This is a genomic window from Bacillus sp. 7705b (assembly GCF_002289525.1).
In the GTDB taxonomy this organism is placed as follows: domain Bacteria; phylum Bacillota; class Bacilli; order Bacillales; family Bacillaceae; genus Bacillus; species Bacillus halotolerans.
Genome location: NZ_NSDH01000023.1, coordinates 1 through 57,200 on the forward strand (window position 1 = coordinate 1; position 57,200 = coordinate 57,200).

Consider the following 57,200-nt stretch of genomic DNA (forward strand, 5'->3'; position numbering starts at 1 on the left):
TGTCGGGATAAAGACTTCTTCACCATCGGAAATCAGATCAATTTCGACTTCTTTTCCTGACACGTACTGATCAATTAAAATGGGGTACGGCATGCTGTCTTCTCCGTCCAGCAGCTGAGAAAGCGCAGCTTCCGATTCAACGATGATCATGCCCATTCCGCCAATGACATAAGAAGGACGGATTAATACAGGATAGCCGATGCCGTTTGCTTTCTCTGCAGCCTCTTCTTTTGTATAGGCAATTTCTCCTTTAGCGTGCTGCAATCCGAGTTCATCAAGAAGCTGATAAAATTGATCGCGATCCTCTAACACGTCAAGCGTTTCAAACGATGTGCCGAGAAGCGTGATTCCGGCTTTTTCGAGCGCTTCAGCAGCATTGATCGCGGTTTGGCCGCCGAACTGCACGATCGCAAAGTCAATGTTTTCCTGCTCCGCCACGTTTAATATGTGCTCCGTTGTCAGCGGTTCAAAATACAGGCGGTCCGCAATTTCATAATCTGTGCTCACGGTTTCCGGGTTGTTATTAATCATAATCGTTTCGAATCCAAGCTTTTGCAGCGTTAACACCCCATGAACAGCACTGTAATCGAATTCAACGCCCTGCCCGATGCGAATCGGTCCTGAGCCGATAATCAGCGCGCGCTTTTTCTCTTTGCGGCTGATGTCTCCATCGGTTTCTCCGAAATACGTGGAGTAAAAATAGTTGGTTTTCGCATCAAACTCAGCTGCGCAAGTATCAACAATTTTGAAGGAAGGCGTAATCCCCTTCTCTTTGCGAAGAGCGCGCACCTCTGCCTCTGTCTTGCCGATAAGTGAGGCAATCGTTGCGTCTGAAAACCCTTTTTCCTTTGCCTTTTTCAATAAATCAAAAGAAAGGTCGCTCCCCGCTTCCATGATCTGATTTTCCAGCTTGATGATATTGTTAAAGGTGTGAAGGAAAAACGGGTCGATTTTTGTTTTTGCATGGATTTCTTCTATTGATATGCTTCGGCTTAACAGCTCCATCACAACGAAAAATCTTCGATCGTCAGGTGTGATTGCCAGCTCCCAGAGCGCTTCAATTGATAAGCCGCCGAGCTCCGGCAGATGCGTGCCGACGTTTTTCAGCTCAAGAGAGGCTGCCGCCTTTTGGAGCGCCGCTTCTACATTACGTTCAATCGCCATCACTTCTCCGGTGGCTTTCATTTTTGTGCCGAGCTTGCGATCCGCGTTTTTGAATTTATCAAACGGCCAGCGCGGAAACTTGACGATGACATAGTCCAATGCCGGTTCGAAGCTCGCATAAGTGGAGCCTGTAAGCGGGTTTTTTAATTCGTCAAGCGTGTATCCGACCGCCAATTTCGCAGCCATTTTCGCAATGGGATAACCTGTTGCTTTTGACGCGAGAGCAGATGAACGGCTCACACGCGGATTCACTTCAATGACGTAGTATTGCTTGCTGAACGGATCAAGCGCAAACTGAATGTTGCACCCGCCTACGACATCAAGTGCCGAAATGATCGTCAGACTTGCCGTCCGGAGCATTTGATAGTCTTCATCAGTTAATGTTTGTGAAGGCGCCACTACGATCGAATCGCCTGTATGCACACCGACCGGATCGATGTTTTCCATATTACAGACGGTAATGCATGTGTTGTTGCTGTCGCGCATCACTTCATATTCAATTTCTTTAAAGCCGGCAATGCTCTTTTCTACCAGGCATTGATTGATCGGGCTAGCCAGGAGCGCTTGCTTGATCATGGCGGCAAATGCTTCTTTCGTGGGCGCGATGCCCCCGCCTTTTCCGCCTAAAGTGTAAGCAGGCCGGATAATGACAGGAAAGCCGATGGATTCCGCAAAACGAAGGGCATCTGTTTCGTTATCGACAATTTCGCTTTCTGGAACTGGCTGATTCAGCTCGTTCATTAAAGAACGAAATTTTTCCCGGTCCTCTCCTTTTTGTATTGTATCAACGGATGTACCCAGAAGTTTGACGCCGTGCGCCTTTAAAATACCCGCTTCTTCAAGTTCAACCGCAAGATTCAGTGCAGTCTGCCCGCCTAAATTGGCCAGAAGTCCGTCGGGCTTTTCTTTCTTAATAATGTCTGTCAGGCTTTCTACCGTCAGCGGTTCAAAATAAATGTCATCCGCGAAAGCTTCATCGGTCATAATTGTTGCTGGGTTGTTGTTGACGAGAATAACCCGATAGCCTTCTTCCTTGAGCGCGATGCAACCTTGAGTGCCTGAATAATCAAATTCTGCCGCCTGGCCGATGATGATCGGGCCTGAGCCGATTACTAATATGCTTGAAATACTGGTGTCTTTAGGCATGGGCGATTTCTCTCCTTGCTGGTATCACATTCTTTAAATAATCATCAAAAATCCATTCGCTTTCCGCCGGCCCGGGATGGGCTTCCGGGTGGAATTGCACACTCATGACAGGTAGCTTTTTATGGGAAAGCCCTTCAACTGACGTGTCATTGACATGGTGGAATCTAATCGTCAGCTCTTCTTGATTAATGGATTTTTCATCAACCACATAGCTGTGATTTTGGCTGGTCATGAACACCCGCTTCGTTTCACGGTCGATGACCGGATGGTTTGCGCCCCTGTGTCCGAACGGCAGCTTAAACGTATTTCCGCCGAAAGCGAGCGCAATCAGCTGGTGGCCGAGACATATGCCGAGTGTCGGAAAGCGGCTGACAATGTTTTTGATTTGTTCCATATACAGTGTAATGGCTTTCGGATCTCCGGGTCCGTTGGATAACACGACACCGTCGGGCTTTATGCCGTAAACCGATTCCATTTGCTGATACGGTATAACAGTGACCTTGCAGCCTCGTTTCACGAGGGATGATGCAATTGATTTTTTATAGCCAAAGTCAATGAGAGCAATATGTTTATTTCCTTCACCGATTGTGCTGATGTCCTGTGCGGTCGCCTGTTCTGCGACGTTCTCAGGCTGCAGGGCAATCTCAGCCGCTTCTTTAGAGGCAGTGACAGACGCCCCCATCGTTCCGTTCGCGCGGATTTTTTTGACGACAGCCCTCGTATCGACATGGGACAAGAGCGGGATGTTCCATTTTTTCAGATATTCCTTAAGACTGTATACCGCTTCATGATGAGAAAAATGATCGCATGCCTCGTAAACAACCGCTGCTTTCACTTGCGGTTTTTTGCTTTCAAAGTCGTTTTCATTAATGCCGTAGTTGCCGATCAGCGGGTACGTAAATACGATAATCTGTCCTTTGTATGACGGGTCTGTCAGCACTTCCTGATAACCCGTCATTCCTGTGAAAAACACAGCTTCGCCCGTGCAGTTTTCATGTCCGTCCAGTTCTCCGCTGAACACTGTTCCATCTTCTAATACTAAATAACCTTCCATCTAAAAGCCCACCTCTTGATGAATAATTAATTATAAAAATGAATTTTTATGCTTTTACATCGAAAAAAAATTACAGATTGACAGCGGAATGCTGAGCAATCGCTTGTTTCAGCTTGCTGACGGCTTCTGTTATTTCATCCTTTGTCACGGTGAGCGGCGGCAGCAGACGAATCACGTTCGGTCCGGCCGGCAGTACGAGCAAGCCTAATGTCTGCAATTCAGCAATGATGTCTGCAACCGGCCCATCACACTCAATTCCAAGCATTAATCCTTTGCCGCGGATTTGCTTCACAAAAGGACTCTTCAGTTCAGCCTCCAGCTGTTCTTTCAAAAACGCACCCTTATCAGCAGCCTCTTGCAGAAAGTCAGGCTGGAATACAACCTGCAATGTTGCATTGACGGCGGCCATCGCCAGCATATTCCCTCCGAAAGTCGTTCCGTGAGACCCAGGAGTAAACGCTGCTCCCAGCTCTTTCTTTCCGATTACCGCACCGACTGGAAAGCCGTTCCCCAATCCTTTTGCAGCTGTGATGATATCAGGTGAGAGGCCGAAGTGTTCGTATGCGAAGCCCTTTCCCGTCCGTCCAATGCCGGTCTGAATTTCATCTACGATCAGAAGCGCCTGCTTTTCCTTGCAAAACGACTGTACGGCTGTTAAAAATTCTGCACTGGCCGGATTGACTCCGCCTTCTCCCTGTACGGTCTCAAGCATTACCGCGGCTATGCCGTCTTCCTCCCCAAGAGCATTAAAAGCGGCAGGATCATTGTACGGGAGGTAATGAAAGCCTTCCAGCATCGGGCCGAAGCCTGTTTTGATTTTATCCTGTCCGGTAGCTGCCATCCCTGCATAGGTGCGGCCGTGGAATGATTGAAGAAATGTGATGATTTTCGTTTTTTCAGTTGCTTTTCGCGCCAGCTTAATCGCGCCTTCATTCGCTTCCGCTCCGCTGTTGCAGAAAAAAACGAGATCTCCGGCACTGTTTGCTGCTAACTGCTGTGCCGCTTGCTCCTGAAGACTGTTTTCAAACAGATTGGATACGTGCCATACGCTGTCGAGCTGTTTTTTGACCGCTTCTGTGACCGCTTCATGGCAGTGACCTAGGTTGGAAACCGCAATCCCTTGAATGAAATCGAGGTATGTTTTGCCGCTTTGATCCTCAACGCAAGTTCCCTTCGCTTTCTTTATCTCAATGTTCCACCGTCCGTAGGTTTGAAACAAGCTGCTCATGAAACAGCCTCCTTTGCTTTGACGATTTTTGTTCCTTGAAATGTTTGATTTGAGAAAAACGATCCTTTTCCATTTACGATCATCACTTCTGATACCTGGTCCGATAATGCTGATAAGGCTGAATTGACCTTTGGTATCATCCCGCCTGTGATCACTTCCTGTTTAATGAGAGTCTGAATTTCCTCAGGGGTCAGGATGTCGAGACGCTGTTTTTCCTTCATAATTCCTTCCACGTCTGTGACGAACATCAGCTTATCGGCTTTCAGCGCCCCGGCGACTGCCGAAGCTGCAAGATCAGCATTGACATTCAGTGTTTTGTAATCGCTCGTCAAAGACAGGGGCGCAATTACCGGAATGATGCCTTCATCCATCAGCGCGTTTACCATAGAGGCATTAACTTTTTTAATTTCTCCGACTTCCCCGTATGTGTCCGGATCAAGATAGTCTGCTTCGAGAAGGCCTCCATCCTTGCCGGACACTCCCGCAGCCCGGAGCCCGTGTTTTGCAAGCTCGGCAACGAAAAATTTATTCACTGAGCCGGACAGTACCATTTCAGCGACTTCCAATACCGGTTTGGTTGTTTTCCGCTGTCCGCCTGCAAATTCTGTTTTGATGTTTAACCGTTTCAGCATATGTGTGATTTCCGGTCCGCCGCCGTGCACGATTGCCAATTTCCATCCTGATTCCATCAATTCTTTCAGGTTTTGAAAAAATTCTTCCGACAGCTCACGGATGACACTTCCCCCGCATTTAAAAACGATTGTTTTCTTCATTGTGCTCCCCTTTATTACGTGCGATAGCTCGCATTAATTTTGATATAATCATAGGTCAGATCACAGCCCCATGCTCTTCCGTTCCCGTCTCCTTCATGCATCTTGATGACAATGGCAATCTCGTCTCCTTCGAGATATTCTTTCGCGAGAGATTCAGAGAATGGCTGAGGCTCGTTGTTTTTAAACAGGCATTGGCCCCCGAGATAAACCTCTACTTCTTCAGCCTTCACCTGAGCCGCGCTGTGCCCGATAGCCCCGATAATGCGCCCCCAGTTCGCGTCTGTTCCGTATACAGCGGTTTTTACGAGGTTCGACCCGACAATTTTCTTGGCAATTACGTTTGCATCAAGATTGTTTTTCGCCCCTTTTACTTGGGCTTCGATTAGTTTTGTCGCGCCTTCTCCGTCTCTGGCAATCTCCTTAGCCAAATCTTCGCAAGCCATAAGAAGCGCTTTTTTAAAGAGCGGCCAGTCTTTATGCTCTTCCGTAAGGCACTCATTTTCCGCGCAGCCATTTGCCATGACCAATACCATGTCATTGGTGGAGGTTTCTCCGTCAACTGTAATTTGATTAAAAGAGACGTCAGTGATGTCGCGGAGCGCTTTTTGCAGCGTTTTTTCTTCGATTGCCGCGTCTGTTGTCACAAACCCCAGCATCGTTGCCATGTTTGGGTGAATCATTCCGGAGCCTTTAGCCGCTCCGCCGATGGTGACTTTTTGACCGCCGATTGTCAGTTCATAGCACGTTTGCTTGATGACGGTATCTGTCGTTAAAATCGCTTCCTCGAAATCTCCAGATCCCGCAGGCGTTTCTTTCAAAAGCTCGATGCCGGCCTGAATGTTTTCCATATTTAAATGTTCGCCGATGACACCAGTTGAAGAAACGGCGACAAGCTCCGGCTCAATGCCCAGCTGTAAAGCAAGGCTCTCCCGCATTTTGTATGCATCCTCTAAGCCCTGTTCCCCTGTACAAGCATTGGCAATGGCGCTGTTGACAATGACTGCTTTCAGAGCTGATCCATGCTTTAAGCTGTCCTGTGTGACTTTAATCGGAGCCGCCTGAAAGTGGCTTTGCGTATAAACTGCCGCGCTCACTGCCGGTGTCTCGCTGATGATGACGCCAAGGTCTTTTTTCGAGTAGCGCAGCCCGCAATGCACGCCCTTTGCCTGAAATCCTTTTGGCGAGGATACATCGCCTTTTACTTTCACTATTTGATCTTCACTCAACTGAATCATGGTTCGATTCTCTCCTGTTCTATGGATAAATTGGTGTCATGGTAAGACCTGTCTCTTCGTTCCAGCCATTCATGATATTGAAATTTTGTACTGCCTGCCCAGCGGCACCCTTCATCAGATTATCAATTACCGATACGATCGTGACCCTGTTCGTTCTTTCGTCGAGGGTAACGGATACATCGCAGAAATTGCTGCCGAACACTTCCTTCGTTTGCGGGTAATGACCCTTTGGCCTCACTCTCACAAAATATGAATCTTGGTAAAATTCCGAATATAAATCGTGCAGATCTTCTGCAGATAGGTCAGATGTTAATTGCGTATACATTGTCGCCATGATTCCCCTTGTCATCGGAACCAAGTGAGCAGAAAATGTAATAGCCTTCAACTCTGGCTGCCATTCTTTTAACGTCTGTTCAATCTCAGGGGTGTGCTGATGTTCATTTACTTTATAAATTTTAAAATTGTCGTTAAGCTCAGAAAAATGGGTTCCCATGGATGCTTTCCTCCCCGCACCGGAAACGCCTGTTTTCGCATCAACGATAACGAACGATTCATCAAGCAGCTTTTTTTGAGCCAGAGGCGCGAGGCCTAGCAGTACAGCCGTCGGGAAACACCCCGGATTGGCGATGAGCTTCGCCTGCTGAATGTTCCTTTGATTCAGCTCCGAAAGACCGTAAACCGCCTCTTGAATTGTTTCTTTTGGTGCCGCTGTCCGTTTATACCACTTTTCATATACAGCAGGCTCTTGGATCCTCAGATCACCTGACAGATCAATAACCGAAATTCCCGCCTCTGCAAGCTGCGGAGTCAGTTCACTTGATACTCCCGGGGGCGCAGCAAGAAACATGACATCGATTTCCTGTTTGATTGTATTCATATCAATGGACTTCAGCTTCTGCTCAGCCAAGCCGGTTAGATGAGGATAAACATTACTATAGACCTTTCCTTCCCCGCTGGATGAATAAAGTATACATTCTTCTGCATGAGGATGATGTGTAAGAATCCTGACAAGTTCGGCGCCTCCATAACCCGTAGCGCCTACAATTCCTATTTTCAAAACGAATTCACCTTCTTGGTCTTTGTGAAATTATTTAACATTATAACATGAATAAAAATTAATTCAATCGTATATTTAATATTTTTATTCATTTATAAATTTTCTGTTCAATAAAAAAACCGACTCTTAAAAAGCAGGCAGAAACCGCTTCAAGTTGTTGGTCCGGCGCCATTTGCAGCTGTATAAAAAAACAGGCTGACCGTGTCAGCCTGTTTTCATCATCATCAATCCGCTCAGAAAATATAGAATAGAGCTTGTATAAAAAATCATTTGCACCGTAAAAAAGTCGGCGAGAAAACCGCCGAGCATAATGGCAGCCGCTGAAAAAACAGCGGTCCAAAAATGATAATTCCCAATCTTTTTTCCGCGTTCCCCGGTGTCTGTAAAGTCGGCGATTAATACTTTTTCTCCGTGTTTTTGCATCGCCCCAAAGAGACCTAACAGCACTTGCACGAAGTACACTTGAAGAACGCTGTTAACATGCGGGACATACAAAAGCAGAACCGCCATGCCCCATGAGTTCGCAAGCAGATAATAGCGGCTGTCGATCCTTTCAGAAAGCCGGCCGAGGAGCGGGTAAATGAGCGCTCCGCTCAGTCCGAATAATCCGTAGGAAAACCCGAACTGCGTGTAGCTTGAGCCGATATTCTTCACAAACAGAATATAAAACGGAAAGATTAAACTGCTTGCGAAAAACACGCTGCTTTGTGAAAGTGTCAGCCATTTTAATTTGTTTTTCCCCATTATTTATACCTCTGATAAAAGTAATTCATAAACCGCTCATCCGGATCATACGTCTTTTTTTTCTGAAAAAACGCTTCGCTTTTCGGATACGCCTGTCTCATTTGCGCTTTTGTCTGATATGTCATATACGGCAGATAATAGCTTCCTCGGTGTTTGAGCGCAACGTCTGTCATGCGCCTGATGATCCTGGCAGCGTCAGCCTGGTCTTCTTTTGAAAAGCCCTCGTTGATTAAAAGCACGAGCGAAAACATATCATCCTTCGCATAAGACAGGTCAGCTTTTTCGTTTTTTTGCACATACCGGATCGTGATATTAAGCAGATTCAGGTCTTCGTGTGACAGCGTTTGTCTCAGGTCATCAATATAGGAAGCGTACTCCTTCACCGGCACAAAGTATTCCTGCAGCACGTCTGTATTTTCATTGTTTTCGTATTCGAGAAATTTTGATTCTGACCGCATGACATTATTGCGTGAGATCTTTGTTCCATTTTGGCTTAGAAAATAGGATTGCTGGGTATTCCACAGCCAGTTTCTGCCCCACCCGTACCTTCTTGACAGGCCGAGCGCGAATTTCGTCACCTGTGTATGCTCATCCTCTTTGAGATCGCTGTAAGATGTCAGCTGATCCTGCTCGTCTGATAATACGTAATTTGTGACATACATGTCTTTTAGAAATCCCTTTTCTGCTGTTGAGATGCGAGCGAGGTGCATGCGGACACCGGGATTGCCTTTGACATGCTTTGTAAAATAGTCAGCGTATGTGCTGTAGTTCATTTTTTCCGTCTGCATGACGTACAGCTCGTCATCCGTTAATTCAAGCTCAGCATCGAGAATCACGCCAAAAAGACCGTACCCGCCGATGACTGCTGAAAATAAGTCATCTTTTGGAGTGACAGTGACAATTGTGCCGTCGGCTTTTAAAAGACGGAATGAGTTGACTGTATCAATCAGCGATCCATAGCGGATATCACGCCCGTGGGCATTGGCGCTGAGAGATCCTCCGATTGTAAAAATATTTTGTGACTGCATGACTTTTACCGCAAGCCCATATGGATTTACGTATTTCTGTATGTCATTCCACGTCGCCCCGCTTTGGACCCTGATGGTTTTTTTCTCTTTATCGAAAGCGAGGATATTGTTGTAGCCTGTCATGTCGAGAACGATGCCGTCCTCGTAATATGTATGGCCGCCCATCGAATGCTGGGTTCCGGCTATTGAGATTTTTATGTTTTTTCGATTGGCCTCTTTGACTGTGTCAATGAGGTTATTTTCTTCCTGCCCTTTCACCGTCTGCTTAATTTTCACCGGCATCAAGCGGCTGACATCGGTCATCTCGCTGGAGCCGCTTTTTTGCTCTGAGTGAACAGAGTACGCAAACAGGGCCGCATACGCACCGGTGCACAGCGCGAATGCAAGCAATTTCTTTTTCATGGCGCTCTCCCTGCTGTTTTTTATGGCCATTATACCATGTTTGCGTCCTCTTTTTTCCAGATTATCGTCTTGCCCGTTTTTCAGCGCGGCGGTCAGCCACGATAAAACAAGCGTGAATGGCGCCCGGCAGCCAAAAGATGCATGTCAATATGAGATTGAGCAGGGCCTGAAACGGCTTTCCCGTAAACAAAACAGCAAGCGGCGGACATAGAACGGCAAGCAGGTACATCATTTTGCTTCACTCCTTTTCAGCTGTAAAAAGGACAGCCTCACAGTAAGGCTGTCCTCTTTTGTTTTATTGTATGCCAAGCGCGATTTTTGCATATCTTGACATTTTGTCCCGAGTCCACGGCGGATTCCATACAATGTGAACTTCCGTCTCTTTCACTTCCGGAATGTCCGCAAGCGCTTTTTTCACTTCATCCACAATAATCGGCGCTAAAGGGCATCCCATTGACGTCAGTGTCATTGTGACGTGCGTTAAGCCGTCTTCATCCATATCAACATCGTATACTAACCCGAGGTTTACGATATCAACGCCAAGCTCAGGGTCGACAACCTGTTCCAGGGCGCCCATAATGTTTTCTTTTAATGCTTCTTCCACGTTCCCTCACTCCTTTTTTCTACAGTATAACGTAAATCCGGCCTGTGTTTACACCTTTGTGCTTTATAAATGCGTTTCAAACCATTCAACGGTTTTTAACACAGCGGCCCGCGGCACTTTGTGATCGGCTCTTTCATCCGCAATGAACTGGAGATGTTCCGGCTGCTCGCTGTAATAAGATTTAATCGTGTCATAAAATTTCCGGGTCGGCGCGTAAGGCACGACTTGATCTTTAACACCATGCCAAAATAAAAGCGGGCGCTGGCGAAGTTTCTCCGGCTGAAGGCTGAGATCCAGCACTTTAAGGCGCTCCATGAGCTCCCGCACCCTTTCCTCCGGCACATCGATATCAATGCCCTGAGATTTGATGTGGTCGATCTGCTGCTGAAACAGCTCGACATAATTCGGGCTTCCCATCAGGCTGACGCCGGCTTGTACCCAGTCATAAACCGTTAAGGCGCCAAGCGTTGTAATGCCGCCCATTGATGTACCCGCAAGCCCGATACGGCCGCCTTCTATCAGGCCTTCCTTCTCAAAATGGTTCTTGAGTACTTCAAGCTCTTCAATCTCGTTTAGCACGATGTCCCAGAAATGGCCGGCCAGCTTTTCAACAGCCATTTGCTCTCCCCGTTCACCATGGTGCAGGGCCTCCGGCAGAACGGCTCTAAAGCCCTTCTCCGCAAGCAGATAAGCAATATGAAGGTTGTGTTCCTTTGCGCTTGCAAAGCCATGTATAAAGAAAACAAGAGGAACAGCACGGTGCCGGTTCTCTTCTTTTACAATATGTAAAAACGGAATGCCGGAAACGGTCTGATTTTCAATTTGAATCACAATGTCCCCTCCTTAGGATAACCATAATCATAAGTGTAACATGTAGACAATAAAGATGGTAAAAAGCTACACTGTCATTAAGGCAACTCGCGTAAAATCTTAGGTTAAAGGAGCTTTTCATGGAGACAAAACCCTATGTAATCGCATTAGATTTAGATGGAACATTATTAAAGGACGATAAAACAATATCAGAAAACACCCTTCAAACGATACAGCGCCTAAAAAATGATGGACATTACGTCTGCATCTCCACCGGCCGGCCGTACCGTTCAAGTTCCATGTACTATGAGCAGATGAATCTGACAACGCCGATCGTCAATTTCAATGGAGCGTTTGTCCACCATCCGCAAGATGACAGCTGGGGACGGTATCATACCTCACTGCCGCTTCAAGTTGTCAAACAGCTTGTGGATATCAGCGAGACCTACAACGTACATAATATACTTGCTGAAGTCATCGATGATGTGTACTTCCATTATCATGATGAGCATCTGATTGACGCCTTTAACATGAACACAACAAATGTCACCGTCGGCGATTTGCGCGAAAATCTCGGTGAGGATGTCACCTCAGTGCTCATCCATGCGAAAGAGGAAGATGTGCCAGAGATACGCGCTTATCTAACAAATGTGCACGCCGAGGTGATTGATCACAGAAGATGGGCAGCCCCGTGGCATGTGATTGAGATTATTAAAAGCGGCATGAACAAAGCGATTGGCTTGCAGAAAATCAGCGATTACTACGGTGTGCCGCGAGAACGGATCATCGCTTTTGGTGATGAAGATAACGACTTGGAAATGCTTGAATTTGCTGGATGCGGCGTCGCCATGGGAAATGGAATTGACGCAGTCAAGCAGATCGCTGACAAAACGACGGGTTCCAATGAAGAGGATGGGGTCGCCCAATTTTTGAAAGAATATTTCTCAATATAAAGAGCGGAGTGTTTTAATTTTTCCCACTTATAAACCTTTACCCGCCCCAGCATACTATGGGAGACGACTCATCTCGTCAAAGTATGGAAGGGGGCAGTCTCACAATGGGTAAACGAAGCAAATCCAAAAGGTTTATTCAGCAGGGTAAAGACTCCATCGGGCTACACGCCGCAAGATTTCCATATCGGTCTACATTAGAAGAAGCTCACCAGCATGCTGCGGCACGAGATTCGGCCGAAAGACAGGTTGAATATTAAATGAGAAACGAACTCTTTCAGCAGGCGAAATCATTTGTTCAACAGGCAGTCATGGTGACAAACGGCTTTGAGGAAGGCGATCAGGAGCAAGCGATTCTGAGGGCCAAAAATGCTGTGTCTTCTGCGTATGCCAATTCGACAGATGCGGAACGTCAACAGCTTCATCAATTTCAAGATCAACTGGATAAATTGCAATAAAAAAGGGCTATGGCGATTCGCCATAGCCTCTTATTTGACCTCAAACTGCTGTACAGCCTGGACCTGCTTAAGATTCTCCGCTCTGCCCTTAAACGTCACCTTCACCTCATATGTCCCCGGCTCCGGTACTTCCTTCCATTCATCAGAGAAATCATATGTTTCTCCCGATTCAAGCGTCAGGTTTTGAAAAGCCTGTGTAAACATTTTGTCTTTCGAATAACGGTATCTTTCTTTGTGATCTGAATCGTACACGACAAGTTCAAATTTTTGTCCCGTGCTGAATTGAAACTCCACACTGCGTTCGCTTTGGTTCTTCAGTGACATGTTAAACTTGATTTGTTCAGGCTCCTGAATTGCTTCAACAGATAAAACAACCTCTTGATTCTCCATTCCGCCTGATACCTCCTTATCGGGTTCTGTCTGCTCATTTTTCCCGCAGCCTATTAATAGCACCACAGGCAAGAGCATCACAAGCAGCCGTTTCACGACTTCCACCTGCTTTCGTCAGTCTTTTCTAAAGAAACCAAAAATCCCGGTCGTTTGGACAATGTTTGTAAATGCTTTCGGGTCCACTTCTTTTACGATTTTTTCTAAATCGTACAATTCATACCTCGTGATGACGATAATCATCATTTCTTTCTGCTCGTTTGTAAAAGCTCCTTTGGCTGGGACAGTCGTTATGCCCCGCACCATTTTTCCATAAATGGCTTCTTTGATTTCGTCCGCTTTTTTCGTCACAATCATTGCTGTCAGCTTCATGTGCCGGGTATGAATCGCGTCGATCACCCTCGTTGTCACATACAAAGTAACAAGGGTATATAAAGCTTTCTCCCAACCTTGCAATAATCCTGCCGTCAGAATGATAATCCCGTTCAGAATAAAGAAATACGTGCCGACGGGTTTATCCTTCCACTTGGCCAGCACCATAGCGACGATATCAAGGCCGCCTGTCGAAGCGCCGTACTTTAATGTTAAACCGATTCCGACCGCGGAAATCACGCCGCCGAATACCGCGTTCAGCAGGATGTCATGAGACAGTCTCATTTCAGGCAGGATTCCCATAAACAATGTGGTCAGTGCGACACTCAAAATGCTGTACACCGTAAACGATCTGCCGACCTTCAGCCATCCTAAAATACCGACCGGAATATTTAAGAGGAACAAGAGCGTTCCCGTCGATATGTAGAAAGGGGCATATTGGTCAACGACGCTTGATAAAAGCTGGGCGACACCTGTGAATCCGCTGGCATATACATCTGCCGGAATCAGAAATAAGTTCAGCCCGGCCGCATTAAGTAAAGCCCCGATGATGACGATGAGTAATTTTTTTGTTTGATCTAGTACCATGGCATGTTCCTCCGCTCATTCTTCTTTATTATGTTTTCCCTTAAAACAAATATTTGAACACGATTTTGACAAATTAATATGATATAGTTGGCTTAAATCACATGATGACGAGCGATAAACGGAAAGAAGGGAAGCAAAATGACAGTTCATCTCATCGCTGACAGCGCCGCTGATCTGCCTCGTTCTTATTTTGAGGAAAACGGCATTGGCTTTATCCCGCTTAGGGTTTCTCTCGGCGACAAAGAATATGAAGATGCAGTCACGATTCATTCGGAACAAATATTTGAAGCGATGCAAAATGGGGAAGCGCCAAAGACGTCCCAAGCCTCACCGCAAACAATTAAAAATGTATTTTTGCAATATGCCAAAACAGGAGAGCCCGCACTTTACATCGCTTTTTCCTCAGGACTCTCCGGCACCTATCAGACAGCCGTCATGATCGCCAATGAAGTGAAGGAAGAATTCCCCGATTTTGATTTGCGGGTGATTGATTCCAAATGCGCTTCATTAGGCTGCGGTCTGGCCGTCCGGCATGCACGCGAACTCTGTATCAACGGAAATACAATACAAGAAATTGAAACGTCTGTAAAGAGCTTTTGCGCACAGCTTGAGCACATTTTTACAGTCGATGATTTAACGTACCTCGCCCGGGGCGGCCGAATTTCAAAAACGTCCGCTTTTGTCGGCGGTCTGCTTAATATTAAACCGCTTCTTCATATGGAGGACGGCAAGCTTGTGCCTCTTGAAAAAATCCGCGGACAGAAAAAGCTGTTCAAACGGATTATTGAATTAATGAAAGAGCGAGGAGACAATTGGAGCGATCAAACCGTCGGGATCAGCTATGCCGCTAACGAAGGAACAGCCAATGAAATGAAACACTTGATCGAAGACGCGTTCAAGCCGAAAGACATCATCATGCACTCCATCGGCTCTGCTGTCGGATCCCATTCCGGGCCGGGCACACTGGCCATATTTTTTCTGGGTAGATCATAATAAAACAGCCAGGCTAAAAAAGCCCTGGCTGTTTTTTCATTTTTATTGAATTCCGACTGCGTCATATGCCTTTTCGACAGAAGCTGATTGCTTCGAGTCTTCACCGTATAAATCATTGGCAGCTTCGATTGCCGCTTGCTTCATCATGCTGAAGTCTGAAGAAGGCGTTACATAATATGTCAAAGCCCGGTAATAAATTTGCTCACAAGCTTCACGCCCGATCCCCTCAACCCGCACATCATGGTGCACGCCGCCTTCTGCGAGAAGATATGCCGCTTTATTGTGGATCGACGAATTAATATGCACCCCGCCGTAATCCTCTGTGCCCGTATAACGGTTTGAATAATGATCCGGATTTCCCTGCTTGGAAGGGTCCTCTAATGAACGTAAAGCATCCCCGCGTACATCCGGCGTATATACATCCTCGCCGATTTCCCAGTCATCCCGGTCTGTCATCACCGCCATAATATCAGAAATGGATTCGTTTAACGCGCCGGGTTCTCCCTGATATAAAAGGCCGGCGGAATACTGGGTGACCGCGTGTGTCATTTCATGCGCCACAATGTCGAGCGATCCGGACAGCGGCTTAAACCTAGCTCCGTCACCATCCCCGTACACCATCTGCACACCGTTCCACGCCGCATTGTTCCACTGTGTTCCCACATGTACGGTAGACGTAATTCTCGCGCCGTTTTGATCAAAAGAATGGCGGCCGAACGTGCGGCTGTAATAGTCGTAAACGGTTTGTGCGTTTGCATGGGCATCTACAGCCGCCGGGTCATGAAATACGGACGTGCCGCTGACCACTTCACTGCCTGTATACCCGATCAATTGAGACAAAAGGGTAAACAAGGTTTCGTTCAGGTTCTTTGCGTCAAAAGTATTTATCCCTTTTCCCCTTGTTTCGTCAGCCAAATAATAACGCCCATTCTGTTCAGTTACTTCAAAGCTTTTTTCTTCGCCTGATACGCCGATCCCTGTACCGGCTGCTTCATGAATGGCATTAAAAGAATCGATGACCTTTCCGCTTTTGGCATTGATGAAATAATGCCAATATCCAGGCTCAGGTTCAGACGTCGATAGTCTTACAAGGTAGGCAAGGTCATATGCGCCTTCGTGCGGATAAATATATAATTCGGCTTTCGGTTCCCCGTCAACATACTCGATTTTTCCAATGGAGGCCTCAAGCGCACGGCGCGCTGTATGTATGGCTTTTTTCTTAGATACAGACGGTGTGACAGATATGTCATTTATTTGCGGGTGCACCTTCCCGAAGAAACTTTTCACTTGTTTGTTTTCCTTCATCGCGACCGCCTGTCCAAAGCCGTAAACAGGAATCCCTTTATACACTTCCTCTAATTTAAAAAATGTTTGTTTTGTCTTTGAATCCTTTATTGTTTTTGAAATGCGAAAATGGCTGTTCGCGTTTCCTTTGAGCTTAAAATGCGTTTGTTGCTTGTCCAGATATGAAAATAGCGCTTCTTTCTGCGTTAGGTTTTGAGCTGGCTGCCATGATGGCTGTGATTTTTCGATGATGTATGAAGGGGTTTGATACGTATGGTCGTATTTGATGCTTTGATCTGCTGAGGCATTTGATGCAAAAATACATTGAGCCGCCGTGCATAAGCCGGCCATAAACAGAGATGTTTTGAACAGTGTACGCAAAACACCACATCCTTCCTGTTTTGGAATCTATTTTTTCGTTCATCCTAACAAAAAAACCGAAACTTGTATGTGGTGCTTCGTTCCTATTTTCAGGAAAAAGAAAGAAGGACAGAGGTTTCGCTCCGTCCTTCAGCTCCTATTCTACCAGTTTTTTATTCACGTAAATAATAACCCCTGCGCCATATGCCAAAATAAGCGGCGGAATCAGCTGCTCCTGGCCTTGAAATGAGATAAAGCTGTTCAGCAGAATGAACAAACCGGAATTCAAGAAAAAGTAGCCTGCTATTCTGGCCAGCCGATCCTTATCCCGGATACGTGCCTCATTAAACCCCGCCAGCATCCACGTCTGTTTTTTGATCCCGACAAAATAGGCTACCACAAAGAATAAAAGCGAAATGACAATTAATAGATAATTGATGCTGATCTCCATATTACAGCCTCCTACAACATTACTTGACGTTTAAATAAAGAAAAAAAGCGGCACAGCTAACCACAATCAGCAGAAGGACGACGAATGCATTGATGAGCGGCTGCACAAGAAGCAGAACAGCCAAAAACAGCAGATAGCCCGCACCGACCCTAGAAATCGTGACAATCTCATGTTGAGAGCGCATTTTGTTTTTTCTTACACCCGCAAACATCATTAACTTCTTCCGCTTCCACACATAGCCTGCGAGCACCGCCAAATAAAGAGCCAATGGCGCATATCTGTATGAGGGCGGCAGCAGCGGCAGGAGTATGATTACAGCAATGAGAAAAACTGAAAGTCCGCTTTTTCCTAACACAGAACCCCTCCGTTTTTGTTCCTTCCCTTCACCCATCATCGCTTCGGCAAGCTCTTTCGGATGAGAAAACTCATTTTCGACAGCTTCCCGCAGATCCTCTACACTATGGCCGGCATTCATTCTGTCTTGTACAAAAGCGGTTAAATGGCCCTTCAGTTCGGCTATCGTATTTTCTCTCTCTACTTCAGGCATATTCGCCAGCTCAGCGTTTAGTTCCTCCGTATAGCGGTCAATGATGTGCTGTTCATTCATAGCAAATCCCCCGATAAAGACAATAAAGCTTGATGGGTTTCCAGGTACTTCTCCAGCCGTTCTTTTAACATCTCTTCTCCTTTTTGCGTCATTTTGTAGTACTTCCTTTTCGGGCCGTCCAAAGAATCTTGCCAAAAAAATTCGACCCAGTCCTTCTCCGTCATCCGTTTCAAAATCGGATAAATCGCACCCTCTGAAATAGCCAGTGCCGGGGTTGTTTTTAAGGACGATGTCAGCTCATAACCATACATCGGTTTTGAGCGCAGCAGGGATAAAATAGCCAGCTCGAAAATCCCTTTGCGAAATTGAACAATCCAGCGGTCGTTAATTTGATTCGTTTTCATGGTTTAAATATATCGAAAAAATCACTATATATCAATGACATATAGCTATGAAAAATGTCCTATTTTTCCCATTAACAAAAATGGAATTTCTCATACTTTTTAACCTTTTTATTACAAAAATGTTTTTATATTATGAAAAGTAAGAAAAGTGAATTTCTTCAGTTTGAAAAGGAGCAGTCGAATGCAGAAATCGATATCATTTTTTATCATTTTTTCAGTCCTCTGGGGGTCTTTATTTCTGTTTTCAATCATTGGCAGCTTAGGGACAACCCCGATTCCGCTGACAAAGGACTCCAAATTTCTCATGTCCAGCGTCATTCCTCAAGGCTGGGGCTTTTTCAGCAAAAACCCCCGTGATACCGCCATCGGCTTATATGAAGATGGAGATGCCAGCGCCAAGGTCAGGTGGCCTAATATGAGGGCTGATAATCTATTCGGCCTGTATCGTTATGGGCGATCGCAGGGCGTAGAAATGGGCGTGATCTACAGCCAAGTCGGCAAGGAACAGTGGACAGAATGTAAAGAAACGAACCTGAGTGCCTGCAAAAGCAAAGCCAAAACCGTTCAGCTGCAAACACCGGCGCCCCGCCCGCTGCTTTGCGGCAGCTATTATTTGACGAAAGAGGACATCGTTCCATGGAGCTATTCTAAATACACCGCTTCGTCTTATCAGGTAAAAAGCATAGTCAAGGTTGTGATCTCATGCTCGAAAACATAAAACAGACCATCACCGGATGGGACCAAAAAAACCCGTGGACAAATGTATACGGACTCGCGCGAAGCATTATTGCTTTATCCAGCCTGCTGACGCTGCTTGTCAATCATCCGAGCCTCATTATGAAGCCAGCCAGCGGAATCAGCAGTTACCCTGCTTGTAAAATGAATCTCAGTCTCTTTTGCCTCGGCGAAAATAACTATATGATGTTAAATCTGTTCAGGTGGGTCTGTATTGCCATTCTGGTGCTTGTTGTGATCGGGTGGCGCCCCAGAATCACCGGGATTCTCCATTGGTATGTCAGTTACAGCCTGCAGTCGTCGTTAATTGTCATCGACGGAGGCGAGCAGGCAGCCGCGGTTATCACATTTTTGCTGATTCCTATCACGCTGACCGACCCGAGAAAATGGCATTGGAGCGGAAGGCCTGATGATGCAAAGGGCCAAAGAACAATTGGAAAAATCACAGCATTTATTTCTTATTTTGTCATCAGACTCCAAGTGGCAGTGCTTTATTTTCACTCTACTGTCGCTAAGCTGTCTCAGCAGGAATGGGTTGACGGTACAGCCGTCTATTATTTCGCCCAGGAAAAAACCATCGGCTTCAACGGCTTTTTTCAGGCATTAACGAAGCCGTTTGTGACTAGTCCGTTTGTGGTGATTCCGACATGGGGGACGCTTCTCGTCCAGATTGTCATCTTTGCGGCACTGTTCGCGCCGAAGAAGCATTGGAGATTGATTTTAATCATCGCTGTTTTTATGCACGAGATATTCGCGGTTATGCTGGGTTTAATCAGCTTTTCACTCATCATGGCCGGCATTTTGATATTGTATCTCACTCCAATTGATTCCACGTTTCAATTTACATATATACGCAGACTGAAGTGGAATAAAAAAGAAAAGAAGGGAGAGGTTTCAGTTTGAAGAAGGCGTTTCTTGTATTTTTGTCGGTTGTATTGGTGACGACAGTGTTTTTGGTGAAGCAGCAGGAAAGTGTAGCACAGGCGAAGCAGCTTGAGTATTCAGGTGAAGAGATTTTTAAAGGGTTTGTGTTTGCTCAGGGTGAAGTGGGCAAAAAGCTTCCAGAGGTATTTAATAAAGCCATGACTGACAAGCTCAACACAAAACAGGCAAAGGCTTTTGCCAATCAGGTTGTTGCTGATATCAAAAAAGAGGATGCTGACTTTTTTGACAATCTGAAGAAAGCTGTTTACAGCAAAGATGCAATGAAGGTAGATGAACTGCTGAAAAAAGCAGGTCAAATCGTTGAAGAAAAAGTAGAAGCTGCAAAGGACATCGCCGCTTCCAAGGATGATACGTCCAGAGTTCAAGCCGAGCTCGTCAACACGGTCGATACCGCTAACTATTTCTATTATGTTTCTTATGTTGCCGCAGCCGGTGCGCTGATTCTTGTCATTCTTGCTATTGATATTACGCCGATCGCGATTTCAGACAATGTGGATCGCGAAATGGCAATCAGAACGCTGGTTGATGAATTAAATTAGAAATAAAAAAGGCTCGCTCCGCAGTTCTGCTGCAGGTGAGCCTTTTTCATGCACTATTTTTTCTCGTATGTCCAGCCGTCTTCCTGATACACTTTTCCGTTTTTCATTAAGTGGCCAAGCGCCCGTTTAAAGGCAGCCTTGCTCATGTTAAAACGTTCTTTGATATCATCGGGCTGGCTTTTGTCGCTGTACGGCATGGCGCCGTTTCTCGTTCTTAAATACGTAAGAATATACTCGGCATCAACAGACAGCGCATCCTGCTTTCTCGGAAGAAGCGACATATTCACTGAGCCGTCTTCCTTCACTTGAATCACACGTCCTGTCACTCTTGAGCCGAGTCTAGGCTCTTCTTTTCTTTCTGATGAATGAATAAAACCGCGGATTCCGTCATCCGTAATGATGAACGATCCTGAAGCGATCAGCCTGTACACCGTTCCGGTCAGCTCTTTATTCATCAGATCGTCTGAAGCGTCCGTAAACAGCTCGCTGATGATGTCCTCCGGTGCGGGTTTGGCAAACATGCGCCCCCGATTTGTCACCTTCAGCATACAGTAGAGCTTATCCCCTTTTTGCGGCCAGACATCTTCATACGGCGGCAGATGCTCTGTTGCGACAAGCGCGTCTTTCGAAAGGCCGACATCGACGAATACGCCCATATCATCTACCGTGTCCACCACTTCTACCCATCCGTACTCATCAGCGCTGATGACCGGAATTTTCATCGTTGCTGCAAGCCGTTCCTGCTGGTCAACGTATATAAAGACCTCTACCTCATCTCTGTCTTCTATATCCTCTGTCACTTCACTGTTATGTAAGAGAATCGTATCTTCTCCATCGGTTAAAAAGTAACCGAAGTCCGTTTCGTGATCTATACTCAAGGTTAATTGCTGCCCTGGTCTCATGCTATCGTCCTTCCTCTTCCCGCTTATTTCACTGCGGATCTTGTTAACATTTTTTCCAATCATCACAAATTGATTCTTTGTTCTGTTGGAAGTTTCTCTTTATTCTACTATAATCAACACATAAGTTAAATGTTATGGAGGTTTTCATATGGCAAAAGAAAGTTCATTTGATATTGTATCCAAGGTGGAGCTCCCTGAGGTGCAAAACGCGATTCAAATCGCACTGAAGGAAATCAGCACACGCTATGACTTCAAAGGGAGCAAAAGCGACATTTCATTAGATAAAGAAGAGCTTGTTCTTGTTTCCGATGACGAATTTAAATTAAGCCAGCTCAAGGATGTGCTTGTCAGCAAATTGATTAAGCGCAGCGTGCCGACAAAAAACATTGATTACGCCAAAATTGAGAACGCGTCCGGCGGCACCGTACGCCAGCGCGCAAAGCTTGTTCAAGGGATTGACAAAGACAACGCCAAAAAAATCAATACCATCATCAAAAACTCCGGACTGAAAGTAAAATCTCAAGTGCAGGATGATCAAGTGCGTGTCACCGGAAAAAACAAGGATGATCTTCAGCAGGTTATCGCAGCAGTTCGAGGTGCCGATCTGCCAATTGACGTTCAATTTATAAATTTCAGATAAATTTTCTGATTCCTATTGATTATTGTCTTTATTTTCGGTAAATTTGGAGAAAGGGAAAATGCCAGGCATCTTTTGGCAGCTCCTGACATGTAAAATTTCATATCCGTTCTTATCAAGAGAAGCAGAGGGACTGGCCCGACGAAGCTTCAGCAACCGGTGTAATGGCGCATTGCCATGACCAAGGTGCTAAATCCAGCAAGCTCGAACAGCTTGGAAGATAAGAAGAGACAATATCACTGACAAAGTCTTCTTCTTAAGAGGACTTTTTTTATTTCTCTTTTTTCCTTGCTGAATGTGAATAAAGGAGGCAGACAATGGGACTTTTAGAAGATTTGAAGAAACAGGTGTTAATCGGTGACGGCGCAATGGGCACGCTGCTTTACTCCTTCGGAATAGACAGGTGCTTTGAGGAGCTTAATCTTTCAAAACCTGAGGAAATTCAGCGTATACATAAAGCCTATGTCGAAGCGGGAGCAAACATCATTCAAACCAACACGTACGGAGCGAACTATATTAAATTATCGAGACACGGCCTTGAAGATGACATCAAAAAAATGAATCAGGAGGCTGTAAAAATCGCGCGGGCTTCCGCCGGCGATGCGTATGTGCTCGGGACGATGGGCGGCATCCGCACGTTTAACAAAAATGCGTACAGCCTTGACGAAATCAAACGAAGCTTTCGCGAACAGCTGTATTTACTGCTGCATGAAGAGCCGGACGGTTTGCTGTTAGAAACGTATTATGATTTGGAAGAAGCCCGTGCAGTGCTGAAAATCGCCCGAAAAGAAACCGATCTTCCGATTATGCTGAATGTATCCATGCATGAGCAAGGCGTACTTCAGGATGGAACGCCGCTTTCTGATGCGCTGCGCTCGGTTGCGGATCTCGGTGCCGATATCGTCGGCATTAACTGCCGGCTCGGCCCTTACCACATGATTGAAGCGCTCAGTGAAGTGCCGATTTTTGATGACGTGTTTTTATCTGTCTACCCGAACAGCAGCCTCCCCTCACTCGAAGAAGGCCGGCTTGTATATGAAACTGACGACAAGTATTTTCAAAACAGCGCGGCTGAGTTCCGCAAGCAAGGCGCGCGGATTATCGGCGGCTGCTGCGGCACCACGCCAAACCATATCCGGGCTATGGCAGAAGCTGTGGGCGGACTCGCCCCTGTTACGGAAAAGCATGTAAAGGTTCGGGCAAAGGAATTGGTGACTGTTCAGCACGAACGGACAGAGCCGGGATTAAATGAAATCGCTGCGGAAAAGCGCTCAATTATTGTTGAGCTGGACCCGCCGAAGAAATTGAGCTTTGACAAATTTCTGTCCGCCGCTGCTGAATTAAAAGAAGCGGGAATTGATGCCCTGACGCTCGCCGATAACTCACTGGCAACCCCGCGGATCAGCAATGTTGCCTGCGGCGCCCTTGTCAAGCAGCAGCTCGATATGCGGTCTCTTGTCCATATTACATGCCGGGACCGAAACATTATCGGACTCCAGTCACATTTAATGGGACTCGACACATTAGGGCTGCATGATGTGCTGGCGATTACCGGCGATCCTTCTAAAATCGGTGATTTCCCGGGTGCAACGTCTGTCTATGATTTAACATCCTTTGATTTAATCAGGCTGATTAAACAGTTCAATGAAGGGCTGTCTCTGTCCGGAAAACCGCTCGGAAAGAAAACCAATTTCTCAGTGGCCGCTGCTTTTAATCCAAACGTCCGCCATCTCGATAAAGCCGTAAAACGGCTGGAGAAAAAAATAGACTGCGGCGCTGATTATTTTATCTCACAGCCCGTCTATTCGGAGCAGCAGCTTGTCGATATTCATAATGAAACAAAGCATTTGAAGACTCCGATTTATATCGGCGTTATGCCGCTGACTAGCAGCCGGAACGCTGAGTTTATCCATAACGAAATTCCCGGCATCAAGCTGTCCGATTCCATCCGCGAAAAAATGGCGCGCGCCGGCGAAGATAAAGAGAAACAAAAGGCGGAAGGCCTTGCGATTGCACGCTCCCTGCTGGATACTGCCTGCGAGCTGTTTAACGGCATCTATTTAATCACGCCTTTTCTCAGATCTGACTTGACGTCGGAACTTACTTCTTACATTAAGCAAAAAGATGAACAGCGTCAGAATATTTATTTGCATTAACATCGCTTTCTAAGACTGTCCGAACCAATTGGGCAGTCTTTTTCAAACCCGATTCGTGTTACGATATAGAAAATAAATCACATAAGAGGAGGAACATCATGCTTGAAGTGAAAACCATACCCGCAGAAGATACATATGAAATCAGGAACCGCATTTTGCGTCCCCATCAATCAATTGAACAATGCAAATATGAACAGGATCAAGCAGAAGGCTCTTTCCATCTCGGCGCTTTTTTTGAAGGAACGCTGATCAGCATCGCTTCCTTTTCTCCCGAAAATCAGCCGCTATTGACTGAATCACCCGCATATCGGCTTAGAGGCATGGCAACGCTCGAAGAATACCGTGATCAAAAAGCCGGAAGCACACTGATCACATACGCGGAGCAGAAGCTGGCCGATATGGGCGTGCAGGCGGTCTGGTGCAACGCAAGATACCATGTGAAAGGCTATTATGAAAAGCTTGGCTGGAAAGAACTTGGCGAGCCGTTTGAGATTTCCGGCATTGGCACCCATATTGTGATGTACAAAAAAACAGGAACAAGCAGGTGATGACATGCATTCAGCAATTGAGCTGATTCAGCTTACTGAAAAACATGTGCCCGGCCTATTGCGTCTGTGCCGGCAAGCCGGGTGGCCGGATTACGGCGAACGAGAGCTACAGTTGCTTGTAAAACATGGACGCTTCTTCGGGTATCAAAACAGCCAAGGAGACATCATCTCCTGCATCGGTTTGTTTTTGTATGGCCGACTTGCTTCTATCGGACTCGTTATCGTCGACAACGAGTACAAACGGCGAGGTCTGGGGCGGCGTATGGTGAACGCGTGTATCAGCCAAGTCGATGAAAACACCGCCATCATGCTTTGCGCCACGAAGGAAGGTTTGCCGCTTTATGAAAAAGCCGGATTTCAAACAGCGGGTTCAATCCGCAAATACAGCTGTCAAAGCTTCAAGCCGCTTACAAAGCAGCATGACATTGAACTGACATCTTTTACAGAAAAGGATTTTCCGGAATTAATCGCGGCTGATCAAGCCGCCTTTGGCGGAGACAGAGCAGCACTTCTGCATCATTTGATCTCTCAGTCAGCGGAATGTGTAATTGCCAGAAATAATGAAGGCACATTCATTGGCTATGGCTTATCTGTCCAAACACCGGCCAATCTGAAATTAGGCCCGCTTATCGCACCGTCACCGGGTCTCGCTGCTGTATTGGTCAACAGGCTGGCCGCAGGAAAACAAGGACCCATCCGAATCGACGTGCCTGGGGAAAGCCCGTTGCTGCATGACAGCCTGGAAGCAATGGGATTTCACTTAGACGATGAGCCCCCGCTTATGATGTACCAAAAAAAGATGCTGCCTGCACGAAACAGACAATTATTCGCTGTCATCTCACAGGCGCTCGGTTAACCTTTTTTACCCGAACAGGAAGATTCTGTTCGGTTTTTTTAATGCCTTCAGGGACACTCTAAGCAGAAGAAAAGGAGTGTGCTTTGAGATGGAAACATCAAAACAAAATAACGGAATGACGATTGTAGCTATCGGTTCAATCCCTTTAATATTAACCCTTGGAAACTCTATGCTTATTCCTATACTGCCAAAAATGAAATCTGAACTTCATTTATCCCAATTTCAAGTCAGTCTCGTGATCACGGTGTTTTCCCTGATTGCGGCGTTTGCGATTCCGATTGTCGGCTATCTCGCAGACCGGTTTTCACGGAAAATCATCATTATTCCCTGCTTATTTTTGTATGGAGCAGGCGGATTGCTGGCCGGGTTTGCGGCAGGTTTTTTTGACAATGCTTATCCGTGGGTCATGGCTGGCCGGGCTCTTCAGGGTATCGGAGCAGCCGGAACGGGACCGATTGCGATGGCGCTGTCAGCGGACCTATTTAAAGGCGCGCAGGAAAGCAGAGTGCTCGGCCTTGTTGAAGCGTCAAACGGAATGGGGAAAGTTCTATCGCCGATTATTGGCTCACTTATCGCCCTGATCGTTTGGTATGGCGCATTTTTTGCCTTTCCTGTGTTTTGTATCATTTCAATCGTACTGACTTGGATTTTTATTAAAGAAAAGGAAAAAGAAAAAGAACCGCCTCCTATCGGAAAATATGCAAAAGGGCTGTTAAGTGTATTTAAGCATGAAGGCAGATGGCTGTTTACCGCTTATTTAGCCGGGGCTACCTGTTTGTTTACCTTATTCGGCATTTTGTTTTACCTATCAGACGTACTGGAAAAAACATACGATACAGACGGCGTCAAAAAAGGGCTGATTTTGGCGATTCCCCTTTTGGTCATGTGTGTGACATCTTATACGACGGGCAGCAAAATCGGGCAAAAGCAATCGTTAATGAAAAAGCTGATCGTCATCGGTTTAGCGTTTATGACTGTGTCTTACGCGGCACTGTCATTCATTGAAAATCTCGTCCTGTTTATCAGCGTTCTCGTGCTGAGCAGTATCGGTTCAGGCCTTGTCCTTCCTTGTATTAACAGCTTTATCACAGGCGCTGTCGGCAAAGAACGACGGGGTTTTGTGACATCGCTGTACGGATCAGTGCGTTTTCTGGGGGTGGCGATCGGGCCTCCTATTTTCGGGCGCTTGATGCAGTGGTCAAGACCCGGCATGTTCTTAAGCATTGCGGGCTTGACACTGGTTGTCGGCATTCTTGTGCTTACGCTGATTCATGTCAAACAAAATAAAGACGAGCAGAATGAAAAAGAAGAGCCTGCAATGAATGGCAATCGGCTTCAGCCGGCTGAGGAAAGGTAGCGTCCGGTTTGAAAATCGAACGGATCGAGACCTTTCCGCTCTTGCACCGATTAGAGAAACCTTACGGAGATGCAAACGGATTTAAACAATACCGGACATGCTATCTGATCAGAATTATCACAGAAAGCGGCATTGACGGCTGGGGAGAGTGCGCGGATTGGCTCCCGGCCCTGCATGTCGGTTTCACAAAACGAATCATTCCCTATCTCTTAGGTAAACAGGCAGGCAGCCGCCTGCCTTTAGTGCGCACAATCAAAAAATGGCATCAGCGGGCGGCATCGGCTGTAAGTATGGCACTGACGGAGATTGCGGCAAAAACAGCAGGTTGTTCCGTATGCGACATGTGGGGCGGACGGTACAGAGAAGAACTTCCTGTATATGCCTCTTTCCAATCATATTCAGACCATCCGCAATGGATCAGCAGCTCGCTTACGAATGTTGAAGTTCAATTGAAACAGGGCTTCAATCAAATCAAAGTCAAAATCGGCGGGACAACCTTTGAGGAAGATGTGCGGCATATCACTGCCCTGCAAACCACGGCCGGCAGCTCTGTTTCTATTATTCTGGATGCAAACCAAAGCTACGATACAGCAGCAGCTTTAAAGTGGGAGCGTCTTTTTTCGAAATGGGCCAATATTAGCTGGCTGGAAGAGCCTCTGCCTTTTGACCAGCCGCAGGATTACACTTTGCTGCGGAGCCGTTTATCCGTTCCTGTCGCCGGCGGAGAAAATATGAAAGGCGCGGCACAATTTGCGCCTCTCCTCTCACAGCGCTGCCTGGATATTATTCAGCCTGATGTCATGCATGTCAATGGAATCGATGAGTTTCGCGACTGCCTCCAGCTCGCGCGTTATTTCGGTGTGAGAGCGTCTGCCCATGCCTATGACGGCGCTCTTTCCCGGCTTTATGCCTTATTTGCGCAAGCCTGCCTGCCTCCGTGGTCAAAAATGGAGAACGACCAAATTGAACCGATTGAGTGGGACGTAATGGAGAATCCTTTTACAGAACTGATCAGCCTTCAGCCTTCAAAAGGAATCGTGAACATCCCAAAAGGAACAGGGATCGGCAGAGAAATCAATATGGAGATCATCAATCGGTATATGTGGGATGGTTCAGCGTTTTAAACTGTCCCATCCCTTTATTTATAGACATAAATCATGGACAGCCTCATAAAATGGTAACAGCGGACAAGTCTTTTCATAAAGGAGCAAATGACTTAATGGCTGAACTGCTGATGAAAGCAAAACTCACGTTTATGATTGTCACAGGCGGTGTATTACAGGGACTCGGCATGTCCTTATTTTTATTTCCGCATGATATTCCGACAGGCGGGGCGGCAGGTATTGCGGTCTTATTGCACCATTTGTTTCACATTCCCCACGGCTTCTCGGTATGGGCTGTGAATGTGTCAATGCTTTTCACTGCTTTAAAATGGCTGGAGATGAGAACATTCACCGGCACTCTCGCCTCGATTACCGTCACCTCTGTATCGGTATTGATCTTCGATGTCATTTTTCCGGACATCACCTCAAACCTGTGGCTTGATTTGGCAAGCGGCGCTGTTTTATTAGGACTCGGCATCGGACTTTTATACAAATATAAAATTTCTAACGGAGGGTTTGGAGCCCTTGCTCTTATGATCTCAATTTACCGGGGCGGAAACCCGGGAACCATCTTGCTCATTATGAATTGCATCATTTTTATGATTACCGCATCAATTATTGCCTGGGGCATTGTGATTCAAGCTCTGATTTGCCAAGTGATATCAACAAGAGTCATCGACTTCATCTATAACATCCGCCTGACCTCTCTTCCCATACTTACGCCTATGTACCGTCATAAAAAATAATAGGCAAGAGGCTCTCCCGATACAGAGAGCCCCGCAGCCGCTGTTTTACAAATAAAAGGTATCGGATCTTAACCCCAAGCGCAAAGTCTCCAGAGCAATCGCATCATGAAATGAGATATTCGCCAGATTGACATTCGGCCCGATCCTTTGAATAAAACCTTGCTGGAGCGTTTTGTTCGGTGCTTCAAATATCATTCGGCTGATATCGATATCCGACAAAATGATATCATCAACGATTTGAAACCGGACATCTCCGCTGCTGGAACAGATCCCTCCTGTCCCGCTTTCCCTTGCTTCCGTAATCACTTTCTCTGCGCCTGCCTCCATATCTTCGAGAATATACTCAAGCCATTCCTCAGAGCACTGGCAGCTTGATACTTCCTCATCCTTGCTGCCCACCTCGCTGAGCACAAGAAATTCATCAGAAAAATCAGCAATATAAGCCGCTTTTTCTTTATTCGTCATCGGGAGAGTGCCGTTTGAAATCTCAATATATTCGCACCCGAAGTAGGTGCAGTACCGATGAAATTCGTTGACTTTATTCTGGCTTACATATTTCTCAAACAGCGTGCCGCCGAAGAAAAACTTCACGTCATGCTCTTTCAGGGAGCTGATTTTTTCTTCAAGGTCTTTCGTAAGTAATGAAGTGCCCCAGCCGAACTTCACAAAATCTATATAGTCGGATGCCGCGCCTATCACATCTTTGAAAAACTGTAAGGGGTAGCCGTTGTCGATTAAAATGGTCTGTCCGTTTTCCCTCGGTTTACTTGTTCTCATTGGCAATTCTAGTGAAAAATCATTCATATCATGACCCTCTCAATCGTTGGAACTTCTCTTTCTTGTTTTACTTTCATCACGAAATCGCCCATTATTTCTTTTGTACAGTACGCAATGTCTTCCGGTTCAAATAACGGCTGGCTCCTGTCAAAAAACTTCTCCGCAACGGATGAGTTTTTGATTCTTTCAATCACTTCGGCCGCCGCACCATTCGTCCCTTCTATGATGCCTTTGATATATTCCGCACACGCCATATCATCATCACCTGACGGATGGGAAGCCACAATGTTCAGCACACAATCTTTTGCAGCGAGCTTATTCACATATTCCGCTGTTGTTCTGGCATTAGAAAATCCGGTCACAAAAAGATGCTTGGCCTTCAGCGCTCCTAACGCCGCTGTGACGCCGTTTGTCGTTTTCTGGATCAGCCGCTTATCCGCCATATCCTGCTCTGCCATACGTTTTGGAGAATTATCCAAATCAAATCCTTTGATTCCGACCCCCTTTTCCTCTCCTGTTAATACATAATCCGGATAGGTTTCTTTCAACTTGAAAGCTTCTTCAGTTGTCCGGACCAAGAGAATTTCTTTCGCCCCGCCGATAAAAGCAAAATGGGCCACGGTAAAGGCTCGAATGACGTCAATAACGATATTGATATCTGCCGGGGCAAGTGAATGATGATGCCCCTGATAAATGGTAATCGGCATAATACCTCTCCTTGGGCATAAAACCATTTTGCTAAAAAGCATATTCAGCTGGTCTCTTATTGGTTCCGCCGCGCCTCCGTCTCCTCATTTTAGGCGGCCGCACACCTAAAAACCCTGAACCTTTATCTCAAAAGTGAATAGTCTGCCTATAACTCGATCAATAGATAAAAAACAGACAGATGCAAAACGGGGGGAAAATATTGAACGAACACATCACCTTTGACACATGGAACGAAACGCTGGCAAAAGAGATGACGGACCAATTGATCGATGAGCTCGATGTATTGAAATGGGCTTACAGGACATACGGGGATAAGATCGTGTATGCATGCAGCTTTGGCGCTGAAGGGATGGTGCTTCTCGACTTAATTTCAAAGATCAACAAACATGCGCACATCATCTTTTTAGATACAGGGCTCCATTTTCAGGAAACATATGAGCTGATCGAAGCCGTCAAACAAAAATACCCGGCATTTACGATCCAGCTGCTTGAACCCGAGCTGAACTTAAAAGAACAAGCGGCGCAATACGGCGATGAATTATGGAAACACAACCCGAATCTCTGCTGTCAATTACGGAAAATCGCACCTCTGCAAAAACACTTATCTGGCATGACAGCTTGGATTTCAGGTCTGCGCCGGGAGCAATCGCCGACGAGAAAGCATATTCAATTCATCAATCAGGATCAGAAATTTAAGCTTATTAAAATCTGTCCGCTCATTCACTGGACATGGGATGATGTTTGGACGTACATCCGGCTCCACAATTTGCCTTACAACAAACTGCACGATCAAAATTACCCGAGCATAGGCTGTGAAATGTGCACATTGCCTTCTTCAAACCCAAATGATGAGAGAGCGGGAAGATGGGCCGGACGCGAGAAAACTGAATGCGGTCTGCACCAGGAATGAAAGACCGTATGTCGTGAGAATGGAAGCGCCGGCAGGTTTCAATCTACATTTTCTATTGATGAGAAAGCCCGTCCAGCGAAGAAATGGCAGACTATTAAAAAACAATGTAAAACGCAAAGATGGAGGTTAAGCACGTGAATGCAATCGAGCCCCATGGAGGGGTGTTAATCAACCGCTTCGATCCCGCATGCACTTTTGATGGCTGCACTTGCGAAGCTGAGCTTGATCAGCTGGCGCTGAGCGACCTCGAGCTTATCGCGATCGGCGGCTACAGCCCGTTAACAGGTTTTTTGGGAGAAAAAGATTATCATTCCGTTGTGAAAGAGATGAGGCTGGCGAACGGTTTGCCGTGGAGCCTGCCTATTACGCTGCCTGTCAGCGAAGAAACAGCCAAACAGCTGTCTGTCGGAAATCACGTGAAGCTTGTGAAACACGGCGTGACGTACGGCATGATGACAGTGACCGATATCTATCAGCCAGATAAAACACAGGAGGCGCTGTCTGTTTATAAAACAAACGATCCCGCCCACCCCGGAGTAAAAAAACTGCTGGAGCGTCCGGACTTTTGTATTGGAGGGCCTATCCTTGTCAGCCGCCTTCCCGATAAGTCCTTCGAACAGTTTTATGCAGCACCCGCACAAACGAGAACGGCCTTTGAAAAGCTCGGCTGGAAAACGATTGTCGGCTTTCAGACGCGGAATCCCGTTCACAGAGCCCATGAATATATTCAAAAAACAGCGTTGGAAACCGTCGACGGTCTGCTGCTTCATCCGCTAGTAGGAGAAACGAAATCAGATGATATTCCGAGTGATATCAGAATGGAAAGCTACCAAGTGTTGCTTGACCAGTATTATCCAAAGGATCGGGTGATGTTATCGGTGTTCCCTGCCGCCATGCGGTATGCCGGACCGCGTGAAGCGATTTTCCATGCGCTCGTCCGCAAAAATTACGGCTGCACCCATTTTATCGTCGGACGCGATCATGCAGGCGTCGGCAGCTATTACGGAACATACGACGCACAGACCATTTTCGGATCATTCACCGAGGAAGAGCTGGGTATCAAGCCGCTGTTTTTTGAGCATAGCTTTTACTGCCGGAAATGCGGAAATATGGGCACCTCCAAAACGTGTCCGCACAGCGCGAGAGATCACATCCATTTATCAGGCACCAAAGTGAGAGAGCTTCTCCGCCAAGGCAAAAAGCCGCCGAAAGAATTCAGCCGGCCCGAAGTTGCAAGCGTGCTGATAAAAGGGCTCCATCAGCAGCCTGTTGCCATTCAGAGAAACAGCGGGGGATCAGAATGACACACAACCCGAATATCGTTTGGCATCCAGCGGTGATCCAAAAATCTGACAGACAGAGCTTAAACGGACATAAAAGCTGCGCCCTTTGGTTTACCGGTCTGTCCGGCTCAGGAAAATCAGTGCTCGCCAATGCCGTAGATGAAAAGCTCTATCACATGGGAATTCGGAGTTATGTTCTTGACGGCGATAATATCCGCCACGGATTGAATCGAGATCTCGGCTTTCGGACTGAGGACAGAATAGAAAACATCCGCCGGATCGGGGAAGTCGCGAAGCTGTTTGTCGATAGCGGCCAAATGATCTTAACAGCCTTTATTTCTCCGTTCAGAGAGGATCGGGATATGGTCAGAGCGCTGTTTCCCGATGGAGAATTTCTCGAAATTTATGTGAAGTGCCCGCTCCAGATTTGCGAACAGCGGGATCCGAAAGGCCTTTATAAAAAAGCGCGCAACGGAGACATTAAACATTTCACGGGGATTGATTCTCCCTATGAAGCACCTCTTTCCCCCGATTTGATCATTGAATCTGACCAAACGTCCATTGCGGATGGAGCTGATTTGATCATCAAAAAATTGCAGCACAAAGGCATCATTTAAAAAACCCGACATTGATCGGGTTTTTTTATTTAGCAAACTGCGCAATCAGGCTGTTTATTTTTTCTTTTTCCTCATAAAAGAGCCCATGCCCATTGTTTTCAAACGGAACCAATTCCGATTGCTTTATGCCGCGTTTTAATACTTTTGCAAAATCAAACGGAGCGATTTTGTCCTTTCTGCCGTGCAGGATGAGTGTCGGCACCTTGATTTCCGCCAGATCCTTTCTGAGATCCTCGTCTCTTAACGCAATGCCTGAGTGAATCGTTCCGTAAGAGGAAGCATCCAGCAAAAGATTCTGGAACCATTGCTGGAACTCCGGAGAAACTTGTTTCTCAAAAAACTGTCTTCCCAGGTCAGCAAGCGTCTTCGGCCGATCGCTTTTGAATTGTTCAATCATGTCATCAATGTCCTGTTTCCTCATGCCGTACGGATAGCCCGGGCGCTTTGTAAATGCTGGCGCGGCCGCTGACAATAAAACCAGTTTATCGATATCGGCGCTCTCATGCCTTGCCATGTAACGGATCGCAATCGCACCTCCCATCGAAAAGCCGGCGAGAATCGCATTCTCAAGCTGAAGCGTATAAATAACGGCTTTCACGTCATCTGCCATCGTATTGTAATCGTAGCCTTCACACGGGCGGTCGGAATCACCGTAGCCCCGAAAATCGATGCCAATAAAACGGAATCCTCTTTTCGGCAGCTCATTCATTTGATATTCAAACATCTTATGGTTCAGCGGCCAGCCATGCAAGAAGATAATAGGCCTTCCATGCCCGATATCCTCCACAAACAGTGTCACATGCTCCTCGGTTTTTACGTAATGCCCCACTCCACATTCCTCCTGTTCCCTTTTCTTTCCCGTCTTGTAAACGCCTTGACGTGCGGGAAGCTTTGCATTTATGCTTACAAAACAAGCGGGGTGCAGCACCCAGAAAAGGCTCTTCACGTTTTACTATATGTATCAATCCGCGGAAACGATCAATGAAATTGATCCTGATGGCTTTAGGTTATTCAGGAATATAAAGGATGTCAAATGATGAATAAAACAGCGATTCAAAAACCGTACGTACCAGAAAACCTGCAAGCTGCCGATTTTCATGAAACGGCTGCAACAAATGATGTGATCAGCATGCATTTATTTGAAGATTGTTCAATTTCCGGTGAGGACATAGACAGGCTTTGTATTGAAAAAACCGTATTTCGGAATGTCGTGTTTATCGATGTTTCCTTTCGCTTTATTGAGCTGACAGATGTGATTTTCGAAAAATGCGATGTATCGAACGTCGATTTCAGCGAGGCTGTTCTGCACAGAACTTTATTTAAGCAATCGAAAATGGTCGGGATGAACCTAGCGGACTCAACGCTGCGGAATGTGTCGTTCGAGGAATGTCACGGGCAATTCAGTTCATTTTATTATTCAAATATGAAACACGTTCTGTTTCATCATTGTGTCCTTCTGCAAAGTGAATGCAGCAGCATGGCGCTCCAGCAGACACACTTTGATGCATGCGAACTGGAGGGCGCCAACTTTACCGGTACGTCACTTCAAAACGTGGACATCAGCTCCTGCCGGTTTGAACAGATCCATGTCTCACTAGACAAATTAAAGGGCTGCAAAATTGCTCCGGAGCACGCAATGGCCTTTGCGAGAGCGCTGGGAGCTGTCATCGTCTAGCTTAAGCCTGCGTCATCAGGCGGCGGGCTGTATCTGCAGCCGCCTTGATGCCGATTTTCAGATCCTGAAGAGACGCATAGGAATACGACAGCCGGATGCTGTGCCGGTCTTCGCCGTCATAAACGGAACCGGGGTTCACCAGCACCTGCTGTTTCAATAATTCAAGAAACAGTTGCCTGACAGGCAGTTGTTTATGGAATGTGACCCATATATAAAAGCCGCCGGCTGGGATTTCCCACTCGGCAATATCTCCTGCATACTGCTGAAGAAGCTGAAGTGCCGCGTCTCTCCTTTTCTTCAGCTCCTTTCTTACCCAAGCGAGGTGTTCTTCATAATATCCTTGTGACAGCCATTGCGCCGCGGCCCATTGAGAGAGGCCGCTCGATCCGTAATCCGTCTGCATTTTAATGTCAGCCAGCCTTTCAATAACTGGTTCCGGGCCGGTCAGCCAGCCGATTCGAAGACCGGGGCTTACTGTTTTCGAAAACGTGCCGAGATACAGGACATTTCCTTCCTGATCCATCGACTTTAACGGCAGCGGCGGCTGTTCTTCAAACCACAAATCACCGTACGCATCATCCTCAATGACCGGCAGCTGCTCTTTTTTTGACAGACTGACAACCTCTTCCCTTCTCTTCTCTGACATGACAATGCCAGTCGGATTATGAAACGACGGGATCGTGTAAAGCAACTGGCCCCCGTATTGCTTCCGGTAAGCTGAAATCAGCCCCGCCTGCATTCCTTCTTCATCCATCGGCACACCGCGAAGCCGCATCCCTGCGGATTGAAAAACATGCAAAGAGTGAAGATAGGAAGGTTTTTCTGTCAAAATGACTGAGTCCCGCTTTAAAAGCCCGATCGAAATGAGCTGGAGCGCCTGCAGTGCGCCGGATACAATTAAAATGACTGAAGGTGACACATTGATATGCTTTGTTTTTAAATGCTCAGCCACCGCCTCCCGCAGGTCTATATTTCCTTTCGGCTGTTCGTATGCTAAAGACAGAACATGCGGATTGATTTGCTGAAACATCCTGCGCATCGTTTCAGCCGGCAGCAGCTCTGGTGAAAGCTCTCCCGTCCCCAGCCGAATGATATCCGCTCGCGCCTCGTTTTTATTGATATCCTGAATGATAGAAGAATTGGGATGATGAATCCCTGAGCGGACATAGGTGCTCCAATCAAGCGGCGGAGCTGACGCAAGCACGCTCCATGTGCTGTTTACTACCTTTGTGCCGCCGCCTCTTCTCCCCTCTAACAGACCTTGAGACGTGAGTTCATCAATCGCCGATGTCACTGTGCTTCGGTTGACCTGAAACATATCCGCCAGCGTTCTTTGTGACGGAATTTTCGTCCCTACAGCCCACTCGCCATGGAGAATTTTTTCTTTTATATATTGTTCGATTTGCCGATGAAGCGGAATGTCCGATTCACGGCTTGGCTGCCAATGTGACAACGTCAAGCCCCCTTTTTTTCACATTATACATTTGGCTGGTTTCAAAACCAACCAAATGGCCGGAGACATGTAAAATCTTCTCTATTATTATGAGAAAAACAGATGTGAAAGGAGTTTTTCAGCATGAATGCAATGATTCACGGAATCGTGCTGGCCTTCAGCTTAATTTTGCCGCTGGGGGCGCAGAATGTGTTTATTTTTCAGCAGGGAGCGTGGCAAAGGCATATTTGGCTGGCGCTTCCAGCCGTCATCAGTGCTTCTGTCTGCGATACCCTGCTCATTGTGTTAGCGGTTGCGGGTGTATCTATCATTGTGCAGCAGGTGCCTGTTTTTGAGACGGGAATGATGGCCGTGGGATTTTTGTTTCTCATTTACATGGGCTGGGTGACATGGAACAGCCGTCCGAAAACGGATGACAAAGAAAACAATATATTCACAGCAAAGAAACAAGCCGCATTTGCCGCAGCCGTGTCTCTGTTAAACCCGCACGCCATTTTAGACACTGTCGGCGTCATCGGTACAAGCTCTTTACAATATTCAGGACTGGAGAAATGGCTCTTTATGGCCGCCTGCATCGCTGTGTCTTGGATTTGGTTTATCAGTCTTACAATAGCGGGCCGGCTGTTTCAGACGATAGATACGAGCGGCAGGCTTATGTTGATCGTAAACAAATGTTCTGCGGTGGTAATGTGGGCTGCCGCCGTCTATTTCTTGTTCTCGATCTTTCGTTAACTGGAGGAAACCACAGCCTAAACATCGAATTCTATTTAGAAAAGGGGGCGATGTTTGTGACTGATGCTAAACAGTTTTATGACTACCATTCCTGGGCGAACAAGCGAATCTTGAACCATATCGAACACCTGCCGGAGGAAACTGCTTATCAAGAAGTAAAGAGCGTATTCCCTTCAGTCAGTGACGTACTGCTTCATATGTGCAGGGCTGACTACATATGGCTGAACGTTCTTTCGGGAGTGGACTACCAAGAGATTATAGACGGCACAGGCAAATTCGAGTCCGCGCATGGCAATATGGAAGCGATTAAACAGCACGCTTCCGAGTTGGAATTACAGTATCATCAGTTCTTCAGCCGCCAAACGGACTTAGAACAGACCTTCTCCATGCAGCATCCGAAACTCGGTACACTGGAATCAACCTATGCAGACACCATCCTGCATGTCGTCAATCACGGCACTTATCACAGAGGGAACGTGACGGCCATGCTAAGACAGCTGGACCATTCAGGCGTACCTACTGATTATATGTACTATTTATATGAAAAAAGAGAAAGCAAGGGCTAAACTGTCCTTGCTTTTTTTGGCGGAAAAGCCTCAAATGGACCTATTAACTTTTACATACCTGTATAAGCACGCTCCACATCAAGCTGTACAGGCCTGCCGCTTCGATACGAATCGGTCGCGGCGATGCCGACTTCTAAATTGATCGTCGCATCGACATCTGTCACAATCGGTGTTTTTCCATTCCGGACGCACTCTGCAAAATGCTGCAGTTCTAAGCAGTAGGCTTCATGAAAACGAGTTTGAAAGTCTGGGATGATCTCATAGCTGCTCCCTTTAGCGGTCAGGATGGTCACATTTTGGTTTCTCAATGTCCCTATGAAAATACTGCCTTCTGTCCCGATAATTTCTGCACGGATGTCATGGCCGTATGGAGAGGTTCTGCTTGCCTCGACGTCTCCCGCTGCGCCGGAATCAAACTCTAAATACGTCAGCGCCTGATCAACATCGCCGTATTGTTCCATAAACGGGTTGTTTAAAATCCGGCCGTGTCCGGAAACAGAAGTGATCTCCGCTCCGAGCAAATAACGGGCAATATCGTAATCATGGATGGAACAGTCGATAAAGATCCCTCCGCTATGTTTGATAAACTCAGCGGGAGGCGCTCCCTGATCGCGTGTAAAGCCTTTATAATAGATGGGTTTGCCGATCTCACCCGCGTCTATCCGCCGTTTCGCATCCGCATATGCAGGATCAAAACGCCTCATAAAACCGACTTGGCAGATGACACCTGTCTCTTTTATTTTTTCAGAAACTGATTTTGATTCCTCAAGGTTTAATGTCAGCGGTTTTTCAACGAAAATCTGCTTGCCGTTTTCCGCCGCTTTGATGATCATTTCCCCATGTGTGCTTGTCGGCGTTACGATGACCACTGCATCAATCTCGGAATCTGCTAAAATCTCATGCGGATCATCCGACCATTTTTCAAGCCCGAATTCTTTAGCGACCTGCTCGGCTCTTTCTGTCATCGGATCACCGACACTGACAAGCTCAGCTCCCGGAACGCTGGTCATAAGGTTTCTTGCGTGATAGTATCCCAGTCTCCCTAACCCTAATACCGCGCATCTTACTCGATTTCCCATGTCCTCATCTCCTTATTCTCCTTTTTTACCGCCTTATGAAAGCGCTTTACCAGAATGATTAAAAAAATAGCGGTTCATCCACTATTTGGCCGATATATTTTTGCGCAAGCGCTTTCCCAAAAGATGATTTCATTTTACAATGTCCTTTCTTCCCATGCAATATCTTTTTCGCCTTCGCTGTCAAAAAGAAAAGAACCCGCTGCATTATCGGATTCTTTTCTTGAACGGTGCTGTAGAATGTCTGATCACTAGCTCAGGTGATAATACTATTTTTTGTTTTGCCTTTCGTTTTCCTTCGATTTCTTCCGCCAGCAGTTCAATGACGCGCTGCCCCATTTCTTTAATCGGCTGGGCTACCGTTGTCAGGGGCGGATCGACCATTTCAGCAAGGATGGTGTTATCAAACCCGATGATGGACAGGTCATCCGGAACCTTGATGCCTCTTATTCTCGCTGCCTGAATGGCGGCACAGGCCAATACATCGTTAAAAGCAAAAATAGCGGTTGGCCTATCTCTGTCCAGCAATTTTCCCGCCTCTTCCTTTCCGCTCTCCAAAGAGAAGCGTGTCGGAACAATCAGCGGCTCATCGACCGGCACATTCGCTTCCCCCATCGCCTGCCGGAATCCTTTGATTCTGTCTGTTTCACCTGTCGTTGACCCATCACCCACAATGCAGGCAATCCTCGTGTGGCCCAGTGACAAAAGATGCTTCGCCGCCTCATACCCGCCGAGAACATCATCCATCACGACGATATCCATCGGTAGAAGGGGCTTATCCTGTGAAATCATGGCGAGCGGGATATGTTCGCTAATGATTTCCTCTAAAGCTGACATGCTGTCATGATTCTCAATTCCTGTCGCAAAAATGATGCCGTCTACGTTTTTTTGCTTTAGGACAGAAAAATATTTCGTTTCTTTTTTCGGATCGTAATCGGTACTGCAAATGATCATCTGAAAACCAAGCTCATCCGCTCTTTCCTCTATGCTTTTCGCGAGCTCGCCGTAAAACGGGTTTGAAATATCAGGCGTCACAAGGCCGATAATATTGGTTCGCTTTCCCGTTAAAGCAGCGGCGTGGACATTGGGCGTGTACTCCATTTCCTTCATCACATTCATGACCCTTTGCCTTGTTTTGTCACTTATCCGGCCCGTATGGTTAATGACGCGCGATACGGTCGTGATCGAGACACCCGCCTTCCTCGCCACATCGTAAATTGTCGTTTTCATCTTCATCCCTCGTCTGCTTATTGAACTTTCCGGCTGACAATTTTCCGGTATTCAATTGGTGAAATGCCTTCAATTTGCTTAAAGAGCTTTGAAAAGTATGTCGGGTCCTCCATTCCAATCGTTTCCGCGATGACGCCCATTTTATCATTTGTCGAGGATAAAAGACGCTTTGCTTCAGTCATTCTCACCCGATTTGTGTATTGGCCCGGCGTGACACCAAGCACTTGCTGCATGCAGCGGGTCACATAATCCTGATTATAGTGCAAGGCGAGCGACAGATCCTTGATTGTCGTTTTCTCCTTATAATGCTCCTGTAAGTATCGGGCCGCCTCCCATGCCACCCGCTCTTTTGCAGACGGAATTTGAAACGCCTCCTTTTGAAGATGCAGCATCAGCTCTTCAAACAAGATTTGTTTTCTGAGCGGCAAATCGGAGTTTTCTGCGGAGTAATCAATGAGCCTTTCAAACTGCTGCGCCATAAATTGCGGGCGCTGCACCTTGCCTTTTCTCGGCAATGCGAGCCCGTAGCGGGCCGGCTCCTCGAAGCTCCCCTTTTCCTGCTGAAGCTCTGCCCAATTGCTGCCCCCTTTTGCGGTAAATTCATATTGATGTTCATCAAAGTGAAGCCAATAATAGGAGGTCGCTTCATCACTGCCCTTTGTCCCATAGTGTTCAAGACCGGGAGAAAGCAAGATATATTCGCCCCCTTCAACAGAGAACGATTTTTCATTTTCAGTGATATATAACGTCCCCTGCTTGACGTATATCAGATCAAATACAGAAAAAACGCGTTTGACATGGGTTTCTCCTTTTTTAAAAACCCCTTCTCCAGCTGCAATAAACACCGGAAAAGGCGGGACTGTAAACAGGATGCGAGGCAATTTGATCACCCTCCTTTTTAAGTCGGATTTTTGCAAGAAGTATCGTTTCTCTCCCTTTTTATTATAAGGAAATGGAGGTACACTTTAAAACGTTGATTTTATTTACGAAAGGGGTTAGACACTATGAAACAAGCTGTCTTCAAATCAACTGCTTTGAAAAAACCCGCTGACAAATCGTTCTCATTATTTTCGCTTACTTGGCCGATCTTTATTGAGGTCTCATTATATATGTTTATGGGTAATGCTGATACACTGATGCTCAGCCAATACTCAGATAACAGTGTGGCGGCAGTCGGCGTCAGCAACCAGATTTTGAATTTAATTATCGTGATGTTCAGTTTTATCGCAACAGGAACAACTGTTGTCATCTCACAATTTTTAGGATCCCGGAAAAAGAAAGAAGCTATGGAAGTCGCTTATGTGTCAATCGCAGCCAACTTCTTCATCAGCCTTGCGATCAGCGCTCTCATCTTTTTTGCGGCAGTTCCTCTGCTTCATATGATGGGATTATCAAATGAGCTGATGCCTGACGCTAAAGTCTTTTTACAAGTTGTCGGAGGTCTGTCCTTTATTCAGGCTTTAATCATGACATTCAGCGCGATCTTAAAAAGCTACGGCCACACAAAAGATACAATGTTTGTCACAATCGGCATGAACATTTTAAACATTGCCGGAAACTTTGTTGTCATTTTCGGTCTGTTCGGCTTTCCTGTTCTCGGCGTTGCCGGAGTTGCCATGTCCACATCTATCGCGCGTGTTATCGGATTAATCGCGATGATTGTCATTGTAAACAAACGCATTCAGCTGAAGATGTCGTTGAAAAAAGTATTTCATATGCATAAAGACCATTTGCGCAAGCTGCTGAAAATCGGCATTCCTTCAGCAGGCGAACAGCTTTCTTATAACCTTTCGCAAATGATTGTCACTTATTTTATTGCCATCATGGGGGCGCAGGCTTTAACAACCAAAGTGTATACGCAAAATATTACGATGTTTATTCTGCTCTTCGGGACTGCGATCAGCCAAGGCACACAAATTTTAATCGGCCGCTATATCGGCGGCAAACAGTTTGACGCTGCTTATGAGCGCTGCATGAAAAGCTTGTATTGGGCGCTCGGAATTGCTGCGGCCACATCTGTTTTGATGACAATCTTTTCAAAAGACCTTATCGGCATCTTCACACAAAGCCCTGATATTATTGCTACCGCAAGCCTTTTGATTGCGATGACCATCATCCTTGAACCGGGCCGCTCGTTTAATGTGATTATTATTAACTCTCTGCGCGCCGCGGGGGATGCGAAATTCCCGGTCTACATGGCGATGATTTCCATGTGGGGCATCGGCCTTCCGCTTGCTTATCTATTCGGCATTCATCTCGGTTTCGGGCTTGCCGGCGTATGGATTTCTTTTATCGCGGACGAATGGGTCCGGGGAATCTTAATGTACAGAAGATGGCGCTCACGGATCTGGATTCAAAAAGGTATGGCGTAACACCCGGCAGAACAAGCCGGGTGTTTTTTTACAGCTCGGACAGAATCAATTTTGCTTCGCTGTCTGTTAAGGCATGCTTGTGTCCAAATACGTTGTACTGCTCTGCTCGGATTTTTTCCAGAATGGCTCGGTACAGCTGAGCTGCAGCTTTTACCGCTTTTTGAGAATACTGAGGGAAAATCGGCAGGGCATCCAGGCACTCTTCAAGGTAGGCCTCCGCTTCAAAAGCGATGTACTCCCACGTCATCGTGAACGCTTTATTGACGGTGCCTTTTTGGAGATCGTCTTCCGTATAGCCGAATTGCTGCATCACCTGGCGGGGAATGCGGTTTTTTTGATGCTGGTCCGTTCCGAGATTGTTTAAAATTCGAATCAGCTGTATGGCCAAGCCGAGAGAGACCGCTGCTTGTTTGAGCTGATCTTGATTTCGGCGCGTCAGCATCGGCAGCAGCATCAATCCCGCGTTTCCGCCCGTCTGATATGCGTCCATGAGCAGTTCATCAAGGGTTTCATGCGTCTTCGATTCATCTTTCTTTGCGGCAAGGAACTCCCGAAAAGGCTCGCTGTCTAATGTAAATGTCTGATACGCATAGTCGAACGCTTTCCACAAATCGTGTTTCCCGTTACTTGCCCTTTGAAAAACATGTTCAGCTTCAGCTTCAAATACAGGTATCGCCTTCTCATCTGCACTGGCTGCCGTATGGCAAAACGCCAAAACCGCCCAAGCAGCTTGTCTTTGCTTCAGCGGGAGAAATGAGAATGCCCGGAAACAGGCTGGCGCGTATTCGCTGACAATCTGTCCGCATTGCTGATAAGCTTCTTTTATCTCTTTCATTTCTTTTCACTCCTATGTATCACTGCTTCTTCAAGTCTATTATGTTTTCTCCTAATTGTATATGAAGAAAAAGCCGATTCTTACTTTGTAAAAGTAACAAGAATGAAAAATGCGCAACATGCTGCTTCAATCATATAAACCTCGAATACCTAGTCTGAACAGGACCATCAACGAGATATGCTTTTTTATTTTTAATGCCATACAACAGATAGAGATTAAACACTTCTCAATCACTGCTTCAATAAAAGAGGAATCACGGAAAAAAGGGCTAATTGTTATTTAATACATTATAGTATGGAGTGAGTTCAGTGATAAAATTTTTTGAATATAACTGGCAGGTTAGAGATCAATGGTTTACTTGGTGTCATCAACTAAGCACTGAAGAGTTACTTAAAAACCATCTTGGCGGGGTAGAGAATATTTTATATACCCTTTTTCATATTATTGACGTGGAATATAGTTGGGTTCGTGCTATCCAAGGAAAAGAAGATATCGTTGTTCAGTTCGCTGATTATCATACACTCGATAAAGTGAAATCCCTCTCAAATACATTCCGAACTGAAATTATTGATGTTTTAGAAACACATTCAGAGCAAATAAAAGATGAACTTGTAAGCGTTCCTTGGGAGAAAGATGTTCTATATACGCGAGATGAAATATTACACCATATAATCGCTCACGAAATCCACCATATTGGTCAACTTTCTGTATGGGCTAGGGAATTAAAGTTAAGCCCAGTATCAGCTAGTTTTATCGGCAGAACATTAAAACCTATTCATTCATATTGAAGGAACGTGGGGACTTTGGCGCAACAACACTTCGATATTGCTGTTGTAAAAAAAAGGATAGATAGAGCATATATTTCTCTGCCCATCTATCCTTTCTTATTTTAATCTATACATCTCCGGCTTTTAAAAACATTTGCATAGAACCTACCTCTCGTCAATATCAATCCGATACGCCTCAAACCATGTATGAATTTGGGCAAGATGGGCGATCAGCTGCGGTCCTTTCATCAGCTGTCCGTACCATGGGACCTGAAAGGAGGAGCCTTCCGTCTCTAAAAGCTGATCCAATTGTTTTCTGTCCAGCAAGGTATGGAGCACGGAGTCCTTTTGGCTCCTGATCGCTTTCAGCCACTCGCTGACGCCTTTTGTATATTCAGGATGGTGCGTTTTCGGATACGGACTTTTTTTACGATATAAGATTTCATCAGGCAAAATGCCTTCAAGCGCTTTTCGCAAAATGCCTTTTTCCCGGTTGTCATGCATTTTCATTTCCCATGGGATATTCCAGACGTACTCAACGAGCCGATGATCTGCAAACGGCACCCGCACCTCAAGGCTCGCCCCCATGCTCATGCGGTCCTTCCGGTCCAAAAGATTGGTCATAAACCAAAGCATATTTAAATAGAACAGCTGTCTCCTTGCTTTATCCTCACCTGTTTCACCGTCTAATAACGGCGTTTCGGCCAGGGTTTCTTCGTATTTCGCATGTACGTATTCCTTCAAATTCAATTTTTTCTGCCACGTATCGGAGAGCAGCTTCACCCGCTCTTCAGTTGATCTCATCCATGGAAAACCGGACTCAACGTCTGCTGTATGGAACCACGGATATCCGCCGAAAATCTCATCCGCGCATTCTCCTGACAGGCTGACGACAAAGTCCTTTTTGATTTCACGGCAAAACCACAATAGGGATGAGTCGACATCAGCCATTCCCGGCAGGTCTTTGACCAGAACGGCTTCCTCCAAATGATCGACGAGATCTTTTTGGCTGATGACGCATTTATGGTGCGTCGTGCCGAAAGCCTCTGTCATTTTTTCAATCCACGGCCCGTCGTCATTTGGCTGAAAGGCGCTCGCTTGAAAAAATTTGTCGTTTTCTTCGTAATCAATCGAATAAGTATGAAGCGGGGCTTTTCCTTCCTTTTCAAAATGGCCTGCGGCAATGGCGGTAATCGCACTCGAATCAAGTCCGCCGGATAGGAACGTACAAACCGGAACATCCGACACTAGCTGCCGCGTCACCGCATCCTGAAACAACGATCTCACATTGGCCACACTGTCTTCAAAGCTGTCCGTATGTTTCTCGCTTTTGACATTCCAATAACGCCATATGTTCAGTCCGTCTTTAGAAAACGTCAGCGCATGGGCTGGACGGACTTCATTAATGCCTTTAAACACGCCTGTCCCCGGGGTTCTGGACGGTCCGAGCCCGAAAATTTCCGAGAGACCCGTTCTGTCCACCCGCGCCTTCACCTCGGGGTGTGCGAGGATGGCTTTGAGTTCTGATCCGAAGAGAAAAGAAGAGCCTTGCTCCGTATAAAAAAACGGCTTCACGCCAAGACGGTCTCTCGCCGCAAACAGCAGATCACGCTTTTCATCCCACACGGCAAAGGCGAAAATGCCGTTCAAACGATCCACACAATTCTCCTGCCATTCAATGTAGCTGTGCAGCAACACCTCGGTATCAGATGTCCGCTCGAACTGATGGCCCCGCGCCCGCAGCTCTTTGCGCAGATCTTCCGTGTTATACAGCTCACCATTGTAAATAATTGTGTACGTATCCCCTTTATAGGTGCATGCCATCGGCTGGCGTCCGCCTTCAATATCAACAACCGCAAGCCTTTTATGTCCGAATAAAACATGGTGCTCTCCCCAAACGTTAGAATCATCAGGCCCCCGTTTGGAAAGAGTGTCTGTCATTCTGTTCATCGTTTGTTTTTCTTGGACGAGCTGCTTTTTAAAGTCGACCCAACCCGTAATTCCACACATGTGATATCAGCTCCAATCCCGTTTCTTTCGGTATCAAATTCGTTTCTTTCAGCACCTTAGTTAGTTTATGCATCTATAGACAGATAGTTGATTTGTCCACAAAAGAGTTGTATGGGACAGGCTTGTATTGGAAAGAAAAGAGAGGAACGAAGAAAAAAGGAGAGCACTTCATTTATGAAACGAAAACAATTTCTATATAAAGATGAACAGAAATGGGAATACGGCACCATTCTGGTCGAAGACGGCATATGCTTAATCGAAAACCAAGAAGGTGAAGTGCTGCTGGCGGAAAGTCTTCAAAACAAACCGATCTGGATTCAGCGCGAAGGGAAGTGGGAGCAGGCCGATTTCCAGGACAAAATGGTTCTGATATGTTGCGGAGAAGACATCTCCCTTTCCGGCGGAGAATGCATACGCTATGAAAAATCGGTAAAACGTCCGCTTATGACGCTTCTGGATTCACTGGATGATGAAACCTTTCTCGCTTTTTTGCAGCATTTGCACAGCTTTGGTTTATCGGTATTCGATTGCGTGTTTTCTTATAATAAAGAGGTCTTTTCGAATATCTCAGAGGAACAGGGTGTTTCCTTTTATCACTTTTCAAATGATACCGCCCAATGCGCGCTGCAGCACCATTACAGCAGAGGAGCGGCTGGCGACCGGTTCGAATGGACGGCTTCCGATGGAAAACGTTCCATTATGTATTCAGCGGTCCAGCGAGGACGCAAATAAAAAAGCGGTGCTGCGGCACCGCTTTTTCTTTATTTTTCTACAACAACCTTTACAGCCTTGCTTTCTTTTTTATCCGTATCAGCTGCCGTGACGTACAGCACCGTACCGGCTTTTTGTTTTTTGATTTTTACCGTAAAGGCACCTTTTGCGTCAGCTTTACCAGAAGCGATCACTTTTTTCGATTTGTTTTTCACTTTGATCACCGCTTTGCTGTTGGCCGTGCCTTTTACTGCTGTGTCTTTCGTTTTGACAGCCTTTACTTTCGGTGTGCCGGATGGTTTTCCTTTCACGACAACCACTTGTATGGATGTTTTTGCATCGCCTTTTGAGGCTTTCACATGCAGGACTTTATCTTGTTTCTGAGTCGGGATGCTGACTTTAAATGTACCGTCTTTTCCCGCTTTGGCACTGCCGAGTTTTTTCTTGCCGTTCATCACCTCGATCAGCGTGCCTTCTTTCGCTTTTCCTCTGACGGCTGTTTGCGTGCTTTCCAGCTTATTGACCTTCACCTGTAAATCAACAGCGCTGACAGCCTGCATCACATTCAGCCGGCCGTATCCGGAATGCCAGTCAACTCCTGGAATGCGGGGAATTTCGATTGGATCGCCATTATCGTCATACATTTCCTCTTCTTCACCGTCGGCGCTTTCAAAGGAAATATCGTCCGCTGTCTTTTTCAGGAGTTCCTCTACTTCTGTTCTTTTAAGTTTCGGATTTTGCGCAAACAGCAGCCCTGCCGCAGCTGCCGCATAAGGCGTCGCCATGGACGTTCCGCTCATGTACGTCACATTTCCGTTCGGCACCAAGCTCGGGATATCAGAACCCGGCGCACTGATGTCGAGACCTTTCCCGTAGTTAGAAAAGTCTGCTGTCATATCCATGCGGTTCGTCGCTCCGACTGACATGACATATTTAGAGGAAGCTGGGTAAGATAAGGAATTGGCTCCGTCATTTCCGCTGGCTGCCGCAATCAGGACGTTTTTGTCAGCCGCGTATTTCAAAGCAAATTCAAGCACGCGGCTGTAGCCTCCGCCTAAGCTTAAGTTAATGACCTTTGCTCCTTTGTCAGCTGCGTATTTGATGCCGAGGGCAATTTGTTCAGTATCTCCGGAGCCTGTTGAATCAAGCACCTTAACCGGTATAATTTTCGCTTTGGCGTTCAGGCCAGTCATGGAATAGCCGTTATCACTTTGGGCGGCGATAATGCCGGCGACATGCGTTCCATGCCCTTGATCATCCATTGCATTGTTATTCCGTCCCACAAAATTGTGTCCCAGATCGGTTCTTACTTTCCCTTTTAAATCAGCAAGCGTACTGTCTACACCTGTGTCCACAACCGCAATCAATGTATCGTTCAGCTTGCGCTTGGACAGCAATGTGCTGGCAGGCTCATATTTGACATCTGCATTTTTGATGCCGCCGTTTTCACCATTGTTTCTAAGCGGCCACTGGTAAGAGTACTGAACGTCGTTAGACATGCTTTTGTATTCCTGAACCGGTTCAGCAAATTCTACGTTAGACATTTTGGATAATGTCGCGGCAGCGCTTTTCACACGTTTTGCGCTTGCCGTGTATGTCCCGCTTTGCTTTTGATCCTTCGGCAGTTCAAAAGAGTAGAGGTTGTCAAACAGTTTCTTTGCCTTTTTCACATTGGAAATGTCTTGTTTCGATTGCGCGCTGGCAGAAAAGCCCTTCATTTCGTTATGTACTGATGAGAGGCTTTTATTGTCTTTTACCTTAAAAATCACCTTTGTTGTCTGAACTTCGCTTTTTGCCGCCAGGCTGTTTTCAGATAAAACCGCTCCTGCCGTCTTGCCCTCAAGCTTTGTGATGTTTAATCGCTCCGCCTGTTTCTTTATATCCCCTTTCAGGAAAGACGGAACGGATTGTAAAGCTGTTTCATATAACCGATTGATTGCTTTTTGATCCTTTTCGGTTACCTTATATGCAGACGCTGCGCCATTTTCTGACACATCGTCAAACATCGGTTTTAACGTCACAAGATCTTGATAAACTTCATTTCTCTCTGTTTTATTGAGTGCGAGTTTTGCAGCAATAAATGGAGCCGCTTTGTAGTAAAGGCTTGTCAGTTCTTTGCCCTCTGCTGTTTGGCTGAGCTGCTCATCACGAATCGCTCTCAGCTTTGCCAGAATGCCTTTTCCCGATTTTTTCTGATCGACACTCATTTCCACCGGGCAGGCTTCTGCCTCTTCCAGATCTGAGGGCTGCTTTTTGGTGCCTGTATATCGAATCGTATATTTGGCTTCGGCAGCTGCTTCTGCGCTTCCTCCGTCTTCCGTTTCCTCTTCCCCAAGGTTCTCAACCTTTACATAGTAAGGGCCGCTCCATGCATAAGGAAAAACAATTTCACTCTTTCCATCCTCTGCTGTGTAGGAACGGTACATGTCAAACGTCTCATCTTTAAGCGCTTTTTCCTTGCTTGGGTAGACAGATACATTCAGAACAGCATCACTCTTAACAGTCAGTGCCATATGAGAGTCTTTCTGAATATCTGCCTTTCCAGGATTCACTTGATACCATTTCGCCTGCTCCGGTTCCTTCATGGTTCCCGTTTGTTCTTTTCCTTTTTCCAGCACACCGGCTACATCAATGGTTCCGGCAGCAGCTGCTTTGGTGCCTGGAGAAAAAAGGCTGAAGATCAGTGCGAAAATGAGCACTGCCGCCAAAAAAGAGCTGAATTTTCTTCGTTTCATGTTATCCCTCCTGTAAAATAATGAATCTTTTTGAAGAGTATCATAATTTCATAGGCCGAGATACCGCTTACAGGGAATTTTAAGGTTATTTTAAATGATTTGGAATATCAGGGAGGAACCATATAAAAAAACCCGATTCTCTTTAGAACCGGGTTCAAGCTTTTTCTATTAAAATAATCGGAATCCAATCGGCAGATGAAGACCGAGCAGCACTGTCAGCACAAGGACAATGATAAAGCCGATCCACAGTCCGCCAGTTGATTTTTCTTTTTTCTTGCGGATCAATAGCATTTCCATCAGGCCGATGGTGATAATGCCAAGCAGCATTTTTCCAGCGTATTCCCCGTTCCAGTTGGCGAAACGGACAAACAGCTCAGCACCTGTCAAAATAATTAGGATATAGAATAACCGCAGAATCATATGAGTGATTTTGGCGCCCTTCGCACTTCCTGATGAATACAGCGAGTAGCTGACGAAAAGCAGGATCAGCGCTACCACCCATGATGTAATATGCATGTGTGTCATACATGTTCCCCCTATCAGATAACATTACCCCACTTATAGTACCACGAACTTGTCCCTTGCTACAAAGATGATTCACAGAAAAAGCGGGCGGTTCCTGTGCCGCCCTCCTTATGATCAGCCGATTTGATTTGACAGCGTTCCGATGGGTTCAATCGTGATGTCGATTTGATCGCCTCGCCGCAGAAATTTCGGCGGTGTAAAGCCTTTTCCTACACCAGACGGCGTGCCGGTCGCAATGATGTCCCCCGCTTCAAGCGTCATCCCCATTGAAAGAGTTTCGATTAATTCCGCGACAGAGAAAATCATATCGCTTGCCGAGCCGGATTGGCGCAGCTCGCCGTTGACCCTCGTTTCAACCTTAAGGCGCTCTGGATCGGGAATTAACGATTTATGTACAAGCACAGGTCCCATCGGACATGTCGTATCCAGACTTTTTCCGATAAAAAACTGCTTATGTCTTTTTTGCAGATCCCGCGCCGTGATATCATTCACAATCGTATATCCGAAAATATGGTCATAAGCTTCTTCTTTTGAAATGCGGGTGCCGCTTTTTCCGATGACGACAGCAAGCTCTCCTTCGTAATCGAGCTGAGAGGTGACCTCCTCATGGCTGTTTACCGCATCACCGTGGCCAGTGACTGTTACAGGCGATTTTGTAAATACCATCGGATGCTCCGGAATGTCAGCCTCGCTGCCCATTTCAATTGCATGATCCCTATAGTTTTTGCCGATGCACATGATATTTTTTGACGGCTTAGGAATAGGCGCATGGAGCTTCACGTCAGATAATGAGTAAATAAATGATCCAAGCTCATCATTTGGTTTCTTCGCCCACTCGGCCAGCTGCCTTGCATGCGCAACAAATTTATCCCCTTCTGCGATACACTCAATCAGCGAACCCGGAATCGTCTCAAGTTCAAACAGTTTTTTTTCAGCCCTTTGCAAGTCCATAATTTTGTCATCTTCAATGATCAGGCCGACAAACATTCGGTTGTAAAGTTCCCCTGTCGCAAATTTCATGTTATTCCTCCATCATCTTTTAAATCAGAGTTCTACTTCAAGTTATTCTCTGTCGAATGCCGAAATTCCTTTTTATCAAATGCGTGTTTTCATTCCCGTTTCGGGACTGGCTCGCTGTACATATCATACAAATGGCTTCTGAGGAGGAGGAAAGAATATGGAAAGAATACATTTATTTTTTCGTCGGCAGCAGCTTAACAGAACGGGGACTGCCAAAGGACTGATGATGACAGACAGAATCGTTTCTCCCATTCTTCTCACACAGCGTGACAGCCTGCAAAAGGCGTCCTATGAAATAAACTGTGATCAGTCTCCGCTCGGTGAAAAAAAGTTTTATCTGAATGCGGAACAAGATGATCCTTCACTGATGCGGCGCAGGCTTGCTTATTGTTTTTTTCATCAAATCGGCGTCGCTTCCCAGGATGCTTCTTACATCTTTCTGATCATCAATGGCCAAAGGGAAGGCATTTATTTAAAAATTGATGGGCTCGATGAGAATCGCCGGCTTCCGAAAGGAGCCATTTATGAAGTGAAGGATACCGATCCGAGGGTTCCGCTGTCTGTTTTCAAACACGAAGCTTCCATTGAAAACAGACAGCGCACCGCATACTTACGTGAATTTCTCACGCTGATCTGTAAAGCGGAGGATGACGAATTTGCCGAACGAATTAAAATGTATCTTGATGTAAAGCTGTTTTTCCTGTGGCTGATCGGCAGCGCCTGCACCCGCCAAGCCTTTTATTACGGCTTTTGTTTGAACGAGGCCGGCCGCTTTCACATCGCTCCAATGGAAACAAAAGCGCTTGCCGCATACGGATTTACAGAAGAAGACCCTCTATTGACAAACGGCCGTACACTTGCGTCAAGACTTCTCTCCATCCCAGCTTTCCGGGCACAATATCACGCGCTAATGAAAAACGTGCTGAGCCGGGAGTTTACGATTGACCGTCTGTCTCCGTTTATCAGGGACTGGCATTTTGACATTTGTCAAAGAGCAAGCGATGATCCGCATATGAAAAAAAGCCCCTTACAATTAGAGAAGGAGCAAGCAAATATCCTGCGCGAAATCGAAGAGCGGCAGGACTTTTTACAAGTACACCTGGCGAGACTATAGTCCTTTCTCCACCAGAGCAAGTCAAAAAGACCGCAGCAAAAATTGTCGCTTTTTTAGTCAAATTGACGAAAGGCAACCTTTTCAGCCAAAATAGGTTATACTATCTATATCCAGTATGCATCAAAATAAAATCTAGAATTGGAGATTGTTTCATGAATACAAAAATTGAAGAAATGAGAGTTATGCTAATTGAAACAGCACAAAAATACGGTATGAATTCGAAAGAAACGATTCAATGCAGCCAAGAGCTGGACAGTCTGCTCAATATTCGAATTAAAGAAGAAATCACCTCTTGGGGGCAAAACGCCCGTGTGTGATCATATGATATGTATTTAAAGGCTTCCCGCCTCACCCGCCGCTATTGCTCATCAACATCCTGAGACATGCTTCAGGTCGAGAATTTGCCGCCCGAAAACAACATGTTGAACAATACAGCAGACCCTTTCTGGATCAGCATGAAACATCACGGCAGATAACACTCCAGCAGCACGAATTACTCCGAAAGACATTTCCTGTACCTCTTTTGCACATACACCAACGCAAAACAATATACAATCACGCAGGCGGACAGCGGCAGCATCGCCGCATTCCGCTTGGCCATAGACAATACCCAGCTTCTGAAATGTTTAAACCTTCATCTGGAAAAAATAAACGGATTTTTTTAAAATCTCTCCGGCATGTCCCCATTTAATTTTCTCTCACACAAATGTGCGTTTGTCATAAGCTATCGTGAATAGCCCAGCACAAACAAATCTTGTCCTTACTTCACCTGCCTTTTTTCAATTTTACAACAAAGGATGTGCTCGTATGCCGGCAATTGTCGGAGCGTTTAAAATTAATGCGGTCGGTACGAGCGGAGTCGTTCATATCGGAGACTGCATTACCATTTCTCCTCAAGCCGAGGTCAGAACGTTTGCCGGGGCAGGCAGCTTTAATACCGGTGACAGTCTGAAGGTGATGAATTATAAAAACGCAACGAATGTGTACGACAATGATGTGGTTGATCAGCCGATCGCAGGCAATGCGTAAAGGAGCGGTGCTTCATGAATTTTTATATCAATCAAACCATCCAAATTAACTATCTCCGGCTGGAATCAATCAGCAACTCCTCCATACTGCAAATCGGGAGCGCCGGATCTATTAAGTCTCTTTCAAACTTGTATAATACGGGCAGCTATGTGGAACCCGCACCTGAGGTTTCCGCTTCGGGGGAACAGGTTGAATCGGAAGGGCCCGATACAGGATCATTGGTGCCGCTCCAGCCCCCTGGCCGTTAATAATAAGATGAGAGGTGAAAGAACATGTATGATCAATCCATTTCCTCTTACTTGCAAAATTTGAATTCCTTCGTTCAGCAGCAGGCGCTGCATATTCAGCAGCTCGAACGCCAGCTGAAAGAGATGCAAACTGAAATGAATACGATGAAACAGCGGCCGGCCACAACCATTGAGCGTGTGGAATATAAATTTGATCAGCTGAAAATCGAACGGCTCGACGGCACGCTGAATATCGGTTTAAATCCGACAGACCCGAACAGCGTTCAGAACTTTGAAGTGAGCCAGACTACACCGGAAATCGGAATGATGCAGCAGGAAGAGAGCGCACAGCTCATGCAGCAAATCCGGCAGAACGTCGACATGTACTTAACCGAGGAAATCCCGGCTGTTTTGGAGCAGCTAGAAAACCAATATGACAGCAGGCTTGACGACACAAATCGGCTTCATGTAATTGAGGACATCAGAAAACAAATAGACAGCAGGATTCACTATTATATGTCCCATATCAAAAAAGAAGAAAACACGCCTCCCAAACAATATGCGGAACATATCGCTGAGCATGTGAAGCGTGACGTGATCCGTGCTGTGGAACATTTTCTCGAACATATCCCCTCCGAGATGAAAGGAGATGAGCAAGCATGATCTTTACCGTCGTCAACCGCAGCCTGGAAGTCGGAGATATCCGAATGAACGGTGTATCCAGTTCCTCTGTTTTCCAAATTGGAGACGCAGAATCCATCTATTTATCGTCTATTTTCGATACGCCGCCTGAATCTCTTATTATCGGTCCGTTTGCTCCGCTGCCGTCGAATCATGCTTAAGCGTATATCACGCATCAGACAGATTAAATTTAACTCGCTCGGAATATCAAGCGTATTTCAAGCAGGCGATACAAACGAAATTGATATGAAAATAAAAGTGCTCGCTGTTCAGCGCTCGCTTTCAACGTTTTATGAAAATGAGGGCTCATTTAACAGAAAGGAGTACCCTATTTTTGATCAGCACGCTGTGAAGCTTCTTCCGGAAACGGGCGTGCAAACCGCTTTTTGCCATGAAGTGCCTGTCATCCATGTCCGCAACATCAAAATTCAAGGGGTCTCATCCTCTTCCGTCTTTCACGCAGGCTCAGCTTCGGTCGTACGCGGCGACGCGCGGATTAAACATATCCGTCAGATTCTGCCTCCAAACTCACAATCGTCCGGCACGGGCATATAATAAACAGAGACTTCTATAAAGGGTGTCGTCTATGCCAGCAATTGTCGGGCCTATAGCTATCAATTCCATATCGGGTGGAGTCGTGAACTTTGGTGATTCCTTTTACCTTTCTCCGAAAAGCTCTTCAAAATCTGCGCTCGGTTCGGGAGCAGGAAACACGGGAGATTTCCTTCTTTTAAACAACGTAGTCAACGCGACAAATTATATAGACCCCGATGTCAGCGATCAGGATATGGTTGGAAACGGATAAAAAGCAGCCGCTCTGCAAAGAGAGGGCTGCTTTTTATTTTTTCTTTTTCCGTTCATTGGACTTCTTTATTTTAATCAGCTTTTCAGGCGGCTGTTTTTTGATCCATTTAACAAACCGGGCAAGCTGCGGATCGTTTCTGAGCGCTTCTATTCCGGACAGTCGAACTGCCAGCTCCTGATTTGTATACAAGGCGTGGATCTGTTTATGGCAAGGGATGCAAAGCATCGCAGTCGGCAGGAACGTTCCGCCTTCTTCCTTCGGTGTGAGGTGGTGCTCTGTCAGCTGGACATCGCTCCGGCCGCATAGCTCACATATCCCGACAGTCTGTTTTGCCACATCCGCGTCCCCCTTACATCATCTCAAGTGTTACCCTTGTGCCGCGTCCGCTAGGTTCAGCCGGATGTACGATCAGCTTTTTCGGAAGCCGCGCCCGCAGTTCCTGCACATGGCTGATCACGCCGACAGACAGATTGTCTGACTGCAGTTTTTCCAAGGCGGTGACAACCGTATCAAGCAGATCTTGGTCAAGCGTTCCAAACCCTTCATCCAAGAAAAAGAACTGAAGCGGGTATTCACCGCGAAGCTGAATCTGCGCAGAAAGTGCGAGAGCAAGAGAAAGCGAGGTAAGGAAGGTCTCCCCTCCTGACAAGCTTGATACCGGGCGCTTAACACCTCCATTGGCATCATCCCGCATCACAAATCCGCCTTCTGAATCCACTTCAATGGCATAACGCTGTCTTGTCAGCACGCCGAGCCGTGCTGACGCATCCCGTGCAACACTTTCAAGCTGTTCCTCAGCTAAAAATTCAACGAACGTATTGCCTTTAAACACCGCTTGAAGCTTGTCCAGCCTGTCGATATGGGTCTGCCATTTTTTCAGCTCAGCTTCAATTTCATTGAAACGTTTGTGATGGTCGCGGATCACAGCCAGCGCTTTGGCCGCCGCTCCTTTTTCTTCCATAGCAGTCCCAAATGCCTCCTCGGCTTCTTTTAAGGACGTGACGGTTTCGTTCCATTCACTTTCGGATAAGGATCTGCCGGCGAGCTTATCAGACACACGTTTTAAGTTTGCGGCATTTTGCTTACATTTATCCAGAAACTGGTCAATGCTGCCTTTGATCTTTTCAAGCTCATCGGCTGGGATGAGACTGCGCTCCACCTCGTCAGCCCGGACAAAGCTGGTGCTTTTCGCATGTTCAAGCCAATCCGCTTCCGCTTTTTTCAACCTTTCTTCCGCTTCCTTAAGCGTATGCTCGCTTGCTGAAGCGCGGCTTTTTGCCTGATTGAGCATCATTTGGGCGCTTTGCAGCTCTTCATATAGAGATTGTTCTTTTTCCTTTAAACATTTCAGATCCTGCTGAACTGAGCGGAGCTTCGTTTGGATGGAATCCTCTTTTACATAGTCTCCGAGTTCCTGCTTATAATCAGCTACGACGCCCTTCGTACGTTCTGCGGCATAGTGAAGCTCCAGTTTTTCCCTTTCAAGCTGATGGCTCGATTCCCGCAGCCGCTCTTTTTGTGACTCATGCTCAGAAAGAAAAGCGATACTGCGTTCAATTCGTTTCTCGCACTCTTCCGCGGCCCGATCCTTTTCTTCAATGGCTTGCTGCCATTTTTCCGCTTCATCCAGGGATTGGCCTTCAAATGCTTCATGAAACATCTTCTGCTGGCTGTCCATCGAGGACTGAAGCTCTGCGATCATGCTGCCAATACGGTCAGCCTCTCTTTTTTCAAAACTCATTCTTTCATTAAGCTGCTCGACTTTTTTTAATGATTCCTGATATGCGCCAATCATTTGGGTCATTCGTGTTTTGACTGACAGGATGTCCTGTTTGATTTGCTTCCATTCAATTTTTGCGGCATGAAAAGCTTCCTGCACCGGCTGATTCTCGCAGGAAGCAGCTGCCTCAAGAGTCGGCGCTTGAATCGATTTCAAAAACGGACACTGCTCGAGAAAGCGGGCGGACTGCTCTTCAAGTGTGATTTTGGCAGAAAGAATCTCCTGACTGAGCGCCGCCGCTTCTGACAGCAAATCTTCTGTCTGTTTGATTTCTGCTTCAACGTTGCGATCCGGCTCATATGTCCCATGTGCTGAGGCAGACGGATCATGATCGGTTGAACCGCAGACCGGGCAAGGTTTTCCGGCAATCAATTTTTCCGATAACTCCTTGGTAAGTGCCGCCATTCTTGCTTTCTCACGCTGAGTATGAAGTGTGTTTTGTCGCTGTTTTGCCTGATCAGCAGTACGCGTAAGGGATCGTTCCGTCTCGCAGACCATATGATACACAGCTTGCACAGCCTCATATGCCTGTATGATTTTATTTTCTTCCGCTTCAGCCTTTTGAACGAGTGTGTTCTTTTCCTCATTCATCTTCTGTAATACAAGGTTCAATGCGTCAATGCGTTTTTTCTCTTTTGCCAGCTGCTCCTCAGTCTGTCTGATCCGCAAAGCCATTTCAGCGGCCTGCTGGCAGCTTTTCCGCTCATCAGTGGTTACCTGCAAGGTTTTGAGCTGCTGTTTTAATTCCGTCTGTCTGTTTTGTCCCCTTGTAAGACGGTCAGTTACGGTTTCTAATTCCTTCATGACAGATTGAAGATTTTCGGCCTTCTGCTGAAGTTCAGCCTGTTTGCGCTCTGCCTCCTGCTGGGCCTCTCTCAATTTGATTTCGATCTCCTGCAAGCGGAAGAGCTGTTCCTGCTCAGCTAAAAGCTCTGGCTCTTTCTCGCTTTTATGGCGGCGCCACGCTTCATATTCTCCATTCTTTTGCTGAAAGAAAGC

At 46.3% G+C, this 57,200-nt stretch carries 61 protein-coding genes, 2 pseudogenes and 1 riboswitch (1 of these 64 running past the window's edge); of the genes and pseudogenes, 31 read left to right on the plus strand and 32 right to left on the minus strand.

Translation table 11 applies throughout. The features are described 5' to 3' along the window. From CJU60_RS09430 to CJU60_RS09480, 11 genes are all read right to left on the minus strand, one after another. On the minus strand, positions 1-2,310 hold a 2,310-nt coding region (locus CJU60_RS09430; RefSeq protein WP_095713634.1), incomplete at its 3' end, for a carbamoyl-phosphate synthase (glutamine-hydrolyzing) large subunit. Beyond that, entirely contained in the window at positions 2,303-3,364 is a 1,062-nt protein-coding gene (locus tag CJU60_RS09435; RefSeq protein ID WP_095713635.1) for a carbamoyl phosphate synthase small subunit, read from the minus strand. The genes CJU60_RS09435 and CJU60_RS09430, both read right to left, overlap by 8 nt. Before the next feature lie 70 nt (positions 3,365-3,434). Then, a complete protein-coding gene (locus CJU60_RS09440) occupies positions 3,435-4,592 on the minus strand; it encodes an acetylornithine transaminase (RefSeq protein ID WP_095713636.1) in 1,158 nt (385 codons plus the stop codon). Then, a complete protein-coding gene (argB, locus tag CJU60_RS09445; protein WP_024120896.1) occupies positions 4,589-5,365 on the minus strand; it encodes an acetylglutamate kinase in 777 nt (258 codons plus the stop codon). Before argB ends, CJU60_RS09440 begins: the two co-directional genes overlap by 4 nt. 14 nt (positions 5,366-5,379) lie before the next feature. Further along, positions 5,380-6,600 carry a bifunctional ornithine acetyltransferase/N-acetylglutamate synthase gene (argJ, locus tag CJU60_RS09450; protein ID WP_024120895.1) on the minus strand — a complete coding sequence of 407 codons (1,221 nt, stop codon included), beginning with the start codon at positions 6,598-6,600 and terminating at the stop codon, positions 5,380-5,382. Positions 6,601-6,619: 19 nt separating this feature from the next. Further along, positions 6,620-7,657, minus strand: a complete 1,038-nt coding sequence (gene argC, locus CJU60_RS09455; RefSeq protein ID WP_095713637.1) for an N-acetyl-gamma-glutamyl-phosphate reductase — start codon at positions 7,655-7,657, stop codon at positions 6,620-6,622. A gap of 204 nt (positions 7,658-7,861) precedes the next feature. Beyond that, entirely contained in the window at positions 7,862-8,401 is a 540-nt protein-coding gene (locus tag CJU60_RS09460) for an MFS transporter (RefSeq protein ID WP_255238336.1), read from the minus strand. Continuing rightward, on the minus strand, positions 8,401-9,831 hold the full coding sequence (locus CJU60_RS09465; RefSeq protein ID WP_095713638.1) for an FAD-binding oxidoreductase: 1,431 nt from the start codon (positions 9,829-9,831) through the stop codon (positions 8,401-8,403). The genes CJU60_RS09460 and CJU60_RS09465 overlap by 1 nt, the downstream gene beginning before the upstream one ends. Before the next feature lie 61 nt (positions 9,832-9,892). Further along, positions 9,893-10,063, minus strand: coding sequence for a YqaE/Pmp3 family membrane protein (locus CJU60_RS09470; RefSeq protein ID WP_003224527.1), 171 nt, complete (start codon positions 10,061-10,063; stop codon positions 9,893-9,895). A 63-nt stretch (positions 10,064-10,126) separates the two neighbouring features. Beyond that, complete coding sequence (locus CJU60_RS09475; RefSeq protein ID WP_003224525.1) at positions 10,127-10,435, minus strand: metal-sulfur cluster assembly factor; 309 nt, start codon at positions 10,433-10,435, stop codon at positions 10,127-10,129. Between the two features lie 63 nt (positions 10,436-10,498). Next, complete coding sequence (locus tag CJU60_RS09480; protein ID WP_024120892.1) at positions 10,499-11,266, minus strand: prolyl oligopeptidase family serine peptidase; 768 nt, start codon at positions 11,264-11,266, stop codon at positions 10,499-10,501. A 119-nt stretch (positions 11,267-11,385) separates the two neighbouring features. On the opposite strand from CJU60_RS09480, the gene CJU60_RS09485 reads away from it, so the two are divergent. From CJU60_RS09485 to CJU60_RS09490, 3 genes are all read left to right on the plus strand, one after another. Further along, entirely contained in the window at positions 11,386-12,198 is an 813-nt protein-coding gene (locus CJU60_RS09485) for a Cof-type HAD-IIB family hydrolase (RefSeq protein WP_095713639.1), read from the plus strand. Between the two features lie 104 nt (positions 12,199-12,302). Then, positions 12,303-12,455, plus strand: a complete 153-nt coding sequence (locus CJU60_RS21575; RefSeq protein ID WP_044156421.1) for a hypothetical protein — start codon at positions 12,303-12,305, stop codon at positions 12,453-12,455. Next, complete coding sequence (locus CJU60_RS09490; RefSeq protein WP_003224518.1) at positions 12,456-12,653, plus strand: DUF3813 domain-containing protein; 198 nt, start codon at positions 12,456-12,458, stop codon at positions 12,651-12,653. A gap of 30 nt (positions 12,654-12,683) precedes the next feature. Here CJU60_RS09490 and CJU60_RS09495 read toward each other — a convergent pair whose 3' ends face one another. Both CJU60_RS09495 and CJU60_RS09500 read right to left on the minus strand, forming a co-directional pair. Then, the gene (locus tag CJU60_RS09495) at positions 12,684-13,139 is read right to left on the minus strand and encodes a BsuPI-related putative proteinase inhibitor (protein WP_044156423.1); all 456 of its coding nucleotides are present in this window, start codon (positions 13,137-13,139) and stop codon (positions 12,684-12,686) included. Positions 13,140-13,157: 18 nt separating this feature from the next. Next, the gene (locus CJU60_RS09500) at positions 13,158-14,000 is read right to left on the minus strand and encodes a YitT family protein (protein WP_024120888.1); all 843 of its coding nucleotides are present in this window, start codon (positions 13,998-14,000) and stop codon (positions 13,158-13,160) included. Between the two features lie 138 nt (positions 14,001-14,138). On the opposite strand from CJU60_RS09500, the gene CJU60_RS09505 reads away from it, so the two are divergent. After that, positions 14,139-14,993, plus strand: coding sequence for a DegV family protein (locus CJU60_RS09505; protein WP_095713640.1), 855 nt, complete (start codon positions 14,139-14,141; stop codon positions 14,991-14,993). 42 nt (positions 14,994-15,035) lie between these two features. On the opposite strand, the gene CJU60_RS09510 is transcribed toward CJU60_RS09505, so the two are convergent. From CJU60_RS09510 to CJU60_RS09525, 4 genes are all read right to left on the minus strand, one after another. Beyond that, positions 15,036-16,658 (minus strand): M4 family metallopeptidase, encoded by a 1,623-nt coding sequence (locus CJU60_RS09510; RefSeq protein ID WP_095713641.1) that lies wholly within the window; start codon positions 16,656-16,658, stop codon positions 15,036-15,038. Positions 16,659-16,794: 136 nt separating this feature from the next. Continuing rightward, positions 16,795-17,088 carry a DUF3784 domain-containing protein gene (locus tag CJU60_RS09515; RefSeq protein ID WP_024120885.1) on the minus strand — a complete coding sequence of 98 codons (294 nt, stop codon included), beginning with the start codon at positions 17,086-17,088 and terminating at the stop codon, positions 16,795-16,797. 19 nt (positions 17,089-17,107) lie between these two features. Continuing rightward, positions 17,108-17,695, minus strand: coding sequence for an HAAS signaling domain-containing protein (locus CJU60_RS09520; protein WP_095713642.1), 588 nt, complete (start codon positions 17,693-17,695; stop codon positions 17,108-17,110). Further along, the gene (locus CJU60_RS09525) at positions 17,692-18,039 is read right to left on the minus strand and encodes a PadR family transcriptional regulator (protein ID WP_010333707.1); all 348 of its coding nucleotides are present in this window, start codon (positions 18,037-18,039) and stop codon (positions 17,692-17,694) included. Before CJU60_RS09525 ends, CJU60_RS09520 begins: the two co-directional genes overlap by 4 nt. A gap of 181 nt (positions 18,040-18,220) precedes the next feature. Here CJU60_RS09525 and CJU60_RS09530 point away from each other — a divergent pair, with 181 nt between their 5' ends. Genes CJU60_RS09530 through CJU60_RS09540 form a run of 3 tightly spaced genes read left to right on the plus strand, consistent with a single transcriptional unit; the run spans position 18,221 to position 20,258 of the window. Next, positions 18,221-18,757 carry an SdpA family antimicrobial peptide system protein gene (locus tag CJU60_RS09530; protein ID WP_095713643.1) on the plus strand — a complete coding sequence of 179 codons (537 nt, stop codon included), beginning with the start codon at positions 18,221-18,223 and terminating at the stop codon, positions 18,755-18,757. Beyond that, positions 18,742-19,677, plus strand: coding sequence for a sporulation-delaying protein SdpB family protein (locus CJU60_RS09535; RefSeq protein ID WP_095713644.1), 936 nt, complete (start codon positions 18,742-18,744; stop codon positions 19,675-19,677). Before CJU60_RS09530 ends, CJU60_RS09535 begins: the two co-directional genes overlap by 16 nt. Next, entirely contained in the window at positions 19,674-20,258 is a 585-nt protein-coding gene (locus tag CJU60_RS09540; RefSeq protein ID WP_024120881.1) for a sporulation delaying protein family toxin, read from the plus strand. The genes CJU60_RS09535 and CJU60_RS09540 overlap by 4 nt, the downstream gene beginning before the upstream one ends. A gap of 53 nt (positions 20,259-20,311) precedes the next feature. Here CJU60_RS09540 and CJU60_RS09545 read toward each other — a convergent pair. Further along, a pseudogene (locus tag CJU60_RS09545) lies at positions 20,312-21,210 on the minus strand (CvfB family protein). A gap of 98 nt (positions 21,211-21,308) precedes the next feature. Between CJU60_RS09545 and CJU60_RS09550 the strand changes: the two are divergent. The 7 genes from CJU60_RS09550 (at position 21,309) to CJU60_RS09580 (ending at position 28,563) form a co-directional block, all read left to right on the plus strand. Further along, complete coding sequence (locus CJU60_RS09550; RefSeq protein WP_044156433.1) at positions 21,309-21,800, plus strand: YajQ family cyclic di-GMP-binding protein; 492 nt, start codon at positions 21,309-21,311, stop codon at positions 21,798-21,800. A 106-nt stretch (positions 21,801-21,906) separates the two neighbouring features. Continuing rightward, a riboswitch (SAM riboswitch) is annotated at positions 21,907-22,024 on the plus strand. A 90-nt stretch (positions 22,025-22,114) separates the two neighbouring features. Further along, positions 22,115-23,953 (plus strand): bifunctional homocysteine S-methyltransferase/methylenetetrahydrofolate reductase, encoded by a 1,839-nt coding sequence (locus CJU60_RS09555; protein WP_095713646.1) that lies wholly within the window; start codon positions 22,115-22,117, stop codon positions 23,951-23,953. Positions 23,954-24,051: 98 nt separating this feature from the next. Further along, positions 24,052-24,501, plus strand: a complete 450-nt coding sequence (locus CJU60_RS09560) for a GNAT family N-acetyltransferase (RefSeq protein WP_095713647.1) — start codon at positions 24,052-24,054, stop codon at positions 24,499-24,501. Positions 24,502-24,505: 4 nt separating this feature from the next. Next, on the plus strand, positions 24,506-25,357 hold the full coding sequence (locus CJU60_RS09565; protein ID WP_095713648.1) for a GNAT family N-acetyltransferase: 852 nt from the start codon (positions 24,506-24,508) through the stop codon (positions 25,355-25,357). Between the two features lie 88 nt (positions 25,358-25,445). Further along, positions 25,446-26,714, plus strand: a complete 1,269-nt coding sequence (locus tag CJU60_RS09570) for an MFS transporter (RefSeq protein ID WP_095713649.1) — start codon at positions 25,446-25,448, stop codon at positions 26,712-26,714. An 8-nt stretch (positions 26,715-26,722) separates the two neighbouring features. Then, positions 26,723-27,838 carry a mandelate racemase/muconate lactonizing enzyme family protein gene (locus tag CJU60_RS09575; protein ID WP_095713650.1) on the plus strand — a complete coding sequence of 372 codons (1,116 nt, stop codon included), beginning with the start codon at positions 26,723-26,725 and terminating at the stop codon, positions 27,836-27,838. 95 nt (positions 27,839-27,933) lie between these two features. Next, positions 27,934-28,563, plus strand: a complete 630-nt coding sequence (locus tag CJU60_RS09580; protein WP_010333695.1) for a YitT family protein — start codon at positions 27,934-27,936, stop codon at positions 28,561-28,563. Positions 28,564-28,608: 45 nt separating this feature from the next. On the opposite strand, the gene CJU60_RS09585 is transcribed toward CJU60_RS09580, so the two are convergent. Together CJU60_RS09585 and CJU60_RS09590 are read right to left on the minus strand one after the other, a co-directional pair. Next, a complete protein-coding gene (locus CJU60_RS09585; RefSeq protein ID WP_095713651.1) occupies positions 28,609-29,367 on the minus strand; it encodes a phosphosulfolactate synthase in 759 nt (252 codons plus the stop codon). Continuing rightward, positions 29,364-30,047 (minus strand): 2-phosphosulfolactate phosphatase, encoded by a 684-nt coding sequence (locus tag CJU60_RS09590; RefSeq protein ID WP_024120871.1) that lies wholly within the window; start codon positions 30,045-30,047, stop codon positions 29,364-29,366. Before CJU60_RS09590 ends, CJU60_RS09585 begins: the two co-directional genes overlap by 4 nt. 200 nt (positions 30,048-30,247) lie before the next feature. Between CJU60_RS09590 and CJU60_RS09595 the strand changes: the two genes are divergently transcribed. From CJU60_RS09595 to cysC, 3 genes are all read left to right on the plus strand, one after another. After that, the gene (locus tag CJU60_RS09595; RefSeq protein WP_024120870.1) at positions 30,248-30,958 is read left to right on the plus strand and encodes a phosphoadenylyl-sulfate reductase; all 711 of its coding nucleotides are present in this window, start codon (positions 30,248-30,250) and stop codon (positions 30,956-30,958) included. A 134-nt stretch (positions 30,959-31,092) separates the two neighbouring features. Beyond that, complete coding sequence (gene sat, locus CJU60_RS09600; RefSeq protein ID WP_095713652.1) at positions 31,093-32,262, plus strand: sulfate adenylyltransferase; 1,170 nt, start codon at positions 31,093-31,095, stop codon at positions 32,260-32,262. Continuing rightward, positions 32,259-32,858, plus strand: coding sequence for an adenylyl-sulfate kinase (gene cysC, locus CJU60_RS09605; RefSeq protein WP_024120868.1), 600 nt, complete (start codon positions 32,259-32,261; stop codon positions 32,856-32,858). Before sat ends, cysC begins: the two co-directional genes overlap by 4 nt. A gap of 25 nt (positions 32,859-32,883) precedes the next feature. On the opposite strand, the gene CJU60_RS09610 is transcribed toward cysC, so the two are convergent. Then, complete coding sequence (locus CJU60_RS09610) at positions 32,884-33,687, minus strand: alpha/beta fold hydrolase (protein WP_095713653.1); 804 nt, start codon at positions 33,685-33,687, stop codon at positions 32,884-32,886. Between the two features lie 207 nt (positions 33,688-33,894). On the opposite strand from CJU60_RS09610, the gene CJU60_RS09615 reads away from it, so the two are divergent. Next, positions 33,895-34,533: a pentapeptide repeat-containing protein gene (locus CJU60_RS09615; protein ID WP_095713654.1), complete on the plus strand. Its 639-nt coding sequence runs from the start codon at positions 33,895-33,897 to the stop codon at positions 34,531-34,533. Position 34,534: 1 nt separating this feature from the next. Here the strand turns inward: CJU60_RS09615 and pdxR are convergent, their stop codons facing one another. Then, complete coding sequence (pdxR, locus tag CJU60_RS09620; protein WP_095713655.1) at positions 34,535-35,992, minus strand: MocR-like pyridoxine biosynthesis transcription factor PdxR; 1,458 nt, start codon at positions 35,990-35,992, stop codon at positions 34,535-34,537. Between the two features lie 117 nt (positions 35,993-36,109). On the opposite strand from pdxR, the gene CJU60_RS09625 reads away from it, so the two are divergent. Together CJU60_RS09625 and CJU60_RS09630 are read left to right on the plus strand one after the other, a co-directional pair. Further along, a complete protein-coding gene (locus CJU60_RS09625; protein ID WP_095713656.1) occupies positions 36,110-36,718 on the plus strand; it encodes a LysE/ArgO family amino acid transporter in 609 nt (202 codons plus the stop codon). 56 nt (positions 36,719-36,774) lie between these two features. Next, complete coding sequence (locus tag CJU60_RS09630) at positions 36,775-37,284, plus strand: DinB family protein (RefSeq protein ID WP_095713657.1); 510 nt, start codon at positions 36,775-36,777, stop codon at positions 37,282-37,284. Between the two features lie 50 nt (positions 37,285-37,334). On the opposite strand, the gene iolX is transcribed toward CJU60_RS09630, so the two are convergent. The 3 genes from iolX to CJU60_RS09645 all read right to left on the minus strand — a co-directional run bounded on the left by iolX (position 37,335) and on the right by CJU60_RS09645 (position 40,471). Beyond that, entirely contained in the window at positions 37,335-38,363 is a 1,029-nt protein-coding gene (gene iolX / locus CJU60_RS09635) for a scyllo-inositol 2-dehydrogenase (protein WP_095713658.1), read from the minus strand. A 204-nt stretch (positions 38,364-38,567) separates the two neighbouring features. Further along, positions 38,568-39,590 (minus strand): LacI family DNA-binding transcriptional regulator, encoded by a 1,023-nt coding sequence (locus CJU60_RS09640; protein WP_095713659.1) that lies wholly within the window; start codon positions 39,588-39,590, stop codon positions 38,568-38,570. Positions 39,591-39,607: 17 nt separating this feature from the next. Then, positions 39,608-40,471 carry an AraC family transcriptional regulator gene (locus CJU60_RS09645; protein WP_095713660.1) on the minus strand — a complete coding sequence of 288 codons (864 nt, stop codon included), beginning with the start codon at positions 40,469-40,471 and terminating at the stop codon, positions 39,608-39,610. A 123-nt stretch (positions 40,472-40,594) separates the two neighbouring features. Between CJU60_RS09645 and CJU60_RS09650 the strand changes: the two genes are divergently transcribed. Next, positions 40,595-41,962, plus strand: a complete 1,368-nt coding sequence (locus CJU60_RS09650; protein ID WP_095713661.1) for an MATE family efflux transporter — start codon at positions 40,595-40,597, stop codon at positions 41,960-41,962. A 28-nt stretch (positions 41,963-41,990) separates the two neighbouring features. Here CJU60_RS09650 and CJU60_RS09655 read toward each other — a convergent pair. Further along, a pseudogene (locus CJU60_RS09655) lies at positions 41,991-42,820 on the minus strand (phytoene/squalene synthase family protein). Between the two features lie 285 nt (positions 42,821-43,105). On the opposite strand from CJU60_RS09655, the gene CJU60_RS09660 reads away from it, so the two are divergent. Further along, the gene (locus tag CJU60_RS09660; RefSeq protein ID WP_024120855.1) at positions 43,106-43,585 is read left to right on the plus strand and encodes a DinB family protein; all 480 of its coding nucleotides are present in this window, start codon (positions 43,106-43,108) and stop codon (positions 43,583-43,585) included. Between the two features lie 144 nt (positions 43,586-43,729). Here CJU60_RS09660 and asnB read toward each other — a convergent pair whose 3' ends face one another. Further along, positions 43,730-45,574: an asparagine synthase (glutamine-hydrolyzing) gene (asnB, locus tag CJU60_RS09665; protein ID WP_095713663.1), complete on the minus strand. Its 1,845-nt coding sequence runs from the start codon at positions 45,572-45,574 to the stop codon at positions 43,730-43,732. A 174-nt stretch (positions 45,575-45,748) separates the two neighbouring features. Between asnB and CJU60_RS09670 the strand changes: the two genes are divergently transcribed. Next, positions 45,749-46,306, plus strand: a complete 558-nt coding sequence (locus CJU60_RS09670; protein WP_095713664.1) for a DUF2777 domain-containing protein — start codon at positions 45,749-45,751, stop codon at positions 46,304-46,306. A 29-nt stretch (positions 46,307-46,335) separates the two neighbouring features. Here CJU60_RS09670 and CJU60_RS09675 read toward each other — a convergent pair whose 3' ends face one another. The 3 genes from CJU60_RS09675 to CJU60_RS09685 form a co-directional block, all read right to left on the minus strand. Continuing rightward, positions 46,336-49,020, minus strand: a complete 2,685-nt coding sequence (locus CJU60_RS09675) for a S8 family peptidase (RefSeq protein WP_095713665.1) — start codon at positions 49,018-49,020, stop codon at positions 46,336-46,338. A gap of 168 nt (positions 49,021-49,188) precedes the next feature. After that, positions 49,189-49,545 carry a YisL family protein gene (locus tag CJU60_RS09680; RefSeq protein WP_095713666.1) on the minus strand — a complete coding sequence of 119 codons (357 nt, stop codon included), beginning with the start codon at positions 49,543-49,545 and terminating at the stop codon, positions 49,189-49,191. Between the two features lie 114 nt (positions 49,546-49,659). Further along, the gene (locus tag CJU60_RS09685; RefSeq protein WP_044156469.1) at positions 49,660-50,565 is read right to left on the minus strand and encodes a fumarylacetoacetate hydrolase family protein; all 906 of its coding nucleotides are present in this window, start codon (positions 50,563-50,565) and stop codon (positions 49,660-49,662) included. Positions 50,566-50,722: 157 nt separating this feature from the next. On the opposite strand from CJU60_RS09685, the gene CJU60_RS09690 reads away from it, so the two are divergent. The 8 genes from CJU60_RS09690 to CJU60_RS09725 all read left to right on the plus strand — a co-directional run bounded on the left by CJU60_RS09690 (position 50,723) and on the right by CJU60_RS09725 (position 54,421). Beyond that, positions 50,723-51,679, plus strand: a complete 957-nt coding sequence (locus CJU60_RS09690; protein ID WP_095713667.1) for a CotH kinase family protein — start codon at positions 50,723-50,725, stop codon at positions 51,677-51,679. Between the two features lie 152 nt (positions 51,680-51,831). After that, positions 51,832-51,996 (plus strand): aspartyl-phosphate phosphatase Spo0E family protein, encoded by a 165-nt coding sequence (locus CJU60_RS09695; RefSeq protein ID WP_024120848.1) that lies wholly within the window; start codon positions 51,832-51,834, stop codon positions 51,994-51,996. A 490-nt stretch (positions 51,997-52,486) separates the two neighbouring features. Continuing rightward, positions 52,487-52,708, plus strand: coding sequence for a spore germination protein (locus tag CJU60_RS09700; protein WP_010333672.1), 222 nt, complete (start codon positions 52,487-52,489; stop codon positions 52,706-52,708). Between the two features lie 14 nt (positions 52,709-52,722). Beyond that, positions 52,723-52,956: a spore germination protein GerPB gene (locus CJU60_RS09705; protein WP_024120846.1), complete on the plus strand. Its 234-nt coding sequence runs from the start codon at positions 52,723-52,725 to the stop codon at positions 52,954-52,956. Between the two features lie 24 nt (positions 52,957-52,980). Next, positions 52,981-53,598 (plus strand): spore germination protein GerPC, encoded by a 618-nt coding sequence (gene gerPC, locus CJU60_RS09710; protein WP_024120845.1) that lies wholly within the window; start codon positions 52,981-52,983, stop codon positions 53,596-53,598. Further along, entirely contained in the window at positions 53,595-53,777 is a 183-nt protein-coding gene (gene gerPD / locus CJU60_RS09715) for a spore germination protein GerPD (protein ID WP_024120844.1), read from the plus strand. Before gerPC ends, gerPD begins: the two co-directional genes overlap by 4 nt. Beyond that, entirely contained in the window at positions 53,770-54,171 is a 402-nt protein-coding gene (locus CJU60_RS09720) for a spore germination protein GerPE (protein WP_095713668.1), read from the plus strand. Before gerPD ends, CJU60_RS09720 begins: the two co-directional genes overlap by 8 nt. Before the next feature lie 31 nt (positions 54,172-54,202). Next, on the plus strand, positions 54,203-54,421 hold the full coding sequence (locus CJU60_RS09725; protein ID WP_095713669.1) for a spore germination protein: 219 nt from the start codon (positions 54,203-54,205) through the stop codon (positions 54,419-54,421). Between the two features lie 33 nt (positions 54,422-54,454). On the opposite strand, the gene CJU60_RS09730 is transcribed toward CJU60_RS09725, so the two are convergent. Continuing rightward, complete coding sequence (locus tag CJU60_RS09730) at positions 54,455-54,757, minus strand: HNH endonuclease family protein (protein ID WP_095713670.1); 303 nt, start codon at positions 54,755-54,757, stop codon at positions 54,455-54,457. A gap of 13 nt (positions 54,758-54,770) precedes the next feature. After that, a protein-coding gene (sbcC, locus tag CJU60_RS09735) for an exonuclease subunit SbcC (protein WP_095713671.1) crosses the window boundary here: on the minus strand, positions 54,771-57,200 show its 3' portion. Its footprint extends 963 nt past the window's final position; 2,430 of the gene's 3,393 nt are visible here — the last part of the coding sequence; the start codon falls outside the window, past its right edge; it ends in the stop codon at positions 54,771-54,773.

Coding starts and splice junctions, on each gene's coding strand:
- CJU60_RS09695 (WP_024120848.1), top strand. CDS start 51,832: ATGAATACAAAAATTGAAGAAATGAGAGTTATGCTAATTGAAACAGCA.
- CJU60_RS09500 (WP_024120888.1), bottom strand. CDS start 14,000: ATGGTACTAGATCAAACAAAAAAATTACTCATCGTCATCATCGGGGCT.
- CJU60_RS09670 (WP_095713664.1), top strand. CDS start 45,749: ATGAAACGAAAACAATTTCTATATAAAGATGAACAGAAATGGGAATAC.
- argJ (WP_024120895.1), bottom strand. CDS start 6,600: ATGATTCAGTTGAGTGAAGATCAAATAGTGAAAGTAAAAGGCGATGTA.
- CJU60_RS09590 (WP_024120871.1), bottom strand. CDS start 30,047: ATGCCGATTACCATTTATCAGGGGCATCATCATTCACTTGCCCCGGCA.
- CJU60_RS09640 (WP_095713659.1), bottom strand. CDS start 39,590: ATGAAAACGACAATTTACGATGTGGCGAGGAAGGCGGGTGTCTCGATC.
- CJU60_RS09485 (WP_095713639.1), top strand. CDS start 11,386: ATGGAGACAAAACCCTATGTAATCGCATTAGATTTAGATGGAACATTA.
- CJU60_RS09560 (WP_095713647.1), top strand. CDS start 24,052: ATGCTTGAAGTGAAAACCATACCCGCAGAAGATACATATGAAATCAGG.
- CJU60_RS09465 (WP_095713638.1), bottom strand. CDS start 9,831: ATGAAAAAGAAATTGCTTGCATTCGCGCTGTGCACCGGTGCGTATGCG.
- CJU60_RS09720 (WP_095713668.1), top strand. CDS start 53,770: ATGCTTAAGCGTATATCACGCATCAGACAGATTAAATTTAACTCGCTC.
- cysC (WP_024120868.1), top strand. CDS start 32,259: ATGACACACAACCCGAATATCGTTTGGCATCCAGCGGTGATCCAAAAA.
- CJU60_RS09525 (WP_010333707.1), bottom strand. CDS start 18,039: ATGAAAACGAATCAAATTAACGACCGCTGGATTGTTCAATTTCGCAAA.
- CJU60_RS09490 (WP_003224518.1), top strand. CDS start 12,456: ATGAGAAACGAACTCTTTCAGCAGGCGAAATCATTTGTTCAACAGGCA.
- CJU60_RS09700 (WP_010333672.1), top strand. CDS start 52,487: ATGCCGGCAATTGTCGGAGCGTTTAAAATTAATGCGGTCGGTACGAGC.
- iolX (WP_095713658.1), bottom strand. CDS start 38,363: ATGGGAAATCGAGTAAGATGCGCGGTATTAGGGTTAGGGAGACTGGGA.
- CJU60_RS09580 (WP_010333695.1), top strand. CDS start 27,934: ATGGCTGAACTGCTGATGAAAGCAAAACTCACGTTTATGATTGTCACA.
- CJU60_RS09615 (WP_095713654.1), top strand. CDS start 33,895: ATGAATAAAACAGCGATTCAAAAACCGTACGTACCAGAAAACCTGCAA.
- CJU60_RS09585 (WP_095713651.1), bottom strand. CDS start 29,367: ATGAATGATTTTTCACTAGAATTGCCAATGAGAACAAGTAAACCGAGG.
- CJU60_RS09460 (WP_255238336.1), bottom strand. CDS start 8,401: ATGGGGAAAAACAAATTAAAATGGCTGACACTTTCACAAAGCAGCGTG.
- gerPC (WP_024120845.1), top strand. CDS start 52,981: ATGTATGATCAATCCATTTCCTCTTACTTGCAAAATTTGAATTCCTTC.
- CJU60_RS09515 (WP_024120885.1), bottom strand. CDS start 17,088: ATGGAGATCAGCATCAATTATCTATTAATTGTCATTTCGCTTTTATTC.
- CJU60_RS09680 (WP_095713666.1), bottom strand. CDS start 49,545: ATGACACACATGCATATTACATCATGGGTGGTAGCGCTGATCCTGCTT.
- CJU60_RS09530 (WP_095713643.1), top strand. CDS start 18,221: ATGCAGAAATCGATATCATTTTTTATCATTTTTTCAGTCCTCTGGGGG.
- CJU60_RS09690 (WP_095713667.1), top strand. CDS start 50,723: ATGGAAAGAATACATTTATTTTTTCGTCGGCAGCAGCTTAACAGAACG.
- gerPD (WP_024120844.1), top strand. CDS start 53,595: ATGATCTTTACCGTCGTCAACCGCAGCCTGGAAGTCGGAGATATCCGA.
- CJU60_RS09550 (WP_044156433.1), top strand. CDS start 21,309: ATGGCAAAAGAAAGTTCATTTGATATTGTATCCAAGGTGGAGCTCCCT.
- CJU60_RS09705 (WP_024120846.1), top strand. CDS start 52,723: ATGAATTTTTATATCAATCAAACCATCCAAATTAACTATCTCCGGCTG.
- CJU60_RS09505 (WP_095713640.1), top strand. CDS start 14,139: ATGACAGTTCATCTCATCGCTGACAGCGCCGCTGATCTGCCTCGTTCT.
- CJU60_RS09440 (WP_095713636.1), bottom strand. CDS start 4,592: ATGAGCAGCTTGTTTCAAACCTACGGACGGTGGAACATTGAGATAAAG.
- CJU60_RS09725 (WP_095713669.1), top strand. CDS start 54,203: ATGCCAGCAATTGTCGGGCCTATAGCTATCAATTCCATATCGGGTGGA.
- CJU60_RS21575 (WP_044156421.1), top strand. CDS start 12,303: ATGGGTAAACGAAGCAAATCCAAAAGGTTTATTCAGCAGGGTAAAGAC.
- argB (WP_024120896.1), bottom strand. CDS start 5,365: ATGAAGAAAACAATCGTTTTTAAATGCGGGGGAAGTGTCATCCGTGAG.
- CJU60_RS09535 (WP_095713644.1), top strand. CDS start 18,742: ATGCTCGAAAACATAAAACAGACCATCACCGGATGGGACCAAAAAAAC.
- asnB (WP_095713663.1), bottom strand. CDS start 45,574: ATGTGTGGAATTACGGGTTGGGTCGACTTTAAAAAGCAGCTCGTCCAA.
- CJU60_RS09675 (WP_095713665.1), bottom strand. CDS start 49,020: ATGAAACGAAGAAAATTCAGCTCTTTTTTGGCGGCAGTGCTCATTTTC.
- CJU60_RS09565 (WP_095713648.1), top strand. CDS start 24,506: ATGCATTCAGCAATTGAGCTGATTCAGCTTACTGAAAAACATGTGCCC.
- CJU60_RS09470 (WP_003224527.1), bottom strand. CDS start 10,063: ATGATGTACCTGCTTGCCGTTCTATGTCCGCCGCTTGCTGTTTTGTTT.
- CJU60_RS09625 (WP_095713656.1), top strand. CDS start 36,110: ATGAATGCAATGATTCACGGAATCGTGCTGGCCTTCAGCTTAATTTTG.
- CJU60_RS09685 (WP_044156469.1), bottom strand. CDS start 50,565: ATGAAATTTGCGACAGGGGAACTTTACAACCGAATGTTTGTCGGCCTG.
- CJU60_RS09570 (WP_095713649.1), top strand. CDS start 25,446: ATGGAAACATCAAAACAAAATAACGGAATGACGATTGTAGCTATCGGT.
- CJU60_RS09650 (WP_095713661.1), top strand. CDS start 40,595: ATGAAACAAGCTGTCTTCAAATCAACTGCTTTGAAAAAACCCGCTGAC.
- CJU60_RS09555 (WP_095713646.1), top strand. CDS start 22,115: ATGGGACTTTTAGAAGATTTGAAGAAACAGGTGTTAATCGGTGACGGC.
- CJU60_RS09435 (WP_095713635.1), bottom strand. CDS start 3,364: ATGGAAGGTTATTTAGTATTAGAAGATGGAACAGTGTTCAGCGGAGAA.
- CJU60_RS09520 (WP_095713642.1), bottom strand. CDS start 17,695: ATGAATGAACAGCACATCATTGACCGCTATACGGAGGAACTAAACGCT.